The organism is Shimia sp. R10_1 (assembly GCF_017744095.1).
In the GTDB taxonomy this organism is placed as follows: Bacteria; Pseudomonadota; Alphaproteobacteria; order Rhodobacterales; family Rhodobacteraceae; genus Shimia.
Genome location: NZ_JAGHQX010000006.1, coordinates 277991 through 328609, shown reverse-complemented (window position 1 = coordinate 328609; position 50619 = coordinate 277991). Strand labels below are relative to the sequence as shown.

At 58.0% G+C, this 50619-nt stretch carries 51 protein-coding genes, 1 tRNA gene, 1 rRNA gene and 1 pseudogene; 15 read left to right on the top strand and 39 right to left on the bottom strand.

All coding sequences use genetic code 11. The features are described from left to right. Positions 1-85, top strand: a 5S ribosomal RNA gene (gene rrf / locus J7413_RS13825); the annotation flags it as partial. 113 nt (positions 86-198) lie between these two features. After that, positions 199-275, top strand: a tRNA-Met gene (locus J7413_RS13820). A 445-nt stretch (positions 276-720) separates the two neighbouring features. Here J7413_RS13820 and J7413_RS13815 read toward each other — a convergent pair. From J7413_RS13815 to J7413_RS13800, 4 genes are all read right to left on the bottom strand, one after another. Continuing rightward, positions 721-1497, bottom strand: a complete 777-nt coding sequence (locus J7413_RS13815) for a hypothetical protein (protein ID WP_209099122.1) — start codon at positions 1495-1497, stop codon at positions 721-723. Positions 1498-1607: 110 nt separating this feature from the next. Then, entirely contained in the window at positions 1608-2285 is a 678-nt protein-coding gene (locus tag J7413_RS13810; RefSeq protein WP_209099120.1) for a DUF1007 family protein, read from the bottom strand. Positions 2286-2551: 266 nt separating this feature from the next. Further along, positions 2552-3766: a GTP-binding protein gene (locus J7413_RS13805; RefSeq protein WP_209099118.1), complete on the bottom strand. Its 1215-nt coding sequence runs from the start codon at positions 3764-3766 to the stop codon at positions 2552-2554. Positions 3767-4099: 333 nt separating this feature from the next. After that, complete coding sequence (locus J7413_RS13800; protein ID WP_209099116.1) at positions 4100-4984, bottom strand: GNAT family N-acetyltransferase; 885 nt, start codon at positions 4982-4984, stop codon at positions 4100-4102. A gap of 515 nt (positions 4985-5499) precedes the next feature. On the opposite strand from J7413_RS13800, the gene J7413_RS13795 reads away from it, so the two are divergent. Continuing rightward, a complete protein-coding gene (locus J7413_RS13795) occupies positions 5500-8289 on the top strand; it encodes a bifunctional aconitate hydratase 2/2-methylisocitrate dehydratase (protein ID WP_209099114.1) in 2790 nt (929 codons plus the stop codon). A 265-nt stretch (positions 8290-8554) separates the two neighbouring features. Continuing rightward, complete coding sequence (locus J7413_RS13790) at positions 8555-9259, top strand: NAD(P)H-dependent oxidoreductase (RefSeq protein ID WP_209099112.1); 705 nt, start codon at positions 8555-8557, stop codon at positions 9257-9259. 58 nt (positions 9260-9317) lie between these two features. Here J7413_RS13790 and J7413_RS13785 read toward each other — a convergent pair whose 3' ends face one another. From J7413_RS13785 to zapE, 3 genes and pseudogenes are all read right to left on the bottom strand, one after another. Continuing rightward, entirely contained in the window at positions 9318-10037 is a 720-nt protein-coding gene (locus tag J7413_RS13785; protein ID WP_348538753.1) for a substrate binding domain-containing protein, read from the bottom strand. A 21-nt stretch (positions 10038-10058) separates the two neighbouring features. Next, positions 10059-10229: pseudogene (locus tag J7413_RS20730) on the bottom strand (LysR family transcriptional regulator); the annotation flags it as partial. A gap of 72 nt (positions 10230-10301) precedes the next feature. After that, on the bottom strand, positions 10302-11360 hold the full coding sequence (gene zapE, locus J7413_RS13780; RefSeq protein ID WP_209099108.1) for a cell division protein ZapE: 1059 nt from the start codon (positions 11358-11360) through the stop codon (positions 10302-10304). A gap of 138 nt (positions 11361-11498) precedes the next feature. On the opposite strand from zapE, the gene J7413_RS13775 reads away from it, so the two are divergent. Then, positions 11499-12737, top strand: a complete 1239-nt coding sequence (locus J7413_RS13775) for an MFS transporter (protein ID WP_209099106.1) — start codon at positions 11499-11501, stop codon at positions 12735-12737. Positions 12738-12824: 87 nt separating this feature from the next. Here the strand turns inward: J7413_RS13775 and J7413_RS13770 are convergent, their stop codons facing one another. The 3 genes from J7413_RS13770 to J7413_RS13760 all read right to left on the bottom strand — a co-directional run bounded on the left by J7413_RS13770 (position 12825) and on the right by J7413_RS13760 (position 15424). Continuing rightward, a complete protein-coding gene (locus J7413_RS13770) occupies positions 12825-13751 on the bottom strand; it encodes an NAD(P)-binding domain-containing protein (protein WP_209099103.1) in 927 nt (308 codons plus the stop codon). Further along, complete coding sequence (locus J7413_RS13765) at positions 13751-14374, bottom strand: HAD family phosphatase (protein ID WP_209099101.1); 624 nt, start codon at positions 14372-14374, stop codon at positions 13751-13753. The genes J7413_RS13770 and J7413_RS13765 overlap by 1 nt, the downstream gene beginning before the upstream one ends. 84 nt (positions 14375-14458) lie before the next feature. Then, complete coding sequence (locus tag J7413_RS13760) at positions 14459-15424, bottom strand: DMT family transporter (RefSeq protein WP_209099099.1); 966 nt, start codon at positions 15422-15424, stop codon at positions 14459-14461. A gap of 199 nt (positions 15425-15623) precedes the next feature. On the opposite strand from J7413_RS13760, the gene J7413_RS13755 reads away from it, so the two are divergent. Further along, positions 15624-16217: an SRPBCC domain-containing protein gene (locus J7413_RS13755; RefSeq protein ID WP_209099097.1), complete on the top strand. Its 594-nt coding sequence runs from the start codon at positions 15624-15626 to the stop codon at positions 16215-16217. 2 nt (positions 16218-16219) lie between these two features. Here J7413_RS13755 and J7413_RS13750 read toward each other — a convergent pair whose 3' ends face one another. Genes J7413_RS13750 through J7413_RS13735 form a run of 4 tightly spaced genes read right to left on the bottom strand, consistent with a single transcriptional unit; the run spans position 16220 to position 19418 of the window. Continuing rightward, a complete protein-coding gene (locus J7413_RS13750; protein WP_209099096.1) occupies positions 16220-16669 on the bottom strand; it encodes a YaiI/YqxD family protein in 450 nt (149 codons plus the stop codon). A gap of 17 nt (positions 16670-16686) precedes the next feature. Continuing rightward, complete coding sequence (fghA, locus tag J7413_RS13745; protein ID WP_209099095.1) at positions 16687-17520, bottom strand: S-formylglutathione hydrolase; 834 nt, start codon at positions 17518-17520, stop codon at positions 16687-16689. Between the two features lie 36 nt (positions 17521-17556). Next, positions 17557-18486: an AEC family transporter gene (locus J7413_RS13740; protein WP_209099094.1), complete on the bottom strand. Its 930-nt coding sequence runs from the start codon at positions 18484-18486 to the stop codon at positions 17557-17559. A 41-nt stretch (positions 18487-18527) separates the two neighbouring features. Next, positions 18528-19418 (bottom strand): DMT family transporter, encoded by an 891-nt coding sequence (locus tag J7413_RS13735; RefSeq protein ID WP_209099093.1) that lies wholly within the window; start codon positions 19416-19418, stop codon positions 18528-18530. A gap of 72 nt (positions 19419-19490) precedes the next feature. On the opposite strand from J7413_RS13735, the gene J7413_RS13730 reads away from it, so the two are divergent. After that, positions 19491-19838 (top strand): helix-turn-helix domain-containing protein, encoded by a 348-nt coding sequence (locus J7413_RS13730; RefSeq protein WP_209099092.1) that lies wholly within the window; start codon positions 19491-19493, stop codon positions 19836-19838. Positions 19839-19956: 118 nt separating this feature from the next. Beyond that, entirely contained in the window at positions 19957-20577 is a 621-nt protein-coding gene (locus J7413_RS13725; protein ID WP_209099091.1) for a TetR/AcrR family transcriptional regulator, read from the top strand. A gap of 70 nt (positions 20578-20647) precedes the next feature. On the opposite strand, the gene J7413_RS13720 is transcribed toward J7413_RS13725, so the two are convergent. Next, positions 20648-21784 carry an S-(hydroxymethyl)glutathione dehydrogenase/class III alcohol dehydrogenase gene (locus J7413_RS13720; RefSeq protein WP_209099167.1) on the bottom strand — a complete coding sequence of 379 codons (1137 nt, stop codon included), beginning with the start codon at positions 21782-21784 and terminating at the stop codon, positions 20648-20650. Positions 21785-21967: 183 nt separating this feature from the next. On the opposite strand from J7413_RS13720, the gene J7413_RS13715 reads away from it, so the two are divergent. Beyond that, positions 21968-22237 carry an I78 family peptidase inhibitor gene (locus J7413_RS13715; RefSeq protein WP_209099089.1) on the top strand — a complete coding sequence of 90 codons (270 nt, stop codon included), beginning with the start codon at positions 21968-21970 and terminating at the stop codon, positions 22235-22237. Positions 22238-22249: 12 nt separating this feature from the next. Here J7413_RS13715 and J7413_RS13710 read toward each other — a convergent pair whose 3' ends face one another. Continuing rightward, complete coding sequence (locus J7413_RS13710) at positions 22250-22687, bottom strand: cytochrome c (protein WP_209099088.1); 438 nt, start codon at positions 22685-22687, stop codon at positions 22250-22252. A 343-nt stretch (positions 22688-23030) separates the two neighbouring features. Between J7413_RS13710 and J7413_RS13705 the strand changes: the two genes are divergently transcribed. Continuing rightward, positions 23031-23378, top strand: coding sequence for a DUF2794 domain-containing protein (locus tag J7413_RS13705; RefSeq protein ID WP_209099166.1), 348 nt, complete (start codon positions 23031-23033; stop codon positions 23376-23378). A gap of 79 nt (positions 23379-23457) precedes the next feature. Here J7413_RS13705 and speB read toward each other — a convergent pair whose 3' ends face one another. From speB to J7413_RS13685, 4 genes are all read right to left on the bottom strand, one after another. Then, the gene (speB, locus tag J7413_RS13700; RefSeq protein ID WP_209099086.1) at positions 23458-24435 is read right to left on the bottom strand and encodes an agmatinase; all 978 of its coding nucleotides are present in this window, start codon (positions 24433-24435) and stop codon (positions 23458-23460) included. Further along, positions 24432-25307, bottom strand: a complete 876-nt coding sequence (locus J7413_RS13695) for an NlpC/P60 family protein (protein ID WP_209099084.1) — start codon at positions 25305-25307, stop codon at positions 24432-24434. The genes speB and J7413_RS13695 overlap by 4 nt, the downstream gene beginning before the upstream one ends. Then, positions 25307-26698 (bottom strand): leucyl aminopeptidase family protein, encoded by a 1392-nt coding sequence (locus tag J7413_RS13690; protein WP_209099082.1) that lies wholly within the window; start codon positions 26696-26698, stop codon positions 25307-25309. Before J7413_RS13690 ends, J7413_RS13695 begins: the two co-directional genes overlap by 1 nt. 199 nt (positions 26699-26897) lie before the next feature. Next, positions 26898-27278 (bottom strand): hypothetical protein, encoded by a 381-nt coding sequence (locus J7413_RS13685; protein ID WP_209099080.1) that lies wholly within the window; start codon positions 27276-27278, stop codon positions 26898-26900. A 144-nt stretch (positions 27279-27422) separates the two neighbouring features. Between J7413_RS13685 and J7413_RS13680 the strand changes: the two genes are divergently transcribed. Next, positions 27423-28073 (top strand): carbonic anhydrase, encoded by a 651-nt coding sequence (locus tag J7413_RS13680; RefSeq protein WP_209099078.1) that lies wholly within the window; start codon positions 27423-27425, stop codon positions 28071-28073. A gap of 168 nt (positions 28074-28241) precedes the next feature. Here the strand turns inward: J7413_RS13680 and J7413_RS20675 are convergent, their stop codons facing one another. The 4 genes from J7413_RS20675 to J7413_RS13665 form a co-directional block, all read right to left on the bottom strand. After that, positions 28242-28373 carry a hypothetical protein gene (locus J7413_RS20675; protein ID WP_280636579.1) on the bottom strand — a complete coding sequence of 44 codons (132 nt, stop codon included), beginning with the start codon at positions 28371-28373 and terminating at the stop codon, positions 28242-28244. 117 nt (positions 28374-28490) lie between these two features. After that, positions 28491-30116: a DUF4139 domain-containing protein gene (locus J7413_RS13675; RefSeq protein WP_209099075.1), complete on the bottom strand. Its 1626-nt coding sequence runs from the start codon at positions 30114-30116 to the stop codon at positions 28491-28493. Positions 30117-30295: 179 nt separating this feature from the next. Next, entirely contained in the window at positions 30296-31318 is a 1023-nt protein-coding gene (locus J7413_RS13670; protein WP_209099073.1) for an aspartate-semialdehyde dehydrogenase, read from the bottom strand. A gap of 145 nt (positions 31319-31463) precedes the next feature. Beyond that, positions 31464-32636, bottom strand: coding sequence for an MFS transporter (locus J7413_RS13665; RefSeq protein ID WP_209099071.1), 1173 nt, complete (start codon positions 32634-32636; stop codon positions 31464-31466). Positions 32637-32812: 176 nt separating this feature from the next. Between J7413_RS13665 and J7413_RS13660 the strand changes: the two genes are divergently transcribed. Beyond that, a complete protein-coding gene (locus J7413_RS13660) occupies positions 32813-34003 on the top strand; it encodes a DUF3095 domain-containing protein (RefSeq protein ID WP_209099069.1) in 1191 nt (396 codons plus the stop codon). A gap of 2 nt (positions 34004-34005) precedes the next feature. Here the strand turns inward: J7413_RS13660 and J7413_RS13655 are convergent, their stop codons facing one another. From J7413_RS13655 to J7413_RS13635, 5 genes are all read right to left on the bottom strand, one after another. Beyond that, positions 34006-35061, bottom strand: coding sequence for a branched-chain amino acid ABC transporter permease (locus tag J7413_RS13655; RefSeq protein WP_209099067.1), 1056 nt, complete (start codon positions 35059-35061; stop codon positions 34006-34008). 2 nt (positions 35062-35063) lie between these two features. After that, positions 35064-36095, bottom strand: coding sequence for a branched-chain amino acid ABC transporter permease (locus tag J7413_RS13650; RefSeq protein ID WP_209099065.1), 1032 nt, complete (start codon positions 36093-36095; stop codon positions 35064-35066). Between the two features lie 61 nt (positions 36096-36156). Continuing rightward, a complete protein-coding gene (locus J7413_RS13645; protein ID WP_209099063.1) occupies positions 36157-36879 on the bottom strand; it encodes an ABC transporter ATP-binding protein in 723 nt (240 codons plus the stop codon). Further along, the gene (locus J7413_RS13640; protein ID WP_209099061.1) at positions 36872-37648 is read right to left on the bottom strand and encodes an ABC transporter ATP-binding protein; all 777 of its coding nucleotides are present in this window, start codon (positions 37646-37648) and stop codon (positions 36872-36874) included. Before J7413_RS13640 ends, J7413_RS13645 begins: the two co-directional genes overlap by 8 nt. A gap of 72 nt (positions 37649-37720) precedes the next feature. Beyond that, positions 37721-38893 carry a substrate-binding domain-containing protein gene (locus J7413_RS13635; RefSeq protein WP_209099059.1) on the bottom strand — a complete coding sequence of 391 codons (1173 nt, stop codon included), beginning with the start codon at positions 38891-38893 and terminating at the stop codon, positions 37721-37723. Positions 38894-39085: 192 nt separating this feature from the next. Between J7413_RS13635 and hpaR the strand changes: the two genes are divergently transcribed. Further along, a complete protein-coding gene (gene hpaR / locus J7413_RS13630) occupies positions 39086-39583 on the top strand; it encodes a homoprotocatechuate degradation operon regulator HpaR (RefSeq protein WP_333781874.1) in 498 nt (165 codons plus the stop codon). Between the two features lie 7 nt (positions 39584-39590). Here the strand turns inward: hpaR and maiA are convergent, their stop codons facing one another. From maiA to hmgA, 7 genes are all read right to left on the bottom strand, one after another. Beyond that, the gene (maiA, locus tag J7413_RS13625; RefSeq protein ID WP_209099057.1) at positions 39591-40226 is read right to left on the bottom strand and encodes a maleylacetoacetate isomerase; all 636 of its coding nucleotides are present in this window, start codon (positions 40224-40226) and stop codon (positions 39591-39593) included. Then, positions 40223-40453 (bottom strand): DUF2783 domain-containing protein, encoded by a 231-nt coding sequence (locus J7413_RS13620; protein ID WP_209099055.1) that lies wholly within the window; start codon positions 40451-40453, stop codon positions 40223-40225. The genes maiA and J7413_RS13620 overlap by 4 nt, the downstream gene beginning before the upstream one ends. A gap of 3 nt (positions 40454-40456) precedes the next feature. Next, positions 40457-42067: an FAD-dependent oxidoreductase gene (locus tag J7413_RS13615; protein ID WP_209099053.1), complete on the bottom strand. Its 1611-nt coding sequence runs from the start codon at positions 42065-42067 to the stop codon at positions 40457-40459. Between the two features lie 103 nt (positions 42068-42170). Further along, on the bottom strand, positions 42171-43121 hold the full coding sequence (locus J7413_RS13610; protein ID WP_209099051.1) for an MBL fold metallo-hydrolase: 951 nt from the start codon (positions 43119-43121) through the stop codon (positions 42171-42173). Next, on the bottom strand, positions 43121-43660 hold the full coding sequence (locus J7413_RS13605) for a dihydrofolate reductase family protein (protein ID WP_209099049.1): 540 nt from the start codon (positions 43658-43660) through the stop codon (positions 43121-43123). Before J7413_RS13605 ends, J7413_RS13610 begins: the two co-directional genes overlap by 1 nt. Next, positions 43657-44931: a fumarylacetoacetase gene (gene fahA / locus J7413_RS13600; protein ID WP_209099047.1), complete on the bottom strand. Its 1275-nt coding sequence runs from the start codon at positions 44929-44931 to the stop codon at positions 43657-43659. The genes J7413_RS13605 and fahA overlap by 4 nt, the downstream gene beginning before the upstream one ends. Before the next feature lie 121 nt (positions 44932-45052). Further along, positions 45053-46408, bottom strand: a complete 1356-nt coding sequence (gene hmgA / locus J7413_RS13595; protein WP_209099045.1) for a homogentisate 1,2-dioxygenase — start codon at positions 46406-46408, stop codon at positions 45053-45055. Between the two features lie 77 nt (positions 46409-46485). Here hmgA and J7413_RS13590 point away from each other — a divergent pair, with 77 nt between their 5' ends. Then, positions 46486-46932, top strand: a complete 447-nt coding sequence (locus J7413_RS13590) for a MarR family transcriptional regulator (RefSeq protein WP_209099043.1) — start codon at positions 46486-46488, stop codon at positions 46930-46932. 223 nt (positions 46933-47155) lie between these two features. Next, on the top strand, positions 47156-47425 hold the full coding sequence (locus tag J7413_RS13585) for a VPEID-CTERM sorting domain-containing protein (RefSeq protein ID WP_247743516.1): 270 nt from the start codon (positions 47156-47158) through the stop codon (positions 47423-47425). Between the two features lie 37 nt (positions 47426-47462). Here the strand turns inward: J7413_RS13585 and xrtE are convergent, their stop codons facing one another. From xrtE to J7413_RS13570, 3 genes are all read right to left on the bottom strand, one after another. Then, positions 47463-49058, bottom strand: a complete 1596-nt coding sequence (gene xrtE, locus J7413_RS13580; RefSeq protein ID WP_209099039.1) for an exosortase E/protease, VPEID-CTERM system — start codon at positions 49056-49058, stop codon at positions 47463-47465. Between the two features lie 6 nt (positions 49059-49064). After that, on the bottom strand, positions 49065-49874 hold the full coding sequence (locus J7413_RS13575; RefSeq protein ID WP_209099037.1) for a division plane positioning ATPase MipZ: 810 nt from the start codon (positions 49872-49874) through the stop codon (positions 49065-49067). A 105-nt stretch (positions 49875-49979) separates the two neighbouring features. Beyond that, positions 49980-50528 (bottom strand): pseudouridine synthase, encoded by a 549-nt coding sequence (locus tag J7413_RS13570; RefSeq protein WP_209099035.1) that lies wholly within the window; start codon positions 50526-50528, stop codon positions 49980-49982. Between the last annotated feature and the right edge of the window lie 91 nt (positions 50529-50619).

Here is a 50619-nt window from a genome sequence, read left to right as displayed (position 1 = left end):
GGTCCCATTCCGAACCCGGTCGTTAAGCACCGTTGCGCCGATGGTACTGCTGCTTAAGCTGTGGGAGAGTAGGTCATCGCCAAACCTATCAAACGACCTCAAATATCTCTCAAAACGATAACAAAAATACCTTCAGATCAAAAAATCAACCTGAAGGAAAACAGATCGAAGCACAAAAAAGCACGCGATCAAAACCACCGCGGGATGGAGCAGCCAGGTAGCTCGTCAGGCTCATAACCTGAAGGTCGTAGGTTCAAATCCTACTCCCGCAACCAAAATCTGAAAATAGATATCAGTACGATAACGCCCCAAGGGGCGATCCTTGCGTTTGGCGATCAAATTGGCCTGCATATCCAGGATGTGGTTCTTTGCGTCATGATCATATGACACGACCACACGATCCATAAGCTCGTGAAGCTCATCGCTCGCTCTGCCAGCCACACCTTCCTCTGTCAGCGTTACCACCAGATTATCGACATATTCGCGCTAACTGCCCACGCTACCCTTGGCAATGCCCAGTGAAGTTGCAACCGCTCGGTCGCTCAATCCCTTGTTAAACTTCAATCGCAATAAATCTCGTATTCGGCGCATGTTCAGAAGTCCTGTTGGCATTTAGCCCCTACATTCAAATTGGAGAGAAGTTTCCTTCAGTTAGTCGAAAACGTCTGCCCAAGATCGCGTGAAATCCGCGCCCACGATGACGTGAAACGCGCAGCGGCTCTATAATCGTATACCCAGCAGACCCAAGCTGAACAAAACGATCAGCGTTCCACCAATAATTTGCAATGCTGGAAAGGCAGATGCGATGGTGGTGACTGAGCCTGAGGCTCGCAACGTGAGCCTCCTGAGCGAGGTGCTCGACAGTGCCACGATGCCTGTGAGTGCGGCTGTCCCCAGCCCCATTACCACCACAGCCAATGCTCCGGCGAATTTGAAGTCCATTTGCCAAGCAATCACAAGCAAGAAAATTGCCCCTGTGCATGGGCGGATGGCGATCGACAAAACAAGAAGTGTGCCCTCTTTCAGCGAGGTGATGTTTGCGGCCTGCTCCGGCGTGGGGCCATGTGCGTGCCCACACCCGCATGCATCGGAATGGGGGGAGCTGTGATGATGCCCCGCGTGTGCATGAGTTGTTTTTGGCAGTGCTTTGACACCGCGAAAAATAAGCGCAAGACCAACACAAGAGATCGCAATATAGCTCATTGGGGCGAGGATATTTTCTGCCCAGCCCGTCATTTGATGGGCTCCTGTTTCCAGCAGTAGAAAACCGCCATATACCAGAACTATGGCCCATAGAGATTGTGCGATGCTCGACACGAAGGCGAGGCCGACAAGACGGGTGGGTGAGATTGCGCTCGCGAGGCCGACGCCACCCACCAGATATTTTCCGTGGCCTGGTCCGAGTGCATGGACAAACCCATATGCAGCTGTGGCGCTGAGCAGTGCAGCATAGGCCCCCGGGTCCCCCATTTTTAAAGCGCGAATTGTGGTGGCCATTTGGTTTTGAAAGCCTCTTTGGGCTTCAGCCGCCCAAACAGAAAGCGCGGTTGTATCCGCGACCATAAAAGCCGCGATCGCCAAGATGCTCAAAAAACATGCCGCCAAAATTACTCGCATTTTACGACGATCCGATCTGCAAAATCCGCCCCAACATTTGGAATAAGAGGCGTTTCTTCACGATTTAGCAATGCAAGTGCTGCTTGCAGGCTCTTATTTTGAACATCAGACTTGAACGGGATCATTTCCGCTGTGCAGCTGCCTGAGTTTCCAATTAAGTTTGGTGGATTTATGAGCTTAAAGGCAAAGAAATATGTCGATTCATAAAATGCCACCTCGAATGGGTCTGTTGACGGCTCAATGGCCTCTTTCAGTGCGCGACGAAATGTGAGTTGCAGGCGCCCATCGATCAAGTGCGCATCTAACTCGGTCGGCCATTCCAATGGGATTCCCAGGCCACGGCGCGTGAGGTGCGCTGAACCACTAAAATCCAGCGGCCATTTACTTCTGAGGCGTATAAGTTCTTGCCGGTCACTTTCATCAAGTTTTCCCTCTGAATTCAGTGACATTCCATAGGAAGAGAGGATGTAAAGCGTTTCGAAGTCATCATAGAGCCATGTCACGTTTAGGGCGGATAGTTGGTTTTGAGCGTCGAAAACAAAATCGACGCCACCGTCAATGTAAACGTGTGGATGGGAATGCGCTGGAACCGGAAAAAACACTGCTGAATAGGCCATCGTCACAATCAAAATGATTGTGTGGCGCCATTTTCGAAAGTGATCCTTCATCTTTCTGTCCATGGAGGTATTGTCTTCTGACTTTGTGTTGGGCCTGCACACAAGCTTAGGTGATCTTTCCAGTGTCTACCAACCTTTTGCGTGGCCACTTTGGTTTCCGTCACTGCAAGGTGCAGCGTTGCAAAGCACCACAAGGCTAACATTATGGGGCTTTAGCAGGCTGCAGTCCTTGCACGTGATGGAGAAGGTTCCGTTGTTTCTTCGCGTTCTAGCGCGCGGGGCATTGCAACTTTGAAACAGTCACACCTATCGAGGTTTTATGCGACCTCTTCAATCCGGCGCCAGCTGGGGAAAGGGTCAGGTAAATCCAAAGGCAGGGAAGCAGGGCCATCCGCCATGACAATCGGAACCAGGCAAGCGTCCAGTCGTGCTTTTAGCGATGGCCAATCTATGCCTGCGCCAATGAAAACCAATTCTTGACGTCGATCGCCCCAGGGCGCGACGCAGTGCTGTTCAAGATAGGCGCGTGCTGAAGCATGGTCGGGCCAGCGTTCTTGCGGAACTGCAGCCCACCAAGTTCCCAAAGGCTGTACACTCGACAAAGCGCCAGCCAATGAAAACTCAGCAACCCAATCTGGCCGTGTTGCGATCCAGAAATGGCCTTTTGCACGAATAACGCCTTCCAGTTCACCATTCAGGACAGCGAGGATTTTTTCCGGAATAAACGGTTGTCGTGCACGGTAGACAAAGCTTGCAACGCCGTATTCTTCTGTTTCTGGCACATGGTCAGAAAAACCGTAAAGCTCTTTGGCCCACATTGGATGCTCATGTGCTTTGTCAAAGTCAAATGAACCCGTGTTCAAAATTTTGTCTGCAGCCACATCGGAGTGGTTGGTTTCTATAATCTCAGCATCTGCGTTTAGGCTGCGGATAATTTTGCGCGCGGCGTCCCGCTGTTCTGGAGTGGCATCGCCGACTTTGTTCAAAACGACCACATCTGCAAATTCCATTTGGTCTGTCAGCAAATGAACCAAGGTGCGCTCGTCTTCTGTGCCAGTGACTTCACCGCGGTCTTTTAAGAAATCGTGGCTTGAAAAATCCTTTAAGAGATTGACCGCATCTACGACCGTGACCATCGTATCAAGGCGCGCCACATCAGACAGGCTCTCGCCATATTCGTCCCGAAAATCAAAGGTGGCTGCGACTGGCAGAGGTTCTGCAATCCCAGTGGATTCGATCAACAGATAGTCAAAACGTTTTTCCGCAGCGAGGCGGCGAACCTCTGCGAGCAGATCGTCGCGTAAAGTACAGCAGATGCAGCCATTTGACATTTCCACGAGCGTTTCTTCCGTGCGGCTGAGTTCCGTGTCTGCACGAACAAGGTCGGCGTCGATATTCACTTCTGACATATCATTCACGATCACAGCCACGCGCCTGCCTTCGCGGTTATTCAGAACGCGATTGAGTAAGGTCGTTTTGCCTGCGCCAAGAAAGCCAGACAGAACAGTTACCGGAAGACGCGCATCATGCATTGAAATTCCTCATGGGTAGGGGCCGACTGGGGTAATGCACGTTTGCGCTTCTGTATCGGGGTGCGCAGTTCTGTGAGGCAGGTTGCATGCCTGCAGGTAGCCAACCACCTGCAGACGCTCTGTTTAACTGCCATCAGAACTTAAGGGCCTTACCTTTTTGGCTGTTCGCTAAGGGTCGCAGAATCTATTATGTTATAACATAACGATATGCAAGATGATTTCTGACGTATGTTCCCGGTAGGCTCTTCGAAGAAATTCGTAAGTTTTTGTTCGTGCGAAGCTACCCTACACTGTGATTGCAGATGATCTGCGGGATGCCTAACTCAGGTGCCTCTAACGCATGAGCTTTTGATCTAGAAAGCTCAAAGGGCGCAGGCATCTGCCCAGGGTTGGCCACCAAATCCATGTTCCGCCGAGACGTCTCAGCTTAGCGCCAGTCCCGAGTTTGAAACGTGCCAGCCCCGCTGCATGCTCCGTCGATACGCCGCCCAAGTCTAAGTGGGTCACACCTTTAGAACCCAGCCAAATCATGGCTTGCCACATAAGTAGATTGTGCGCTGACAATGCGCGGCCTTCGGGCGTTGTGTAGCTGATGTGGTAAGTGGCGCTTCTTCCATGCTTCAGGAAGAGCATGGCCGCCACCGGTGTTTTTCCGTCAAAGGCGGTGAAGAGCTTAGCATCGCCAGTATTGGCCTTTGCATACGCCAAGGTAAGGGCGTCGGACCAGCCGCTATAGCCGCGTTCTCTCTGTTGTTCTTGGTTGTTTTGCAGCAGCCATTGATCAGGCTTTTGTGTCATGTTTTGCCGCGTGATGCGAAGGCCTTGACGCTCCGCAAAGACCAGCCTGTTCCGCCATTTTTGATTGAGACCCGCGCGCAGATTTTCTGTCAGAGAGAGCTCTGCGATGTACTGCGGCGTCATAATCGGTACCGCGCCGAGTTTTCCGAGCCATTTGGACGGCGTGTCAGGGTTTAGAATTAATATGTCCTTACCTAGGTGCTGACGCTTTCGGGCCGTGCGGATTAAATCTGGCAAGGTTTCTGGGGAAAGTTGGGCCCGTGGCAGCATTGCCAATGAAACCCCGGCCAGTTTCCGGCGCAATATCAGCGTGCCATCTTCGAGCGTAGAGGTGCGAGTTTGTGTCAAAGCGAGGGCTTTGCGGTAGGCATCGCTTTGCTGAAGTGGCGTTAAAGGCATTTCTGGGCAGGCATCAAACATGTCGGCATTAACGCATCTGAAACCTAAATCATGGTTAATAAAGTTATGAGAATTTCAAAGCAAACCCGTGTTTATGGTCAAGTGGCGCCCAGTGCCAAATGGACAAAGTCAGCTGCCTTGCTGGTCGCGACAGGTCTTTCTGTGCCGGTTTTTCTGATCCTTTCTGTGATTGAGTGGCTATGGCTATAGAACTGCCTCACGCCGTTTGAGTTGCGCGCGCGATGTGGGCGCACAATATCTGTGTAAAAAGATCACCTAAACAAAGCTGTACCAACACAGCCTATATCGCAGCCACTCACGTTCGCAGCTGCGTTTGAAAAGCCAGTGTCGGTTATGCATTTTTAGCTCGATTGGCCTAGTTCAGGTCGTGTTTTAGGCATATTGTGACTTCAGTGGTCCTTGTAACTGAGCCTTACTTGGTATACATCGGCATACAAAGAGCGCTGCAGGGCGCGCTGACTCGTTTCAGCACCCTGTGCTCTCGCTTCTTCTAACGCTTACTCGTCAGGATAGCCATGAGCCTTTATACGGATTACCTAGCTGAAATCGAAACGCGCAAAGAGCAAGGTTTGAGCCCCAAACCAATCGATGCGGGAGATCTCGTCGCGGAACTGATCGATCTGATCAAAGATGCGGAAAATGATGCGCGTGACGATGCGTTGAACTTCTTCATTTATAATACGCTGCCGGGGACAACCAGCGCTGCAGGCGTTAAGGCTGAGTTCCTGAAAGAGATCATTCTTGGCGCGGTACAAGTTGCAGAAATCAGTGCTGAGTTTGCCTTCGAACTGCTGTCTCACATGAAGGGTGGCCCATCTGTGCGCGTGCTTCTCGATCTCGCGCTGGGTGATGACGCGTCCGTGGCACAGCAAGCTGCAGAGGTTCTGAAGACTCAGGTCTTCCTCTATGAAGCGGATACTGACCGTCTGGAAGAAGCCTACAAAGCAGGCAACGCGATCGCCAAGGAGCTTCTCGAAAGCTACGCCAAGGCAGAGTTCTTCACCAAGCTGCCTGAGGTTGAAGAAGAAATCAAAGTGGTGACCTATATTGCTGGCATCGGTGATATTTCCACCGACCTGCTTTCGCCAGGTGCCGAGGCACACTCGCGTGCTGACCGCGAGCTGCACGGCAAATGCATGTGTTCCCCCGAGGATCAGGTTGCCATTCAAGAGCTGCAAAAGCAGCATCCTGATGCCCGCGTTATGCTGATTGCTGAAAAAGGCACCATGGGTGTTGGTTCGTCCCGTATGTCTGGTGTGAACAATGTTGCGCTGTGGACCGGTAAGAAAGCATCTCCATACGTGCCGTTCATCAACATCGCCCCTGTTGTTGCAGGCACAAACGGCATTTCTCCGATCTTCCTGACCACTGTTGGTGTGACCGGCGGCATCGGTATTGATCTGGATAACTGGGTCAAAAAGACAGACGCCGATGGCAATGTCGTTGTCGATGAAGATGGCGAAGCCGTTTTGGAAGAAGCCTATTCCGTGGCGACTGGCACAGTGTTGACCATCAACACCAAGACCAAAACTCTGCAAGACGCTGACGGTAATGTGCTGAAAGATGTTTCTGCTGCGTTCACTCCCCAAAAGGTGGAGTTCATGAAGGCTGGCGGTTCCTACGCCGTGGTCTTTGGTAAGAAGTTGCAGACATTCGCAGCAGCGGCACTTGGTCAGGAACTGAAGTCCGCCTATGCCGCGTCCAAGGAAGTGTCCGTCGAAGGGCAGGGTCTGACCGCTGTTGAAAAAATCTTCAACCGCAACGCGTTGGGCACCACGCCAGGTGCCACGCTGCATGCTGGGTCGGACGTACGCGTAAAGGTGAACGTGGTTGGCTCTCAAGACACCACTGGTCCAATGACGGCTCAGGAACTTGAGGCAATGGCGGCCACCGTGATTTCTCCGTCAGTGGATGTGGGCTATCAGTCCGGCTGTCACACCGCATCTGTTTGGGACAAAAAGGCCCAGGCGAACATCCCTAAGCTTATGAAGTTCATGAATGACTTCGGCCTGATCACTGCGCGTGACCCTAAGGGCGAATACCATTCCATGACGGACGTGATCCACAAGGTGTTGAATGACATCACAGTGGACGACTGGGATATCATCGTCGGTGGTGACAGCCACACGCGTATGTCCAAAGGTGTGGCCTTTGGCGCCGACTCCGGAACAGTTGCTCTGGCGCTGGCGACTGGTGAGGCTGCAATGCCAATCCCTGAGTCCGTGAAAGTGACTTTTAAAGGTCAGATGGCCGATCACATGGACTTCCGTGATGTTGTCCACGCTACACAGGCACAGATGCTCAAGCAGCATGGTGACAACGTGTTCCAAGGCCGCGTAATCGAAGTTCACATCGGTACGCTGCTGGCTGACCAAGCCTTCACCTTCACCGACTGGACCGCGGAAATGAAGGCGAAAGCCTCCGTTTGTATCTCCAACGACGACACGCTCGTCGGCTCGCTGGAACTCGCAAAGTCGCGCATTCAGGTGATGATCGACAAAGGCATGGAAAATGCGGCAGGCACTCTGCAAGGGCTGCTGGACAAAGCGGATGAGCGCATTGCTGAGATCCAGTCCGGTGCAAAAACTGCGCTGACACCAGATGCCAATGCGAAGTACTTCGCTGAGGTTGTTGTGGATCTTGACGAAATTGTTGAGCCAATGATCGCGGACCCTGACGTCAACAACGACGATGTGTCCAAGCGCTACACCCACGATACAATCCGCCCAGTGTCTTACTACAACGCGGACAAAAAGGTGGATCTGGGTTTTGTTGGTTCCTGTATGGTACACAAAGGCGACATGAAGATCGTTGCCCAGATGCTGAAAAATCTGGAAAAGGCGAACGGTAAGGTCGAATTCAACGCACCTTTGGTTGTGGCTGCACCGACTTACAACATCATCGACGAGTTGAAAGAAGAGGGCGATTGGGAAATCCTGCAGCGCTATTCTGGCTTCACCTTTGATGACATGTTCCCAAAAACCCAGGCCCGCACTGAGTATGAGAACATCCTCTATCTTGAGCGTCCTGGCTGTAACCTGTGCATGGGCAACCAGGAAAAAGCCGCGAAAGGTGACACGGTTCTGGCAACTTCGACCCGCTTGTTCCAGGGTCGTGTGGTGGGTGACTTGCCTGAGAAGAAAGGCGAAAGCTTGCTGGCGTCCACACCAGTTGTGGTGCTGTCCGCAATTCTGGGGCGCACGCCAACTCTGGAAGAGTATAAGGCCGCTGTCGAAGGGATTGACCTGACCAAGTTCGCTCCTCCCCTTCAAGTGCCTGCAGACGCCAAGTCGGCGCACTTCTAAACAGATTGATCGGGCAACATCTTAAGCAGATGTTGCCCGGTTCTTTTTGGGGCGCGTGACGCAGGAGGTTCTACTGCTTCGCGCAGCCGACACGCGTGATCCTTAACAGGTCGTGTCTCATGATTGGCTGCGGCAAGCGACGCAGTTCCAGCGATGGTGCCGCCCAATTATATGCGCAGCACGAATTCTCTTTTACCGTACCGCCAGCTAATACTCTGACGGCCCTTCTCTTATGTGAACTCAACCAGTTTCTCGGAGAGAAGATATGAAAGACATCACTGAAACCGCACGCACACAGGCTGAAATCATCGAAGCCTTCAAGTTTCGCCATGCCTGCAAGGTGTTCGATCCCGAACGCAAAATTGATGACGCGTCCTTTGATACGATATTGGAAGCTGCGCGCCTGTCGCCCACCTCTTTCGGTCACGAGCCCTTTAAAATTCTGATGATTCAGTCGCAGGAAAAGCGCGAACTGTTCCGCGAATTCTCCTGGGGTGCAAATGGCATGATGAATGGCACTTCGGGCCAGTTGGGCACAGCGAGTCATTTTGGCATCATCTTGGCGCACACCGCTGAAACGATGACTGCGGGCTCTGACTATCTGCAAAACTTCTATCGGACCGTGAAGCAGTTGCCCGATGAGGTGATCGAGATCTTCAACGGTGCATACGGGAAGTTCCAAGATAGCGATCACCACATCAAGACGGATCGTGAAATTGCAGATTGGTCTGGAAAACAGGCCTATATTGTTTTGGCAAACATGATGACAGCCGGTGCGCTGCTCCGGATTGATTCCTGCCCGATTGAAGGATTTGATATGGCTCTGACTTCTGAGGTGCTGGAAGAGCATTTCGGCGTCGATCCCAAACTCTACAAGCCTGCGGTCATGTTCGCCTTTGGCTATCGCGCAGACGAGCCGCAATTCGACAAAACTCGCCGTACCATGGAAGAGACAGTGAGCTGGTTCTAAGCGTTTACACACATCCTCGTTGGAAGTGTCCCGGCCGCGCCCCTAATAGGGCGCGGTTTCACGTTTTTTGGGGCCAGACAGGTGCTTTGCCGATTTCAGCAATCAGAAAATCCATGAAAACCCGCACTTTCGGTGAAAGCGCATTGGCTTTGGGATAAACCAGCCAGATCACCGATCCATCTGAAATTTCGTAGTCCGGCAACACATGTACCAAAGCCCCGGATTCCAGCTCTTTGTGCACACACCACATAGAGTTGATGGAGATGCCCGCCCCGGCAATTGTCGCAAGCTTTTGGCTTAGGCCATCGTCAAGAATGATGCGGCTTTTCGCTTCTTGAGGGGCGAAACTGGCAGTCTGGCCATTTTTTCCCAAGAGCGGTCGCGCGTCCTGATTGGCAAAGGCGATCAGCTCATGGGACTTAAGGTCGTCGGGCGTTTGTGGCACGCCACGCGCCTTAAGATAGCTGGGAGCGGCGCACAGAATGCGCTGATCATCGGCCAACTTGCGCCCCTTGAGGCTGGTATCTTCCAGCGCTGAATTGCGGATCGCCAAGTCAAAGCTGCCTTCGATCAGGTCGAACCGACTGTCAGAGAGGCGAAGGTCCAATGTGATGCCCGGAAACCGCTCAAGAAATTTGGGGAGTATCGGGACAATGTAGATCTGGGAAAATGTACTGGAGGCCGTGAAGCGCAGGGTTCCGGTTGGGGTTGCCTGACCGCGTCCCAGAGCTGCAAGGCCCGCTTCCTCTTGTAGAAGCATTTCGCGTGCGTAGGGCAAAAATTCAGCGCCCTCTAGAGAGAGTGCCACCTTACGTGTTGAACGGTGTAGAAGATCTGCGCCCAACGAGTGCTCTAATTTGGCAAGGCGTGCACTTGCCACAGCGGGGGCCAAGCCAAGCTGCCGCCCAGCTGCGCTTATGTTGAGCTTTTCTGCGGCTAGAACAAAAAGACGCAGGCTGTCAGTGTCCATCGTGTGGCAATTCGCTGTGTAACTGGAAGTGTCACACAGAGATGGCGGCTTTTGCCGAGATGCGCAATCGGTTTATTTTCCCCAGTCTGCGTCCTGCATTTCACGGAGACGGGATGCTGTGCGTTCAAACTCGAATGTGCCTTCGCCTTCCAGATACAGCATTTCAGGCTCGGCGGCTGCAGAGCAAATGAGACGCACGCGTGCTTCGTAAAGCGCATCAATGAGGGTGACAAAACGTTTGGCTTCATTGAAGTTTGTGCGGCTTAGGGCCGGTATGTCTTCAAGGATCAGAACCCGCACGGCGTTCGCAATGGCAAGGTAGTCACCTGGCCCGAGCATTTTCCCACAGAGATCAAAGAAACTGGCGCGGGCGACGCCATTTCGGAAAGCGGGCAGCGTCACTTCTCGACTTTTGACTGTCAGCACAAGGGGCTCGGCCTCCCCTCCTGTGAGATCTTCCCAGATGGACCGGATTTGTGCCCGCGCTTCGGTGCCTGCTTGCACGAAATACACTTGATTGCCGGCCAGACGATTTTGTCGGTAGTCTACTGGACTGACCAACTCCCAAACCCGCAGTTGCTCTTTGATTATGGCAATAAAAGGCAGGAATAACTGGCGGTTGAGACCGTTCTTGTAGAGATCGTCTGGGACGCGGTTGGACGTCGTAACAACCACGACACCTGCGTCAAACAGCTTTTCGAACAGGCGACCAACGATCATTGCATCTGTGATGTCGGTGATCTGCATTTCATCGAAAGCCAGAACTCGAACGCTCTCGGCAACCGCCGCCGCCACAGGTTGGAGCGCGTCTTCGACTCCTTTTGACCGGGCTTGGTGCATGGCCTCATGGATTTCTTGCATGAAGGCGTGAAAATGCACGCGCCGGACAGGGACAGAGAGGCTGTCGACAAATAGATCCATGAGCATGGACTTGCCGCGCCCAACACCTCCCCAGAGATAAAGACCCTGAACGGGTTCTCTGACTGATTTGCGGAACCAGCCTTTTTTCGTTGGCTTTGCAAGCGCGGCTCGTATGCGCTCCAGCTCCGGTAAAACGGCGGTTTGCGCGTCATCAGGCGTGAGGGTGCCGTCAGCAACTTTGGCGGCGTAAATCTCTGGCAAACTTGTCATATTGCTGGGTGTAGCCAATTGCAGCGTAAAGGAAAAGTGGGCTCGTATTCGAAGCATTGATCGTAGAGCAAACAAATACTGAATTGTGCATTTTACTTCAGATGTGCAGTATGTGCGCTGCGCAACAGGAGAAGCCCCATGCCGCAGAAAACCCCGCTTATGACCCCTGTTTTGATTGTGGGCTGTGTTATCATTCTGGTGAGCTTTGCCATTCGGGCGAGCTTTGGGGTGTTTCAGATACCGATTGCTGAGGAATTTGGCTGGCTGCGCAGTGAGTTTTCGCTGGCGATCGCTATTCAGAATTTGGCGTGGGGCATTGGGCAGCCAATTTTTGGTGCGATTGCGGAGAAGATCGGCGACCGTAAGGCGATCATCATCGGAGCATTGACCTATGCGGCGGGGCTTGTGTTATCGTCTTTTGCAGTCACGCCACAAGCGCATCAAATGTATGAAATCCTTGTAGGATTTGGGATCGCAGGCACAGGGTTTGGTGTGATCCTCGCCGTTGTGGGACGGGCAAGTTCGGACGAGAACCGATCTATGTCTTTGGCGATTGCGACGGCGGCGGGGTCTGGTGGGCAGGTGTTTGGCGCGCCGATGGCGGAGTGGATGCTGAGCTTTATGAGCTGGCAGGAAACCTTCTTGATCTTCGCGGTCGCGATTGTTGGGGTTCTGGCGCTGCTGCCGATGATGCGGGCGCCTGTTTTGCCTAAGGAGCATCTGCAGGAGAGCATGGGGGCGATCCTCGGAAAAGCGTTGCGAGATCCGTCTTACACGTTGATTTTCCTTGGGTTTTTTAGCTGCGGATATCAGCTTGCCTTTGTCACAGCGCACTTCCCGGCGATGATCACTGAGATGTGCGGGCCGATTGCGGCGGGGAGTATGCTGGCCAATATGGGGGTGACTTCGACCTCGGCATTGGGGGCGGTGGCGATTTCGCTGATTGGCCTGGCCAATATTGGCGGCACTTTGCTGGCGGGTTGGGCTGGGAAGCATTACTCGAAAAAGTATTTGCTTGCAGGTATTTACACGGGGCGCACCATCGCGGCGGCGGTGTTTATTCTGATGCCGATCACCCCAATGAGCGTGATTGTCTTCTCTGTGGTGATGGGGTCGCTGTGGCTGGCGACGGTGCCTCTGACTTCTGGTCTGGTCGCGCATCTCTATGGGTTGCGCTATATGGGGACGCTGTACGGAATTGTCTTTTTCTCTCATCAGCTTGGCAGTTTTCTGGGCGTCTGGCTGGGCGGGCGGATGTATGACTTGTACGGCGATTACACAGCGGTTTGGTGGGTTGGCGTCGGCGTCGGCGCGTTCAGCGCGATTGTGCACTTGCCGATCCGCGAGAACCGCACCCCTGTTGCGGCCGCCGCTTAGGCAAATTAACCAAATTTTGGCACGTCGGTATTGCGTCGGTATCGCGACTGTATTGCGTAGGTGCCAAATTTGGAGGGGTGAGAAAGGTTACCCAAGCGTACGTTGCGCGGCCTGCCACTGCTCCAGAATGTAGCGGCTGGTCATCAGATCGAGATGCGCCCCTCCGCCGTTCTTGAAGAGGGTGATCTCTGTGTCGGAGTGCCGCTGAAATTTGTCGAGCGCATAAAAATCGGCCAGCACGTCTTCGCGTTTGATTGTGGCTTCGGTGAGTGGGATCTTCAGCTCGCCGATGTGATCAAGCGTTGTCTCGAAACTGTCGACAAATAGGCGCGCGCGTTGGAGCGTGGTGTCATCGGCCTCGCGCATGTCGGGGCGATAGGCGCCGATCAGGTCGATGTGTTGTCCCGGCTGCAACCAGTCACCGCGCAGTGTCGGCTCTGAGGTCATTGTGGCCGAGGTGATGATGTCGGCTTTGCGCACCGCTGTTTCGAGATCTGTGGCAACAGAAAGACCGTCTATTTCAGACGCCATTTTTTCGGCGTTGGCTTTGGTGCGGTTCCAGACGGTGAAATTAGCCTGTGGAAATGCGGCGCTGTAAGCGGCATGAAGATTGCGCCCCACCGTTCCGGCGCCGATGATGAGAATGTGACGGCTGTCTGGGCGGGCCAATCGGCGCGCGGCCAGAAGGCTGTCGCCAGCGGTTTTCCATTTGGTGACGAGGTGAAAATCGATCAGTGCGGACAATGTGCCGTTCGTGTCGTCAAACAGAGTGACGGCCCCATTGATCATGGGCACATCTGATGCCGGGTTTCCCGGAAACACAGTCGCGGACTTCACCGCGATGCCAAGACCATCAATCCAGGCCTGTCGTTGCAGCAGCGTGTCCTCCCCGCGATAGAGCAGGCTGTCAGAGATTTCGGCCCGCGGGAGGGCATGGCCTGCAGCAAGCGCGTCGGTGAGGTCAATCCAGTCGATGTGTTTTTCGCCGTCTTCAAAGGAGATATACGGAATCATTACGCGGCCTCTTGGGCGGTCAACAGCCCCTCTGCGACCAAGCGATCTGCCCAGCCCTGTGGGTGCGCAAAGAGGTGGGTCTGCCAGCCACGCGCGGCGGCAGCGGCGATGTTGTCGGCGCGGTCATCGGTAAAGAGCAGCTTGTCAGGCGCGATGCCGCTGTCGGCCTCGACATGGGCGTAGATTGCGGGATCAGGTTTGATCAGCTTGAGGCGCCCGGAGACGTATTCGCGGTCAAAGCGGTTGAGGAATGGATAGACCGCTTGTGACATCGGGAAGTTGTCGTGGCCAAAATTCGTGAGCGTGAAAACGGTGACGCCCTTGTCGACGAGCGCATTCAGCAAGCGCACGGAGTGGGGAATGGCGGGGGCTGCGAGATCGTTCCAGTTGTCATTCCACATCCGCAGTTCCGCTTCATACTCCGGGTATTGCGGCACGAGGCTGTCGATCATGGCGGGCAGGGAAGCACCGGCGTCAATCGCTTCGTGGTGGCGGTGAATCTCGGTGTCGGCAAAGAAAGCTTTACGACGGGCTTCTCCCACGGTGCGGTCGTAGAAATTTTCTGGCTGCCATTCGATCAGGACGTTGCCGATGTCAAAAATTACGGCCTCAATTTGCGACATGGTGTTCCCCTGTGTGCATGTTTTGCGCTGACCGTAGAGCGCTGTCGCAGAGAGGGGAACTTGATTTTATCTGGTCGCGTTAAATTAGCGCCGTGTGCGCGGCCGATCCGGTGTGGGCACAACATCCAGCTTGGTTTCGCGCCAGAACACAAACAGGCCACTGCCGATGATCAGCACCATGCCTAGCCATGTGGATGGGGCGGGCCATTCGCCAAAGATGAAGATCCCGGCGAGCACGGCGATGGGCATGGCGACATATTCCAGCGGTGCGATCAGGCTGGCTTCTGACAGGCGGTAGGCTTGCGAGATGAAGAAGCCGCCCCCCGCGCTGGCGATGCCCAGAAATACGAGGAAGGGCCAGTCGCCTGCGTCGGGTGTGTGCCACGCACGCAGCAGGAATTGCAGCATATCGCCGCCTTTGTGTTCCCAGGTGCCATGACCGAGTGTCGCGCCGACAGTTGCGGACACCACCACAAAAACCAGTTGAATATAGACCGACATGGTGGCGGCACTTTCGGTGCTGCCAATCTTGCGGGTGAGCACATGCAAGAGGGCATAGGCGACCGCCGCCAGAATTGGCATGAGCAGCGCCGCGTTGAAACCCTCCGCACCGGGGCGCACCATGATGAGCACGCCAACCATGCCGAGACTGACAGCAAGCAGGCGGCGGGGGCCGATTTTTTCCCCCAGCAGGAGTGCGGAAAAGGCGGTGATCAGCAGCGGGGACACAAAGAACACGGCAACCGCATCTGCCAGAGGCAAAACGGACAGGCCGAGGAAAAACAGCGTGTTGGCCGCGACAACACAGAAGCCGCGCAGCATATGCATGCCCAAACGTTTCGTGCGCAAGACGCCAAAACCGCCTTGCAGCGGAACAATGATGGCCAGAAGGATCGCCAAACCAATCAGCGACCGGATCAGAATGATCTGGTGCAGCGCATAGTCGCCGGACAGGAATTTGATCGTCGCGTCGTTGATTGAAAAGAAGATCACGGCGATCAGGGCCGAAAGAGGCCCAAGGGGCAGGCGGTATGATGAGGGTTTGGTCATAGGGGTAGTTGGACTGAACACATGTTCAGTGTCTAGAGCAAAAGCGACCAAAGCAGCCTAGGGCGTCGTGTTCCTGAGTTTATGGCGTTCTGTTGTCGACGTTCTTGAAAAAATTGACTTTATTTAAAGATATTTAGCTGAAGATTTTCGTTGAAGCGGCGTTTTTGAGGCGCTGGATAGTCTTTTAGAGCGAGATCACATGGATACTACTGTGCAGCGGCAGCCAAAGCGTGAGCAGCGTTTGGCGCAATTGCGTGCAACGCTGCGGTCGTTGGCCGCGCAGGAGAGGGCGCTTGGCGCTGTGGGCGATGGCACTGCCTATACCTACAACCGCATCTGCAAGGTCTCTTGCGATCTTGTTTGGAAAGCCTGGAGCACGCCTGCGCTTTTGGCGCAGTGGTATGGGCCGGGTGTGCATACGATGATCCATGCGTTTGACCTGCGCCCCGGTGGGCTGTGGCTGAGTGAGATGCGCTGGAATGGGCGGTCAGATTTCAGCCGTATGACGTTTGAGGAGGTCGAAGCAGGCGCGCGCCTGACGTGGCTGCATCAGACCTCAGACGCGGAATGGAGAGCGCTGCCAAGCGCAGTGATGCCGGATTGGCCACAAAAGCTGCGGAGCACGCTGACCTTGGCAGAGCATGGTCGCGGCACCATGTTGCAGCTTGTTCAGGAACCGGTGGATGCCTCAGCGGCGGAGCGCGCCTGTTTTGCCCAAATGCGGGCGGGCCTGGACAGCGGCTGGAGCAAAGGGTTTGACCATATGGAGCAGCTGCTGACCAGGCGGACCTAGGATCAGCGCTGGGCTGCGCGCAATTCACGCTCCAGCGCATCCAGAAAGCGAGAGCGGTCTGCTTTGGTGAAGCCTTTGCCGCCGCCCTGACGGAAGGGATCGGCCGCGCGCAGATCCGCCATCAGATCGCGCGTGGCGAGCACATTGCCGATGTTGGCCGCGGTGAGCGCTTCGCCGTTGTGTTTGAGCACGCGGGCGCCCGCCTCGACGCATTTTGCAGCCAGAGGGATGTCGCCGGTGATGACGACATCGCCTGTTGTTGCGCGATCAGCGATCCACATGTCAGCCACGTCCGGGCCTTCGGGCACAATCACGTTTTCCACCAGCGGGTTCTGGCTGGGCCGGAGACCGCCGTTGGACACCACGTAGATATTGACCTTGTGCCGGGTGCCGACGCGCTCGACCTCTGTTTTCACAGGGCAGGCGTCGGCATCCACGTAAATCGCTGTCATGTTGGCGCTTTCTGTTCTTAGTCTGCGTAGAGCGCTTCGGCGTGGAAGGCGATATGCTCTTCCATGAAGGTCGAGACGAAGAAGTAGCTGTGGTCGTAGCCTTTCTGCAGACGGAAGCTGCCCTCCTGGCGGCGGGCGGTGGCGGCTTCGGCCAGGGCTTCGGGGCGCAAGAGGTCGATGAACTGATCGGCGGTGCCGGTGTCGACGAGCACGGGGCCGTCAAAGCCTTTTTCGCGCATCAGGAGCGTGGCGTCATGGCCCGCCCATGCGGCTTCGTCCGCGCCAAGATAGGCGGAGAGCTGTTTGCGGCCCCAGTCGGCAGCGGTTGGGTTGCAGATCGGCGCAAAGGCAGACACAGAGCGGTAGCGGCCCGGCAGTGCCATGGCCAGCGTCAGAGCGCCGTGGCCGCCCATGGAGTGGCCCATGATGGACTGGCGTGACATGTCGAGCGGGGCGTATTCCTGTAGGAAGGACGGCAGCTCTTCGGAGATGTAATCCCACATGTTGAAATGCGGGGCCCATGGTTTTTGCGTGGCGTTGACATAAAAGCCTGCGCCCTGACCCAGATCATAGGCGGCATCATCGGCCACGCCTTCGCCGCGCGGAGAGGTGTCCGGAAACACAAGCGCCACGCCTTGTTCTGCGGCCCATTGCTGTGCGCCCGCTTTGACCATGGCGTTTTCATGGGTGCAGGTGAGGCCGGAGAGATACCAGATCACCGGAACGGGGCCATCTTTGGCTTCTTCGGGCAGAAACAGGCCGAAGGTCATTTCGCAATGGGTGGTGTGTGCGTTGTGTGTGTATACGCCCTGTGTGCCGCCAAAGGCGCGGTTTTCAGAGATCATTTCCATGGGTGGGGCTCCTGCCAAACGGTTTGCGCCAAAATGTCAGAACTGGCTGACCCATGCAATGACCAGAGACACGGTTGCGATGGAGGCAATCGTGGAAAACAGAATGGCTGCGGAGGCGCGATGCGGGGCAACGCCGTAGTGCTGCGCCAGCATGTAGACATTGCCCGCCACAGGCAGGGCGGCAGCGGCGATCACGACGCTTGCGGAATAGGGGTCGATTGGCAAAATCCAGAGGACTGCAATGGCCACAAACAGCGGGTGCAGCACCAATTTGGCAAAGCTGAGCCACAACGCGACGCCCGCACGTTCGGCGGATTTTGAGGCCAGCGAAGCCCCGATTGCAAACAGCGCTCCCGGGGTTGCGGCACCGCCCAGTATGGCCAGAAATTCATTGACGGGCGCAGGAATTGGCAAGGCCAGCGCGGACCAGATAAAACCAAGCGAAATCGCGACAATCATCGGATTGCGGATCAGCCCTGCGGCCACTGTGCGCAGAATGGACAGGTTCATGTTGCCGTCTTTGGATCCGGTGATCAGGATCACAATCAGGCTGGAAAACACAATCAGATCCACTGCAAGAACCAGCATCACCGGGCCAATGGCTTCTGGGCCCATCAACAATGTGAGCATGGGCACGCCTAGAAAACCGACGTTGCCAATTGTGGCGCATTGGGCCTCGACCGCCGCTGTCGCGATGTCTTGTTTGCGCAGCATCGCGACCAGTGTGGCGAGCCCGTAGACAGCGCAGCATCCCAGCAAATACGCTCCCATCAGGCGCCAGTTCAGAACCTCTGCGAGGCTGAGATTGGCCGCAAACCGAAACAGCATCGCTGAAAGGGCAAAGTAAAACACAAATTTTGTGAGATAGGCGGTGGCCTCTTCTGAGAAGAAACGCGTGCGCCCGGCCCAGTAGCCAAGGCCAATGAGCGCAAAAAACGGCAGTGTTTTCAGAAAGATTGCCAGCATGGCCAAGGCTTAACAGGTTTGGCGCGGGTGGCAAGGGTGGCCTAAAGCAAGGCGATGACCGCTGTGCCCGACACGGCGATCATTGCGCCGAGGATCGCCACAGGATGGGGGGGCACTTTTTCTTTCACCCAGAGGATCGGCAAGATCAACACGGGGGACAATGCGCCCAGGGTTGCTGCGATGCCCGCATCCAGACGCGCAAAGGCAAACAGCAGCAGAGAAGAGGCCACAATGTAGCCAATGACGCCAGGCAGGATCGTCACCCCCAACAACGCAGGCGTGAGCGGGGCGTGCGGTTTCATGGCTTTGGCCGGCACGCACGCGATGACGGAAATCAGGAGCGCGGCACCCAGGAGGCGCAGGGCGGTGGCCGCGATTGGTGTTAAGCCCGCTTCAAGCGCGGGTTTCATGGCCAGAAAGCCCGCTCCTTGCAAAGCCGTGGCCACCACGCCCAGCCCGAGAATATGCAACAAGGGTGCGGCGCTGGCATCACTTTGGGATTGGGTGTTGGTGCCAAAGACAATGGCGATGCAGACCCCGATCAGGGTGATCGCGGCGCCGAGGAGATCCGTTGGCGCGGGGATTTCTTGTAACCAGACAAACGCAATGCCGCCCACAATCGGTGCTTTTAGGGACAGCAGCAGCTCTGTCCGCCGTGGGCCTCCTCTGCGCAGGCACGCGATCATGGCGAGATTGCCCAGCAGGATGCCAAAAACACTGCTGAACACAAAGGCGGGCCAGAACTGCCACGGGATGGTGTGCCAGTGCCCCAGTGCGGTTGTGAGCGCAGCGGCCAGCAGGCCGCAGGCGATCAGTTGGATGTGGGTGAAGGCAAAGGCCCCCAGCTGTTTGGCGGGGCTTTGGGCAATCACAATGCCGCTGGCCCAGCCAAATGATGCGCCGAGTGCTGCAAGAATGGGAAGAAGAGGCATGACAGGGCTCGTTGGAATCGCTACACTTTCGGTAGCAATAATACGCTACCAAAAGTGTAGCAAGGAGAATTCATGACAAATCCTGTGCCAACGCCCGGCCAACCTGTACGCGGGTCAAAAACGGGCAAACCGATTATGGCGTTGTTTGACCTTCTGGGGCGCAGTTGGGCGCTTGGGGTTTTGTGGCAATTGTCAGAGGGCGGGCTGACGTTTCGCGCGTTGCAGGCCCGTTGCGAACAGGTGTCGCCAACGGTGTTGAACAGACGGCTTAAGGAGCTGATGGCCAGTGGTTTGGTGCAGCGCGGCGATGCGGGATATGAATTGAGTGACACTGGCCACGCGCTGTTTGCCCTGTTGGACCCTTTGGGTCCCTGGGCACAGGCGTGGGCGCGGGGGCTGGAGGACGCTGACAAAGACTAGGGGTGGTTCCGGAATACTGATAGGCATGCCGAAACAAGTTTCGTCATCAGGCTTGCCGCAAGGGAAACCAGCGGTGTAGTGTCTTGGCGCACGCCAGCCCGGAGGTCCGCACAGCCATATGAACACCCAGACAGCCATCATCCGACAGGGGCGTAAATTCGCACAGGTTCTGGAGCACGCGCGCCGGTTGTTCATGCAGCATGGTTTTGAAAGCGTGAGTATGGATCACATTGCGCAGGCGGCGCAGGTGTCTAAGGCGACGCTTTACAACTATTTTCCAGACAAGCGGATGCTGTTCATGGAGGTGGCCCGCCGCGAATGCGAGGAGCAGGCTGAACAGCTTGAGGCCAAGGTGGATGATGCGCAACCGGTGGCCGATGTGCTGCGTGTGGTGGGGCGCGGGCTCATGGGGATCATTCTGTCGGAATTCGGTCGCAATATGTTCCGGGTCTGTGTGTCTGAAGTGGATCGGTTTCCGGAGATTGGTCAGCAGTTTTATGCCTCTGGACCGGAGCTTTGCCGCAATCGGCTGACGGAGTTTTTTCAAGAGGCTGAGGCGCGCGGAGAGCTGTCTGTGCCGGATCCCGGTTTGGCGGCCGACCAATTTGAAGAGCTCTGCAAGGCAGGGTTGTTTCTGCGCCAGGTGACTGGGGTGCAAACACAGTTTACCCAGGAAGAGGTGGATTATGTGGTCGATGGCGCGGTGGAGATGTTCATGGCACGTTATGGGGTGGGGTAGCAGGCGCGTTTTGTAGACAATAAGCAAACGGGTCGCCGTAGCGACCCGTTGTGGTGTTTATAATAGCGCCTTAAAATTCAACCACTGCGCGAATGGATTTGCCTTCGTGCATCAGGTCGAAGCCGTGGTTGATCTCATCCAGCGTCAGTTTGTGGGTGATCATCTCGTCGATCTCGATTTTGCCGTCCATGTACCAATCGACAAACTTGGGCACGTCGGTGCGCCCCTTGGCGCCGCCAAAGGCAGTGCCTTTCCAGACGCGGCCGGTGACCAGCTGGAACGGACGGGTGGAGATTTCGGCACCGGCAGGGGCCACGCCGATGATCACAGAGACACCCCAGCCACGGTGGGAGCATTCCAGCGCGTCGCGCATGACCTGCACATTGCCGGTGGCGTCAAAGGAGTAATCCACGCCGCCAAACTGATCTTTCTCAGTTTTGGTCAGCTCGATGATCGCTTCGGTGACCGACTGGCCTTCAGGCAGTTTGGATGGGTTCACGAAGTGGGTCATGCCAAACTTCTTGGCCATTTCGGCTTTGTCGTCGTTCAGATCGACGCCGATGATCATGTCGGCACCGGCCATGCGCAGGCCCTGAATGACGTTGAGGCCAATGCCGCCGAGGCCAAAGACCGCCGCAGAAGAACCGAGTTCCACGCCAGCGGTGTTGATCACCGCGCCAATGCCGGTGGTGACGCCGCAGCCGATGTAGCAGATTTTGTCAAACGGCGCGTCGTCGCGCACTTTGGCGAGCGCGATTTCCGGCAGAACCGTGTGGTTGGCAAAGGTCGAGCAGCCCATGTAGTGGTAGATCGGCGTGCCATCCAGCATGGAGAAACGCGTGGTGCCATCGGGCATGAGGCCTTGACCTTGCGTGCCACGGATTGCGGTGCAGAGGTTGGTTTTGCCAGACAGGCAGGCGTGACATTCGCGGCACTCAGGCGTGTAGAGCGGGATCACGTGATCGCCGGGTTTCAGCGTGGTGACGCCTTCGCCCACTTCCACAACAACACCTGCGCCCTCGTGGCCGAGAATGGAGGGGAAGAGACCCTCGGGATCCGCGCCGGAGCGGGTAAATTCATCGGTGTGGCACAGGCCGGTGGCCTTGATTTCCACCAGAACCTCACCCGCCTTGGGGCCTTCGAGGTTCACTTCCATAATTTCCAGCGGTTTGCCGGCTTCTAGCGCGACGGCGGCACGGGTACGCATCATCTTGCTTATCCTCCATGATTTGCTCAGAGCGTGGTTGAAACTCGGGCGCTATGCAACCTTAATGGCGACGTCGCAAGCCCGAATTACGCCACATAGCGTTGCGCCGCTGAGCAGGGGCAGGCCGCGCATGTTGCTGTGCACGGATCTGGGCGACGAAAATAGGACGAACGGAGTGATCAAATGCGAATGATGGGCTTGATGGCCTTGTGCCTCACGGCGCTGGTGGCCTGCAAAGGAGATGAAACGGTGAGTTTGGGCAGTACAAAGTGTGATCCGGATGCCTTTGCCTTTCTGATCGGGCAAGACAAAAGCGCACTTGAGGGGGTGACAACCCCGGAAGTGGTGCGTGTTCTGGGCGAAAATTCCGCTGCGACCATGGATTTCGTTCAGGAGCGTCTGAACGTGGTTCATGACGAGAGTGGCAAGATCGTCAAGATCACCTGCGGCTAAACGCGGCAAACATTAATTTTTCTTGGCGCGGTAGTTCTTGTGGCAGGCACGGCAGGTGCCGCCCACCGCACCAAGCGTGTCTGCCAGCGCTGCGCGGTCTTTGAAATCGAGCGCTTTCGCAGTGGTTTGCAGTTTGTCGGCCTGCGCGCTGAAATCATCCCAGTTTGCCCAGATCGCGGGCAAGGCTTCGGATTTCGGATCGCTGGCCTGTGGTTCAAAGAGCGCGGTGATTTTGCTGGAATGCAACACAAGGGTGTCACGTGCCATGCGGGCTTTGGCCTGATGGAGGGGCGTTTCATTTTTGGCCATGCTGACCAGTGTTTTGAACGCGCCGCTGATCTGTTCCATGCCCTGCATCCGCGCCATGACCTGCGGATCTTTTACTCCGTTGTGCGCGTAGGCCATGCCTGCGGTGAGGGTCACGAGAGTCAGAGCAAATATGCGACGCATGGCGAAATCCTTAGATGTGGCTGCGCTCAGTTAAAGTCGAAGCGCTGGGCAAGACAAGGTTAAGCCGCCTGCCTATCAGGGAGGTCACAGTGATTTGAATGTGCTGGGGTATGAAGGCTTTTGGGAAAGTGCCCCCCGACGACGCAGACTGGGTGGGGGCAATTAAGCCGCGTCGTCGGGAGTAGCGTGTTTAGTCGCTATGTCCATACATTCGCATTTGGCTTGGGCGAAAAGAGGAAGGCGGCGTGGCCTTTTGCAGGAGAAGTTGCGGCACAACTGTGGCGACGGGACGGTAGGGCGTGCAGGGCTTGATTTTGCCTCCAAAGAGCGCAAGTCTAAACGCATGAATGCCCAGCCTCCTACCGCCTTGCACCCGTCTCTTAAACCGCCGCAGCAGGTTGCGTTTCACCGCACCGAATTGATGCTCATTCTGGGCCTATATGGCCGTATGGTCGCCGCCGGAGAGTGGCGCGACTATGGGATTTCTTCACTCAAGGAAGTGGCGGTGTTTTCTGTTTTCAGGCGCACCGCAGAAAACCCGCTGTATCGGATCGAAAAGCGTCCGAAACTGCGCAACAAGCAGGGGCTTTACGCGGTGATTGGGATGGACGGTCGGGTGCTCAAGCGTGGCCATGACCTCAAGACCGTGCTGCGTGTGCTGGAGCGCAAATTGATCCGCGCTGTGGATTGACGCAGGCAACGCGCCCCGGTTTCTCATTCTTGAAATATCCCGGGGTGGGCACATCGCAGATGTGTCAGGGGCAGCGCCCCTAACCTACTGTGGGGCGGGATGCGATGCCGTTTGCCATCACGCAGAGCAACTCAAACATGATGGAGACCCCAAGGAAGGCTGTGCCGCCTGTGCTGTCAAAAGGCGGGGACACCTCCACCAGATCGGCCCCAATGATGTTGAGCCCATCCAGCGCACGCACCACTTCCAGCGCCTGAAAGCTATTGGGGCCGCCCACTTCGGGCGTGCCGGTGCCGGGGGCGAACGTTGGATCGACAAAATCAATGTCATAGCTGACATAAGTGGGTGCGGTGCCGACAATTTCGCGGGCTTCTGCCATGACGTCAGCCAGACCACGCGCAAAGAATTCCTCGATGCGGATCACGCGGATGCCGACGCTTTTGGCAAAATCGGTGTCTTCATCGTCATAGGTGCTGCCGCGAATGCCGATTTGCACCACACGTTTGGGATCCAGCAGACCCTCTTCCACCGCGCGGCGAAACGGTGTGCCGTGGGTGTACATCGTGCCGCCAAAGTAGCTGTGATAAAGATCGGTGTGGCTGTCAAAATGCACCATGCCCAGTGGCGCGTCTTTGGCGAGCGCGCGGAGCACGGGCAGGCTGGTCAGGTGGTCGCCCCCTGCGGTGAGGGGGGTGATGCCTGCGGCCATGACCTGCTGATAAAAGGCGGTGATGCGCTCCATACTGTCGAGAATATCCGCCGGATTGGGGCCCACATCGCCAAGATCAGCGCAGTTGATGAGATCAAAGGGGCGCACGCCGGTGGCGCCGTTCTGGGCGCGGATCATGGTGGAGGCGTCGCGCAGCTGGCGGGGGCCGTGGCGCGGGCCGGGCCGGTTGGTGGTGCCGCTGTCCCAAGGCACGCCGATGAGACCGACATCCACGTCGCGCAGCCGGGCGTGGTCCAGATCCATGATTGGCAGGCGCATGAAAGAGGGCACCCCGGCAAAACGCGGCAGGTCCATGCCGGAGACGGGTTTGAAGAAGTCGTCGCTCATGCGGCATCTCCGTAGGTCGGGCGCTTGTGGGAGGTCACCGGTCCGTCGCCCTGTGCGGCAATACGGGTGATGGCCTCGGCAATCGGCTCATAAGCCACGGCCATGTGATGCGCGTTGGCGTGGATCAGTGTGTTTGCATCAGTGACCATGGCGACATGGCCTTTCCAGAACAACAGGTCGCCACGCTGATAGGGGCCTGTGGCGTCTTCAAAAGCGGCCTCTTGCAGGTCGCTGTCGCCGGGGCAGGACAGCCCCACCGCGTGCAGCGCGGCTTGCACGAGGCCCGAGCAATCCAGCCCAAAGCTTGAGTTGCCGCCCCAGAGGTATGGCGTGCCAATCAGGCGTTCGGCAACGGCGGTGGCGTCCGGTTCGATGGCATCAATGGCCATCAGGTGGCTGGCGGGCACATAGAGATCACGGGTGACTTGCCCCCCATCCCAAGCGATGCGTGACCAGCCATCCTCCTCAGAAAGCACCACGAGGCGGGTGCCAAAAGGCAGTGGCGTGACAAGCCCCATGGCTTTCAGCCCCGGCGTGGATTTTGCATAACTGCGGGCGGCGGAGATGCGGTGCGTCGGGGTTTGCTTTGGGTGGCTCAGCACATCGCCGATGTCGACCCAACCGACATAGCCGTCTTTGTCTGCATAGCCAAAGGCCATGCCCATCTCTTTGTGAATCACATGGAAGACCTCACCACGCAGCAGCTGCCGCTCGCGTGTGCCATCGGGCGCTGAGAGCAGATCAGTCACCACCATAGCCACACGGTAGGCAACGGGTGTGACATAGGTCTGGGCCTCGACACTGCCGCGCAGATGCTCGGCGGCGACTTTGCCGGTGCTGGGGGTGAGGCGTCTGTCCGTGGGGGCTGTCATCAGAGGTCTAACAATTGGGGCAGGGCTGCGAGAATGGCGCGCGCGCCCATGCCAACACCGCCTTTGGGGCGGGCCGGGGCCGCAGAGGGGTTCCAGCCGTAAATGTCAAAATGGGCATAACGTTGACCTGTTGCAAAGCGGCGCAAAAACAGCGCGGCGGTGATAGAGCCAGCAAAGCCGCCAGAAGGCGCGTTGTCGAGGTCTGCGATGCCCGGTTCGATCATTTTTTCGTAAGGTTCCCAGAAAGGCATGCGCCAGACCGGGTCTGAGACGGCGCTTGCGCTGTGGTCAAGCGCGGCGGCAAAGGCGGCGTCATCGGTGTAGTAGGGCGACAGATCCGGGCCAACCGCCACGCGGGCCGCGCCGGTGAGCGTGGCCATGGAGATCATCAGATCCGGGGTGTCCTCAGATCCAAGGGCGAGGGCGTCGGCCAGCACGAGGCGGCCTTCGGCGTCGGTGTTGTTGATCTCGACCGTCAGCCCTTTGCGCGAGGTCAGAATGTCGCCGGGGCGGAAGCTGTCGCCGGAAACCGCGTTTTCCACGGCGGGGATCAGCACGCGCAGCTGCAGCGGCAGGTTCAGGGCCATGATCATATGCGCCAGACCAAGCACGGTGGCTGCACCGCCCATATCCTTTTTCATCAGTCCCATGGAGCCGCCCGGCTTCAGGTTCAGCCCGCCGGTGTCAAAACAGACGCCTTTGCCCACCAGTGTGAGTTTGGGGCCGCTTTGGCCCCAGGACATGTCAATCAGGCGGGGCGCACGGTGGGGGGCGGCGGCACGGCCGACGGTGTGGATCATCGGGAAGTTATCGGCCAACAACGCGTCGCCTGTGGTCACAGTGCAGCGCGCGCCATGGGCTTGCGCGAGGCTTTTGGCGGCATCCTCTAACTCTTGAGGGCCCATGTCTGAGGCTGGCGTGTTGATCAGATCGCGGGTGAGGGCTTCGCCTGCGGCGATGGATTCGATTTTCTCAGCGTCCACGCCATCCGGGCAGATCAGCGCGGTTTTTGCGCCAGAGCGGTCTTTGTAACGGTCAAAGGCATAGGTGGCGAGCAGCCAGCCGAGGCATTCGGTTTCCAGATCTGATGCGGGCAAAGGGGCCGCAAGCGCATAGGTGCCTTCAGGCAAGGTTGCGGCCGCGGCAGCCAGCGCAAACCGGCCGCGCGCGCGCGTGGCTGCGGTGCCAAAACCCGCGATCGCCAAGAGTGGTTTGCCACTGGCATCGGGCACCAGCAGGCTTTTGCCAAGCGCGGGCGTAAAGCCCGTGGCGGCAACAAAGGCGCGGGTTGGGTCAGACTGGCGATCACACCATGCGTCAAATCCGTCGCTGTCGATGACATGCAGAGGAATGACATTGGAGCTGTCAGAAGAAGCAAATTTGAGAGACATCGCGCACCTTTCACACCGAATTGGAGATGTTTTGATGCCAACCTAGTGCAGTTTGCACATGAATTGAATCGCTTGTTCGCCGCGTTCCCTAAGGTCGGCGGCGCACAACGGTGCTATAGCGGCCGTAGCGTCTTTGACAGATGCGACTTGGTCAGATGTGCAGTGCACAGGCGGTGGGCGCGTTGCCCACACGCGGTGATCAGATGTAGCTGCGCTTCAGATCCCAGATTTCCCGCAGAGCGCATTCGCCGATGCGGATCAGACGGGCATAGGTCGCCGCCAGTGCGACTGAATCATGCCGTTCGCAGCAGGCAATCACATCCACAGCCACACGGGAGAGCGCTGTCATGCACAGACGGCCCGCGATGAGTTCCACCAAGGTCATCGTTTCGGCAAGTTCTGTGAGATCATCCGCATTGTAATGCCGCTCTGCCATGGCCAGATGATCTGTCAGCGATTTGATCAGAGACATAAACGTTTCTTCCACGTCGTTTTGATCCAGACGGATCAGCACACGTGTCAGTTCATCGTGATCAACGACAGCTTGCTCGGACATTTTGAGCGTCGCAATTTGGTTCATAGTTCACCCCAAGTTATTCCGTTACCCCCAACGGTTGGGACATAAAGACCACGCAAACCTTCTCAAAAAGTTTCTTGCGTCGTTCTTTTCCCTCGAATTACAGCTAAATTTCACCTATCCCTCCTAAAACGCGTGAGGAAACATATGGATCACATAAAGCCGCTCCCGTCCTATTTGGTGCAACGCTACCAGGGTTGGAAAGCCACAACATATGAAGAAAATCAGAGCTGGTATCGCCATCTGGGCACAGAGGGGCAGCATCCCCGTGCCATGATCATCAGCTGCTGCGACAGCCGTGTCCATGTGACATCGATCTTTGGCGCAGATCAGGGTGAATTCTTCATTCACCGCAATATCGCCAACCTCGTGCCGCCGTTTCAGCCGGATGGCAACCAGCACGGCACCAGTGCTGCGATTGAATATGCGGTGACCGCATTGAAAGTCGCGCATGTTGTGGTTCTCGGCCACAGTCAGTGCGGTGGTGTGCAGGGCTGCATTGATATGTGCAAAGGCCATGCGCCCGCGCTTGAGGCCAAAGACAGTTTTGTTGGTCGCTGGATGGACGTATTGCGCCCCGGCTATGAAGATGTGGCGGACATCAAGGACGCCACCGAGCAGGCACGTGCGCTGGAAAAACGCTCGGTTCTGGTGTCACTCGACAATCTGATGACCTTCCCCTTTGTCAAAGAACGCGTAGAGGCAGGTACGCTGACGCTGCACGGGCTTTGGCATAACATTGCGGAAGGTGGGCTTGAGGCCTACGAAAGCGCAAGCAAAGGGTTTGTGCAGGTCTGAGAGACCACTTTGATCTAAGCTGAAAGCCCGCAAGTCTTGCGGGCTTTTTGTTTGAGGGGCCTGCCCCTCCGCCGCCAAAACAGTCCACCGACAGATTTTTAGACGCGGCTCACTCCGGGAGATCTTTGGCAAGAGGAAGCGCGGCGAAAAAAAGCGGAAGGTGGGCGCCTAGACGAGCAGCGATTTCTGGGCAATGCCGTGCATTTTGAGCGCGATGAGACGGCGCTGGCGGGCCTTGGCGGTCAGCGGGCCTTCCTTAGGTCGGGCGCCAGACAGGCGCTGTGCGATGCGTGTGAACATATGGTGTTCCTCTGCTTGCCTGCCCCTGTGTATGCAATTTAATCTAAGTTTGAGGCAAAAATGGCGCCGAGTGTGGCGCCATTTTGGAAAATTGCGTGATGATTCAGTGGCGCCGGGTCAGCGCAGAATCATGTCTGTGGGCCATTTGAGTTCATGGGAAAGCGTCACAGTGAAGGTTTCCCCCGCAGCCAGTGGGCGCTCCCACATCAGGATGCCGCGGTCTCCGTCCACATCTTCAGCGGTCGGGGCTGGGGTCGCCTGCCATGTGATTTGCAGATCGGCCTGCTCGGAATAGGGGACGCGGCCAAAGAGGCGCAGATCCCATGTCTGACCGGTGAGATTTTCGGCGGTCAAAATGCGCTCTTCGGTCTGGTCATTCCGGGTGGTGATCACGCCGCTGTCGCCGGTGTTGCGCTGAACAAGAGTCTCGGTCAGGCGGAGGCCGTTGATCGGGCCAAAGGAGAGCTCTGTTGTGTCGCCTTGGGCCAGAAGGGGCATCTGGCTCGCGCCAATGAAGGTGCCATTGAGATAGAAGCTGCTGTTTTCGCTTGGCAGAATGATTTCTTCAGACGCGTTGGTGACATCGGCCATGAGGAAGGCGGTTTCGTCATACAGCGGGTTGGCGTGTGCGTAGACCGTGGGCGTGAGGGCCAGTGTGTCCAGCGCGATGCGCAGCGCATCGGCATCTGAGGTGAGATCAACAGGCGTGTTGTAGGTGTAGGTGGCGTTGATGCCATCACCGAAATCCACGGCGGCGGTGTCTGCCATGATCGCCATCTCCGCCATGGGGGCAGGAGCGCTTTTGAGGGCGCGGCTGTCGGTGGCGTAGGCCAGTTGCTCTTGTTGGGGCAGGATACGACGCAAATCTGGCCAGAGCTGTTGCGGCTGGGTCTGTGCGTCGGGTCGGCTGGTGGAAAGCGTCACGGCGACATCGCGCCAGTCTTCGCCGGTGTATTGGCCAATGAAGGCCCCACGCTTGAGGGTAAGCGTCGGCGTGTCCCCTGTGGCCAGGTGCAGATCGTAGACTGGTTCCCAACCGGCATCGTCGGTCAGATGGGTCAGGGTGAGCGCGCCTGTGGTGGCCTCCTGCGCGGTGATGGAGATCGAAAGCATGGCGTTTTCATTGAGCGAAGGCGTGAGGGCATCCACCAGTTTTTGGGCGTCTTGCAGGTCTTGCTGGCGGTCTTTCAATGTTTGCTCAAAACGTCGGGTGTCGCGCTCAATCGTGGCGATTTCTTTTTGGATCGCAAGGGTTTGCTCGTTGATCAAGGTGAGCGTGGCCAAAAGGGTTTCCGCTGAGGCGGCGGTTTCGGTTGGGGCTTTCAGCGTGGCGAGATAGGCAAGGCGGGCTTTGGCGGCTTTGGCGGTCAGCAGCGCGTCTGCTTTGCTGTCTTCGACTGCGCGCAGGGCGTCGCGGGCCACGTCACGGGCGGCTTTGGCGGCGGTCAGCGCGGGGCTGTCTGGCAGATCGAGTGGGAAGGTGCGGTTGTTGCGCACGGTGATGGCGCCAAGGGTTGCGCCCTCAAGGGCGACCCGCACAGAGGTTGGGTCTAGGCTTTCGGGCAGATTGGTGATGAGCAGCTCATGCGCGCCTTCGGGGGCGGTGAAGGGCACGGTTCGGGTGACGGTTGCACCTTCGGAATACAGGGTCGCCGCGGTGACAGGGGCATTGATTGGGATAATGTCCGCAGAGAGTGGTGAGGCGAAGGGCAGCAGGGTTGCGGCCAAAAGAGCGTGTTTCATCAAGCACCTATGTGTTGCGTTCAAGAGGAGAGCAACACGGGGCGGGCGCAGTTGCAAGGCAGGCCTGCCTGTGGGCAGGCGCTTGGGCGGGGGATTGCCACAGGCACGGGCGCACTCTGTATTCCGACACAAAAAAGGCGCCCCAAGGGACGCCTTTCTAATACCTGTCAGCGCAGGGCTTAGCCCTTTTTGAGCACTTCGCGGCCCAGAGTTTCGGCGATCTGTACCGCGTTCAGCGCCGCGCCTTTGCGCAGGTTGTCAGACACGCACCACAGGTTCAGGCCGTTTTCGACGGTGCTGTCCTGGCGGATGCGCGAGATGAAGGTGGCGAAGTCGCCCACGCATTCTTTCGGGGTGACGTAGCCGCCGTCTTCGCGCTTGTCGATGACCATGATGCCGGGGCTTTGGCGTAGGATGTCGCGGGCTTCGTCTTCGTCCAGGAAATCCTCAAACTCGATGTTGATCGATTCAGAGTGGCCCACAAACACAGGCACGCGCACGCAGGTGGCGGTGACTTTGATGTTTGTGTCGACGATTTTCTTGGTCTCGGCAACCATCTTCCACTCTTCTTTGGTGGAGCCGTCTTCCATGAAGACGTCGATGTGCGGGATCACGTTGAAGGCGATTTCTTTGGTGTAGACCTTTGGCGGCACGTCAGAGGTTGGGTTGTAGACCGCTTTGGTCTGATCCCAGAGCTCGTCCATCGCGTCTTTGCCGGAGCCGGACACGGACTGGTAGGTCGACACCACGACACGTTTGATTTTTGCGCGGTCGTGCAGGGGCTTCAGCGCCACAACCATCTGCGCGGTGGAGCAGTTGGGGTTGGCGATGATGTTTTTCTTGGAATAGCCGTGAATCGCATCGGCATTACACTCAGGCACGATCAGCGGTACGTCCGGGTCGTAGCGGTAGAGCGAGCTGTTGTCGATCACGACACAGCCTGCAGCCGCAGCGATGGGCGCGAATTTCTTGGTGGCGTCAGAGCCGATCGCAAAAAGCGCCATGTCCCAGCCCGAGAAGTCGAACTGTTCAATGTCTTGAATTTTCAGTGTTTTGTCGGCGAAGGTGACCTCGGTACCCTGGCTACGGCGGCTGGCCAGAACGGCAAGCTCATCCACGGGGAACTGACGCTCCTCCAGAATGTTCAGCATTTCGCGACCCACGTTGCCCGTGGCGCCTGCGACGACGATGCGATAGCCCATCTTTGGTCTCCATTTCTAACGACGCGCCCTCTTAGCCCTGTTTTGCCCAAGAAAAAAGAGGGCGGACGACGGAAATTGCTTATGAGGGGTATTCTGCTTTGCGATGATGGCTCACAAGTGGGTGAATTTGTAGCATTGAAACCGCTCAGTCGAGGCGGTCTTCGGAGAAACAATAGATGAGCGCGCCGATGATGAGCACCGCGGCGAGGCCAGCAAAAATCATCTGATAGGCCAGCAATGGATTGTCGGGCGCAACGGCGCTGTGCAGCTTGCCTGAGCCAAATTGCATCACACCCACGCCGCCGATGCCAAAGAGGTTCATCAGAGTGACACCCCGCCCGGTCAGGTGTTCGGGAAAGAAGCTGCGCGAATGGGCGATCATCACAGGGAATGCCGCACCGGCGAAGCCGACGATGGACATGAGGACCACGGCGGTGAGGGCGCTTTGCTTGGCAAAGAGTGTCAGGGCGATCAGGGCTGCGGCAGAGACGGACGCACCCCCAATGATGATCCATTTGCGCGTGCCGAGCAGGCGATCCGCAGGGCCATAGACGAAGGTGCCAAGGATCATAGACAGCCCCATGGCCAGTGTTGCCTGTCCGACTTCACCAGTGGTGAGGGCAAAGACATCCGACAGATAAGGCCCGATCCAGAGACCGCGAATGCCGGCGGAGGGCATGTAGTTGAAAAACATCAGCGGGATCAGCAGCCAAACGGCGGGCAGTTTGAGCAGATCAAGTACAGAGCCGCGCGTGTCACTTTGCGCGGCGGGGGGATCTTGCACCATGCGCCATGCGGCGATTGCGAGCAGGCTGCTGACGGCGGCGAGCACCCAGAGCGTGGCGCGCCAGCCGATGGTTTCTGCGGCCCATGCGGTGGGGTAGGCGGCGATCAGGTTGCCCACGGAGCCGACACCCAGCGTCAGTGCCGCCAGAGTGGCAAAGCGCGCGGGCGGGTAGCTGCGGGCAAAGATGAAATAGCTGGCCATCAGCACCGGCGAACATCCAATGCCGATCAGCGCCATGGCGATTGAGATATGGATCGGGGCCGTGGCCACGGCAAAGAGCGCGGCCCCGCCACCGCCGCCCAGAAGCAGCAGAATAGCGGTGGTGCGGCGCGGCCCAAAGCGATCCAGCGCGGCGCCGACGGGGATTTGCATGCCCGCAAAGATCAGGAACCAGAGGCCTGAGGCAAAGGCCAGATCCGCTGCGGTGGCCCCGAGGTCGACCTCCAGTACCTGCGTCAGCACCGCCAGAAAGGCCCGGAAAAACTGGCTCAGCACATAGGCCAAGCACAGCAAGATCAGATCTGCGCGCATGAAAATTCCTCCCTCGGCGCAGACAGGACAGTATGTCTGTCTAAATGGCAAGAGGTCCGGTGCGATTTCACGCGATGCGCACGCGGGCGCACAAGGCTGTGACACTGCTGAAAAAAGATGAACTCTGCACGGTGGCAATGCGTAGATTGGAGCGTGCAAACCAACAGGGCTGGCGCATGAGCACGCAAAACATTCCCATTCCGCCTAGTGAGCCGCACCCAGGCCACGGGCCAGAGCGTTTTTACGAAGCGTTGCCGCGCTTTCAGGAGTTTGACCGGATGGCGGAGCCTTCGGGTTATGCGCCTTTGCCAGAGGACTGGGTGGTGGGCGCGGCTGATATTGTTGGCTCTACAGAAGAGATTGCGAAAGGACGCTACAAAGCCGTGAACCTTGTGGGGGCGGCGGTGATTTCGGCTCAGTTGAACGCGGCAAAGCGCGCCAAGCTGCCTTATGTGTTTGGCGGGGATGGCGCGCAGTTTGCCGTGTGGCCGGGCCAGCGTGCGGCGGCGGAGGCTGCTTTGGATGCGGTGCGGCACTGGGCGTGGCAGGAATATGGGCTGCGTTTGCGGGTGGCGATGGCCACGGTGGGCGAAATTCGCGCGGTGGGGCAGGATGTGCGCGTGGCGCGCTATGCCCCAGCAGAGGGCGTGGATTATGCGAGCTTTGCGGGCGGAGGTCTCACTTGGCTGGAAAGTGAAATGAAGGCGGGGCGTTTTGCTGTTGTGCAGAGAGATGCCTCTGATGTGCCGGATCTGAGCGGGCTCAGCTGTCAGTGGGCCAATATGGAGGCGGCGCGCGGCGCCATTTTGTCATTGGTGATGGAGCCGCAAGAGTGCACTTCTGAGGCCGACTTTGCGGAGGTGGCGCAGGCGGTGATTGCGGCGACACAGACAGAGACACGCGGGGCACATCCGGTGCCAGCAGACGGGCCCAAAGCGGTGTTCCCGCCGCCGGGCCTGGCGCTTGAGGCGCATATCCGCCCTGTTGGGCCATTGTGGTGGCGCAAGGCCAAGGCCACACTGGTCAGTGCGTTTTTATGGGGCCTGCTGCGCAGTGGGCGGCGGTTGGGGCAGTTTGACCCGGTGCTTTACACAGCGGATGTGGCGCGGAATGCTGATTATCAGAAGTTTGATGATGGGCTGAAGATGACGCTGGATTGCGACGCTGAGATGCGGGCGCAGATTGAGGCGATTTTGCAGAAGGCGCAGGCGCGCGGGCTGATCCACTATGGGATGCATGTGCAGGATGCGGCGATGATGACTTGTATTGTGCCCGCCCCGGTGGAGCGGACCCATATGCATTTTGTGGATGGGGCGGCTGGCGGCTATGCGCTGGCGATGCATGATCTGCGGATGCGGGCCGCCTGAAATTAGTTGTTGCGCAGGCGGCCCACGATACCTGTCGGGAAGAAGTAGACCGACAGAATGAACAGCACACCCAGCCAGAGCAGCCAGCGGTCTGCATTGAGCAGATCAGGCAGCAGGGGCAGGGTGGCGACGCTGTCTCCGGCAAGGGACAGCAGGTTTTGCAGATAGTTTTGAGCCAGCACAAACAGCGTGGCACCGATCACCGCGCCATACATGGTGCCCATGCCGCCAATCACCACCATCAGCAGAATGTCGATCATAATCTCCATAGACAGAGTGGTGTCTGGCCCGACGTAGCGCAGCCAGATCGCATAGAGCGCGCCCGCGCAGGCGGCGATGGCGGCAGAGAGGCAGGTGGCTGCGACGCGGTAATGTACCACGCGGTAGCCGATCGCCTCGGCGCGAAAATCATTCTCGCGGATGGATTGCAGCACGCGGCCAAAGGGCGAATTCACAATGCGCAGCATGAGCAGGAAGAGGATCAGGCAGGCGCCAAAGATCAGGTAGTATTTGAGCAATTTGCCATTGGCTTTGACGCCGAAGATCTCGCCGTCTGCGAATTTGAAGGCGGGGCCAAGGGCGCGGGGGATCTTGAAGGAGAGCCCATCTTCGCCGCCGGTGAGGCCGGAGAGCTGGCTGACCAGAACCGCCACGGCAGAGGCCACGGCCAATGTGATCATGGCAAAGAAGATGGCGCGGACACGCAGGGAAAACAGCCCGATGACCAGTGCCAGCGTGGCGGCGACGGCCGCGCCCCCGAGCGTGCCGATCAGCAGGCTGTCAAAGCCGCGCCCCAGATGGGTGGAGGCCAGCGCGACGCCATAGGCCCCCAGCCCAAAGAACATGGTGTGGGCAAAGCTGACAATGCCGCCATAGCCCAGCAGCAGATCATAGGATGCCACCAGCACAATGAAGATACAGATGCGCGCCGCCGTATCCACAGAGCGCACGCCCGGAAACAGGAAAGGGGCCAGCGCGAGGCAGATCAGGATCACCACCAGCAGGGCAGAGAGGATGGGGGCGCGGGGCATGTCGCCAGACAGCAGGGTTTTCAGCATCACTATTTCGCCTTTACCACGGGGATCATGCCCATCGGGCGCCACATGAGGATCGCCACCATCAGGGCGATGTTGGAGATCAGCGCGGCTTTGGGTTCGAGAAAGGCCACGTAATTCTGCAAAAGCCCGACCATGAGTGCGCCGATGAAGCAGCCCTCGACCGAGCCAAGCCCGCCGATGATGACGACGATGAACACCAGGATCATGGTCTGGTTGCCCATATGGGCGGTTACCACTTCCTGATAGAGGCCCCAGAGCACGCCGCCCAAACCTGCGAGGGCAGATCCCGCGACAAAGACGCCGATGAACACGAGGCGCAGGTTGTAGCCAAGGGCCATGACCATCTCGCCGTTTTCCACACCGGCGCGCACGATCAGGCCGATTTTGGTGCGCCGCAGGGTCCAGCGCATGGCGAGGAACACCACGATGCCGATGCCCACAGCCACCAGACGGTATTTTTCAAGTGCGGCCCCGGCAAAGGTGATTGCGCCTTTCAGGCTTTCGGGGCGGGTGATGTAAATCTCTTCCGGGCCCCAGAGCACGATGATCAGCTGTTCCACCACGATCAGACCGCCCATGGTGACAAGGATCTGTTTGAGGTGGTGGCCGTAGACCGGTTTCACGATCACACGCTCAAAGGCCCAGCCCATCAGCCCGGTGGCGGCCATTGCGCCAACAATGGCCACCATCAGCGCGGTGAGATTGAGGGTCAGACTGGAGGCGCCGCTCATATGTTCGAGCAGCAGCAGGAAGGACACGCCGACAAAGGCCCCGACCGAGACAAAGGCGCCATGGCCGAAGTTGATCACATCCATCAGGCCAAAGACCAATGTGAGGCCGGAGGCCATGATAAAGATCATCATGCCCATGGCGAGGCCGGAAAGCGTGAGTGTCAGCCAGCTTGAGGTGGCAGGAATGGCCAAATGACCGATCGCCATGATCGCGGCAAGAAGTAGAACCGGCGCATATGGTCCAAGCCGTTGCCCCACAGACAAGCGGGCCATGGTGGGGGCGTGCTCTGGTGCGGCACTCATGCTGCGGCCTCCTGTTTTGATCTGGCGAGTTTTGCCAAGGGCTGTTTTTTCGCAATGCGCATCAGTGGGCCTCCATGCTGAGGCCCATCAGACGCTCCTGCAGAGCGGTGTCCTCGGTCAGTTCGGACATGCGCCCGGACCAGATCATGCGCCCGTCATCCATCACATTGGCGCTGTCTCCCAACGCTTTGGCGACGGCGAAGTTCTGTTCAACCAGCAGGATGGAGGCGCCTTGGGCCTTCAGCTCTTTGATGGCGCGGGCCATGGTGGTGATGATGGCGGGCGCGAGCCCTTTGGTGGGTTCGTCAATCAGATAGAGCGTACGCTCTTCAATCATGGCGCGGGCGATGGACAGCATCTGTTTCTGCCCGCCGGAAAGTGTGCCTGCGTCTTTCTTCCAGAAGGTTTCAAGCGCTGGGAACACCGTGAAGAGCCATTGCAGCCGGGTCTGGTCTATCGGGCCTGACACGGCGGCGAGGATCATGTTTTCTTCCACGGTGAGGTCGGCAAAGATGCCCATGTCCTCGGGCACAAAGCCGATCCCTGCGCGGGCGATCTGAGGCGTGGGCAAGCCTGTGATATCGGTGCCGTCCAGCAGCACGCGGCCCTGATGGGCGCGCCAGTGGCCAATGATGGTGCGCAATGTGGTGGTTTTGCCCACGCCATTGCGGCCCAGAAGCATGGTGACTTCGCCGCGCGGCACGGTGAGGTCGACCCCTTGCAGGATGTGATACTGCGCGATGTTGGTGAACACGCCTTCCAATTTGAGAATGGGGTCAGACATGGGCCAGCGCCTCTTCCAGATCGCGGCCCATATAGGCCTCTTGCACCACATCAGAGGCCATGACCGTTGCCGGATCGCCATCGGCTGCCAAGGCACCGTTGTGCAGAACGATAATGCGATCCGCGAGCGTGCGGATCACATCCATCTTGTGTTCCACCAGCAGAATGGCGCGGTCCTTGCGGGTTTTCAGCGCGGCGATGAGATCAAGCACGACGGGAGCTTCATCGACGCTCATGCCCGCTGTGGGCTCGTCAAACATGTAGACCAAAGGATCCAGCGCGATCAGCAGGGCGACCTCCAGCTTGCGCTGATCGCCATGTGACAGCTCTGACACCACTTGATCAGCCTGATCCGTCATGCGCACGCGGGCCAGAATCTCCTGCGCGGGGGCGGTGAGGTCGGCATGGCGATCCGCCATGGACAACAGGTTGAAGCCCCGCCCCGCCTTGGACTGGATCACCAGCCGGATGTTTTCCAGCACCGAGAGATTTGGAAAGAGGTTGGTGAGCTGAAAGGCACGGCCAATTCCCAGATGAGTGCGCTGGGCGACGGACATGCGGGTGATGTCACGGCCATTGAGGCGCACGCGGCCTTCTGAGGCGGGGATCTGGCCGGAGATCAGGTTGAAATAGGTGGTTTTGCCCGCGCCGTTAGGACCGACAATTGCGGTCAGTTCACCGGGGACAAAACGGCAGGAGATGTGATCCACCGCAACGTGGCCGCCAAAGCGCACGGTCAGATCGGCGGTTTCCAAGAGGGGATGGGACATGTTTCAAGTCGCGTATGTAAAAGGTGCCCCCAGCCCGAAGGCCGGGAGCCACGGGGATTTTAAACCGTCAGATCAGTTGCGCACCGGGATGGGCAGCTCGTCGATGGCGATTTCGCGCACCAGTTCGGGGATGGCCCATTCCACACTGTCATCCACTCGGATTTTGAAGTGATACATTGGCTGGAGCGCCTGATGATCCTCGGCGCGGAACATCATTTTGCCCTTGGGAGTCATCCACTCCATGCCTTCCATGGCCGCAATCAGATCTTCGGTGTCAGTGCCGCCTGCCTTTTTGATCGCTTCAACAGCGGCGATCCCGGCGGTCATGCCGCCCGCGGTGAAGAAATCTGGAGGCGTGCCAAAGCGCTCCTCATGGGTTTTCACGAGCCAGTCGTTGACCTCATTTTGCGGGATGTCGTGGTAGTAGTAGGTCGCGCCCTCAAGCCCCGGAAACTCCTTGTAGGCTTTCATGGCGGCCAGAATGTTGCCACCGGTGGCAATTTCCACGCCAAAGCGGGAGGGATCCATGGCTTGAATCTTACCCATGGGATTGCCGCCGCCCGCCCAGATGATGAACAGGCGTTTGTTGCCCTCCAGATCTTTCATCGCGGTGAAGATCCGCTCTGCGGCGGCGGTGAAATCGGTGGTGTCGGTGGGCACGTATTCTTCGTGGACAATCGCCTGCCCCTGACCCTCAAGCGCTTCGCGGAAGGCGGCGATGCCGTCGCGGCCGAAGGCGTAGTCCTGCGCCAGCGTGGCGATTTGCACGTCTTCGCCCGCCAGTGCAATGGCATTGGCAATGGCGTCTTGCGAGCTGTTGCGCCCGGTGCGGAAGATATAGCGGTTCCAGTTGGCGCCGGTGATGCTGTCGGCGACGGCCGGCTCGACAATCAGGAGCTTTTCATACTCTTCGGCGACAGGCAGCATGGCGAGGGCCACACCTGAGCTGACCGGACCAATGGCGAGATCGACCTCGTCATCACCATAAGCCTCTTCCAGCAGGGCTTTGCCATTGTCGGGCTTGAGTTGGGTGTCTTTCTCGATCACGACGATTTTCTCACCGTCGATTTCCATCGTGCCACCTGTGGCATATTCCAGTCCGAGCATCAGGCCGTCATGGCTTTGCTTGGCGTAGGCCTCAAACGGGCCGGTTTTGCCATAGACGTGGGCGATCTTGATGTCAGCCTGCGCGGTGGTTGCCATTAGCACAGCCGAAACTGCGCTCGAAATGAGCCACTTGTTCATGCGTTTTCCTCCCTAACGTCACCTGCAAGGCCCCGCTGACGCGATTGGCTGAGGTGATTGGCGTCATGGTAGGTTGTGGGTTTGAAAAGGGTCAATTCGGGGAAATTACGTAGGTGTGCTGCGCGTGCGGTACGCCCGATTTGGTGCTGTGGTTTCACAGCTGTTGCAGCGCCGCTGCAGATGGGCCGCACCATGACAATTCAGGCTAAAAAAATTGCCTTTCAAGCCGTTCCGGTGCATGAATGTTACATGACAGGCAATACTCAAATTCTCAGTACTTCTCAGTCTCTTCCCATGGTGCTTTTGCGTGCGAGAGAGAAAGTTATGAAACCGGCACGCAAAATGCTGGTGGATGTAGGGGTGACCGAACAGCAATGGCGCGTGGTGCGTGTTTTGGTGGAAGACGGGCCGATGGATCCGACCTCTATTGCGGAGCGGGCGGTTCTGTTGCTTCCCAGTTTGACGCGTATTTTGCACAAGCTGGAAGAGAAGGGTTACATCACCCGAGAGCGGGACGAAAAAGATGGTCGGAGGCAGGTCATCAAAGCGACAGATCTGGGGTTCAAGTTGATCGACGACAACATCCCAAGCGCACGTCAATATGCCCAGCAATTAAAGGATCATATGGGTGGGGCACGCTATGATCAGCTGCTGGATCTGCTCAACCAATTGAACGAGATAGATCTGTAATTCTCAATCAGGCTGGTGAGAGGGCATCTGGATGTGCTGCTGCAAAGGCGGGCAGCGCATCACAGGCAGCTTGTACGGCAGCCGTGCGGGGAAAATCAGACACGTCGACCCCCCAACGCGTGGCATTGTAAAGCTGTGGGATCAGACAGATGTCGGCGAGCGACACGCGGTCGCCACAGGCATAGGGTGTTTGGTCAAAGGCGGCGAGCTGTGCCTCAAAGGCGGTTAGGCCAGCGCGGATGAAATGCTGCATCCAAGCTGTGCTGGCCTGCGCAGGATTGTCCATGTCTTGGGTGGCGAAACGCACCACGGACAGATTGCACACCGGATGCACATCAACCGCCAGCGTTTGTGCGAGGGCGCGTACCTTGGCAGCTTGGGCGGGATCCTGAGGCACCAGCTGCATGTCTCTGGTGGCGTTGAGGTATTCCAGGATCGCCAGCGATTGCGTGAAGGTCTGATCGTCGATGGTGAGCGCGGGCACCAGCCCTTGTGCGTGACGTGCGAGGTGGTCTGGTGCCTTATGCGCCCCTTTGAGCAGATCGACGGTGACGCGCTCAAAAGGGATGTCTGCGAGATGTAGCGCAATACGCACACGGTAGCTGGCGGAGGACCGCCAGTAATCATAAAGCACGGTGCTCATGCGGTGGCGTGCGCGGCTTTGGCGGTGGCGATGGCGGTGTTGAGTGCCGCGCTGCCCCCTATGTGATTGGCCAGAACAAAGATCAGCCGCGCATTGAGCGCATCACTTTCAGCGCGGGTGAGCCCGGTGTGGGCCTGTGTCAGCGCAGCAAAGAAAGCATCGGCGTCTTCAAAATTGGGGGTGAGGGTCAGTTTCTCTGAGAGGGTTTTCGACAGGGGGTCTGACATGGATCACTCCTTTCCTGTGGCGCGGCGCAGGGCGGCGCGGAAGTGGCGGTCATCATAGCTGTCGCGGCGCGCCGCGATGTATTGATCGGGGCGGATCAGGTAGACCCCTGCGGGGCAGTCGCCGAGGTATTGCCGCTTGAGCGTCAGGCTCGGGTCATCGCGCACCGAAAGCGCCAGGCGCTCTGCGCGGACGCCGCACTCTTCGAAGGCGTCGGGGGCCTCTGCATCAATTGTGAGCAAGATGAAGCGGTTGCCAAGCTTGTCGAGCAGGTGGCCCTCGCTCAGAGGGGCATCCGGGCAGGGGCTGCCGGGACAGGTGAGCGCGGGGCCGGCGAGGGCATCAGCGCTGATCAGGGGGCTGTTGCGGTAGGTGCAGGGGGTGGACAAGCGGCCAGAATTCACCAGCGGGCGCGCAAATTCCTGATCTGCCGCAAGATCAAGCACTGCGTCGCGCAGCAGGCGGCTCATGTCTGACTTTGGTGTGATGAATTCCGTGGCGCGGGTGGAATTGAGAATATTCTCATCCGCCGCTTCGGCGCGTTCTGTATGGTAGCTCTCCATCAGGCTGTTGGGAGCCTTGCCGGTCAGGATCAAATGCAGCTTCCATGAGAGATTGTCAGCATCCTGCAGGCCGGAGTTGGCCCCGCGTGCGCCGAAAGGCGAAACCTGATGGGCCGCATCCCCGGCAAAAATGGTGCGGCCGTGTACGAAACGCTCCATCCGACAGCATTGGAAGCTGTAGATCGACACCCACTCAAGTTTGAATTCCACATGCTCCCCCAGCATGGCCTTGAGGCGGGGGATCACATTTTCGGGGCGTTTTTCACGCTCTTTGTCGATGTCAGGGCCCAGCTGCAGATCAATCCGCCAGACGTTCTCGGGCTGTTTGTGCAGTAGGGCGGATTGGCCCGGGTTGAAAGGGGGATCAAACCAGAACCAGCGCTCGGTCGGGAAGTTGGCCTGCATCACCACATCAGCAATGAGGAAATTGTCCTCAAACACTTCACCGTCAAATGCGATGCCCAGCATGCGGCGGGTGGGGGATCTGGCTCCGTCACAGGCGATCAGCCAGTCGGCCTCCAGCGTGTAGCTGCCCTCGGGGGTGTCGACCTCGATGGTGACGTGATCATAGTGCTGGCCAATGGCCTCCACCTTGTTGCAGCCGCGTATTTCGATGGGCGCGCCCTCGGCCTGCATGGCGCGGATCTTTTCCACGAGCAGCCGTTCAAAGGTGTATTGCTGCAGGTTGATGAAGGCAGGGCGTTTGTGACCGGGGGTGTCGGTGAGGTTGAAATCATAGATCGCGCGGTCGCGAGAAAAGACTTTGCCCCTGGACCAGCCGATGCCGTGATCAACCATTTGCTGACCACAGCCCAGACGATCGAGAATTTCCAGCGGGCGTTTGGCAAAGCAAATCGCGCGGGAGCCGGTCACCACGCGGTCATTGTCATCAAGCACCACCACGGGGACACCCAGCTGGGCGAGATCGATGGCGGTGGTGAGCCCCACAGGGCCTGCGCCGATGATCAGAACCGGGTGGCGCACTGGCACAGCGGCGTCCTGATCGGGGCTGCGGTGGTAGGCGTAGAGGGGACTTTCAAAGATTTTGGTCATAGTGCTCCTCCTTAATTTGCGCGCCTTCCGTGCAGAAGGCTGCCAAATCCTGTCAGCCCTCGCCATGATTTCGGTCAATTGGACGGCAATCACCTTTTGCGCTCTAGGTTTGCAGGGCCTCCCACATCTCCAGATCGCGCTGGGCGGTCCAGATGCGTGGGGTGTCAATGCCGCGGGCTTCGTCATAGGCGCGGGCGACGTTGAACGGGAGGCAGTGCTCATAGATCGCATAGTCGGCAAATTTTGGGTCACAGGCGGCGCGCACGGCCTCCCATGCTTCTTTTAACGAGCCGCCGCGTGCGGCCACTTGCGCTGCCGGGCGGTAGGTGCTTTGCACAAAGTCGCGGGTGCTTGCGATGGCGGCGTTGACCATGTCTTTGCCAATGAGCGCATCGCCGCGGCCCGGGGCGATGGCATCCAGATCAAAGGCTTTGATGGCGTCCAAAGTGGTGCCCCAGTCGCCAAAATGCCCGTCGCCGCAGTAACAGGCTGAGTGGTATTCCACGATATCGCCGGTGAACATGACGTTTTGGTCAGGCACATGCACGACGATGTCGCCCGCCGTATGGGCGCGGCCCAGATGCATGAGGTCAACACGCCGGTTGCCGAGGTAGACTGTCATCTTCTCGCGGAAGGTGGTGGTGGGGTAGGTTAGGCCGGGGATGCTCTCATGGCCTTCAAACAGGCGCGGGAAACGTTGAAATTCGCTGTCCCAGTCCTCCTGTCCGCGTTCCACCACCATGGCGCGGGCGGCATCGCTCATGATGATCTGATCGGCACCATAGGCAGAGGCCCCCAGCACGCGCACGGCGTGGTAATGGGTCAGCACCAGATGGGAGATCGGCTTGTCAGTGACCGCGCGCACGCAGTCGATCACCTTTTGCGCCAGACGGGGCGTGGCCTGCGCCTCGACAATCATCACGCTGTCATCGCCGATGATCACGCCAGAGTTGGGATCTCCTTCGGCGGTGAAGGCATAAAGCCCGTCGCCGACTTCGGTGAAGGAGATGGTTTTCTCTTCTGTGTCGCTCTGGGAGGCGAAGGCTTTGCTCATCAGGAGGGCTCCTTGAAGGTGTAGTCGAGTTGCACAATGCCTCCCGGTTTCTGGGTGATCTGGCTCAGGTCCAGATCGCGCTGCGCGCCGGGTGCAAAACACGGCAGGCCCGCGCCCAGAAGGGTGGGCATGACAAACAGGGTGATTGCGTCAAACAGGCCCGCATCAAGCGCGGCGCGTTGGGTTTCACCGCCGCCCATGACCCAGATGGTTTTGTGGCCGTTTGCCGCGATCGCAGCGCGCAGGGTGTCTATGTCACCTGCGGCGGTGACATGGTCTCCGGTAAAGCCGTGCTGCCGTGTGAGCACATAGCCTGCGCGCGCCTCATAAGGCCAGCCCCAGCCCATCACCTGCTGATAGGTGCTGCGCCCCATCAGAACGGCGTCAATGGGGGCAATGAAATCGCTATAGCCGCCATCCCCGCCATCTTCCGAGAGCGCGTTGTTAAAGGGGGTGAGCCAGTCAACGCCGCCATCCGGCGTTGCGATGAAGCCATCAAGGCTCATGGCGATATAGCCGAGATAGCGGGGGTGGCTCATGAGAGGTCTCCTGCAAAAGGATCATCCAATGCGGGCAGAACCGTGCCGGTGCAGGTGCCAAAGCCGATGGTGTAGCCCTCGCCCTGCGCGGCACCATGCAGCGTGAGCGTGTCGCCATCCTCGATAAAGGTACGGGTTTCACCTGTCTCAAGCGTAAAAGGCTCTTTGCCGCCCCAGCTGAGTTCCAGAAGGCTGCCGCGCTCAGGCTTTGAGGGGCCAGATATGGTGCCCGAACCCAGCAGATCGCCCACATTCATTGGGCAGCCGGAGGTGGTGTGATGCGCAAGCTGCTGGGCGGCGGAATAATACATCTGGTCATAGTTGGTGCGCGCAATGGTGCTGGGTGTCTGGCCGTCCGGTGCCATGCTGATGCTCAGGTCGATGTCATAGAGCATCGGTCCTGCGTCTTTGAGGTGGTCAAGCAGCTCAAAGTCACGCACGGGCGTGTCGGTGCGAAATGGTTCAAGCGCGGCTTTGGTGACGATCCACGGGGAAATCGAGGTGGCGGTGGCTTTGGCCTGAAACGGGCCAAGTGGTTGGTACTCCCAGGCCTGAATGTCGCGCGCGGACCAGTCGTTGAGCAGCACATAGCCAAAGATCATGTCGTCGGCTTCCTGCACGGTCACTGGCCGTTTGGAGGGGTGGCCGACAATGGCGCCCATCTCAAGCTCAATATCAAAGCGCCGGGAGGGCAGGAAGGCGGGGGTGTCATGCTCTGGCGATTTGAGCTGGCCCCAGGGGCGGCGGATGTCGGTGCCGGAGACCACAACCGAAGAGGCGCGCCCGTTGTAGCCAATTGGGATGTGCAGCCAATTGGGCGGCAGCGCGTTCTCAGGGCCCCGGAACATTGTGCCCACGTTTTGCGCGTGGTGCCTGCCTGCGTAGAAATCGGTGTATTCGGACACTTTGAAAGGCATGTGCAGCGTCGCGGCGGAGAGCGGCACGGAATAGAAGGTCAAAGCGTCTTGCGTGGCCTCATCCGCGTTCTCCGCGAGCAGCGTCTGAAGTGTGTCGCGATAGCGGGCCCAGACCTCGGCCCCAAGCTCCATAAAGTCGTTCCAGTAAGGCGCATCCAGCACATCCGCATCCGGGTCCGCGCGCAGGGTGCCTGCGGCCTCCAGCCCGGTGAGGTCGATGATCCGATCGCCAATGGCCGTGCCACAGCGCAGATCGCCGTCATCAACGGAAAATACCCCGTAAGGCAGATTGTTCAGCGGAAATGGGCCGTCCGGAGTGTTGGCGCTCTCCACCCATGATCTCAGCAAAGGCATTGCGGTTCCTTTTGTTTCAGCACGCCGGCTGGGGTTTCTCATTCACAAAATATCCCGGGGGTGGGCTTGCCTTTGGCAAGCGAGGGGGCTGGCCCCCTTACCCTGGTTTATTATTGGGGCCTCATTTCTTGCCGGGAGTGCCGTCAAACTTCTTCTCAATGTCGGACCAGCAATCGATGTAATCGTCCTGCAGCGGGGCCTCTTGTGCGGCAAAGGTGGTGAGGTGCTGCGGGAAGCGGGTCTCAAACATGAAGGACATGGTGTTGTCGAGTTTTTCGGCCTTCAGGTCGGCGTTGGATGCGCCTTCAAAGGCATTTTTGTCCGGGCCATGGGGGATCATCATATTGTGCAGGCTCATGCCGCCGGGAATGAAGCCTTTGGGTTTGGCGTCATATTGGCCGTAGATATTGCCCATCAGCTCAGACATGATGTTCTTGTGATACCAGGGCGGGCGGAAGGTGTCCTCGGCCACCATCCAACGCTCGCGGAAGAGCACAAAGTCGATGTTGGCCGTGCCCGGTACGCCGGAAGGGGCGGTGAGTACGGTGAAGATCGACGGATCGGGGTGATCAAACAGGATCGCGCCAACCGGGCAATAGGTGCGCAGGTCGTACTTCATCGGTGCGTAGTTGCCGTGCCAAGCGACCACATCCAGTGGGCTGTGGCCGATCTCTGTGCGGTGGAACTGGCCGCACCATTTGATGGTCACGGTGGAAGGCGCGTCGCGGTCTTCAAAGGCCGCGACCGGCGCTTTGAAGTCGCGGGGGTTGGCCATGCAGTTGGCGCCGATGGGGCCACGGCCGGGCAGCTCGAACTTCTGGCCGTAGTTTTCACAGACAAAGCCGCGCGCGGGGCCTTCGAGCACTTCCACGCGATAAAGCAGGCCACGGGGGAGGATTGCGATCTCTTTGGGTTCCAGATCAATGATGCCAAGTTCCGTGGAAAAGCGCAGTACGCCTTCTTGTGGGACCACCAGCAGTTCTGAATCCGCGGAGAAGAAATAGTCATCCTCCATTGAGGTGTTCACCAGATAGATGTGGCTGGCCATGCCGACTTGGGTGTTCACATCCCCGGCGGTGGTCATGGTGCGCATGCCTGTGATCCATGTCAGCGGCGCGTCGGTGTGAGGCACCGGATCCCAGCGGTATTGGCCGAGCGAGAGGACATCGGGGTCCACATTGGGTGCAGATTGCCAATAGGGCACATCAATCTTGGTGTAGCGGCGGCTGTGTTTCACAGATGGGCGGATGCGGTAGCACCATGTGCGCTCAACCGTTTCGGCGGTGAAGGCCGTGCCTGAGAGTTGCTCGCCGTAAAGGCCGTAGTTGCATTTCTGCGGGCTGTTCATGCCTTGCGGCAAGGCGCCGGGCAGGGCCTCGGTTTCAAAGTCGTTGCCAAAGCCCGGCATGTAGCCTTCGTGCGGGCCGGTCAGCGAGGGGGCTTTTTGCATGCGGGTCGGGACCGTGTGTTTGGTCATCTCAACGCTCCTGTGACAATATTTGTTGCAAAAGTAAAAGTTGGTTTTGTAACTAACAAGCCAAAGGAGCGCGCAATATGTCAGAAAAAGATCCCTTCGATTTGCAGAGTTTTCTGCCCTATCTGCTCAATCAGGCGGCAGAGGAAAGCAGCCTTGGCTTTCAGAGGGTGTATAAAGATCGCTATGGCATGTTGCGCAGCGAGTGGCGGGTGCTGTTTCACCTTGGCATGTTTGGACAGATGACCGCGACAGAGATCGGCGCGCGTGCCAAGCTGCATAAAACCAAGGTGAGCCGCGCAGTGCAGCGGCTTTCGGAGCGGCGCTTTGTGCGGCGGGCGCGCAGCGAAGAGGACCGCCGTGTGGAGTGGCTCGAACTGTCACCGGCTGGCCAGAAAGCCTATGAAGATCTGCGAAGCGTGGCTGCACGATACGAGGCAGAGCTTCAGCGCAAGCTGTCTTCTGAAGAGGTTGCTGCCCTAAAGCGTATCCTCCCTAAGCTGGTGAGCGCTGGTAGCGGGGCTTAAAAGACTGCGGTGATTCGCACCTGGGCGCGCCTGTGGTGATGAGCATTTGCGGACAGTCACCCACATCCGCGCTGATTGTTTTTTCGATGGGCACAATCAGCCGCCCGCCTGCATCGATTTAAAGTTAATTTGAGCCAAATTTCTTGAGCTGGCGCGGTGGAATGTGTCAATTTCGTGGTGAGAATTTTAAGTGGTTGGGATTGCGATGGAACTCTTTGGAAAAATGAAGACTGTAGGTCTCGCAGCGGCTGCTTTCGCTGTAAGCGCGTCCTCTGCTTTTGCACAAAGTCATTCCGGTTGGCGATGGGACTGGAGCTGGTGGCAGCAGTTCTGGAACAACTATCAGGCCAGCCTGGGAAATTCTGGGGGCGGTGGGGCCTCCAACGCGGTGCCTGAAATTGATGCGGGTGCTGGCTTGCTGGCAGTGGCGGCCGTTTTGGCGACTTTGGCCTTAGCGTGGGAGCTGCGGCGGCGCAGCCGGACAGACGGCTAAACCTATTTGGGTTTTAAAATCTTTTGTAGGTGGGCGTTCAAATGAGCGCCCATTTTTCTGTGAGCAGCGCCATGATGGCAATCAGCGCATTGGCGATCATATGCGCTGCGATTGGATCTGCCAGTCGTTTGCGTTGCAGATAAAGACAGCCGAATGCAATGCCGGCCAAGGTGCCTGCGAGAATGCGATCATGCAGCAGACCAAAGAGGATGCTTGAGACGGTGACGGCGATCACCGTCCAGATCAAGCCATCGCGATTGAGGCGACGCAGTATGTAGCCCCGGAAAAACAGCTCTTCGATCAGAGGTACCAGGAGAATTGTGCCGATGAGGCGCAGGGCGATCCAGAGGGCGTCCGGCGCGGGTGTGTTGGAGGTGGCAGACTCAACTGGAGCTGTGACAATCCACAGAACGCCGATGGCACAGCCTGTCGCAATCGCGGTTTTGGAGGGCAGCGCACACCAGCCGCGCAGCGCAGGCAGAAAATACAGTAAGGCGGCAGCCATGAGGGCGGTGCGCAGCGGGTAGCCCTCTGCTGGGGTGGGCCAGAAGGCTGAGACAATCACGCCAGAAAGCATCATCACAATGAAGGGGATGATTTGTGCCGAAAGCGGATCGGCGCGCAGGGCGGCGCGTGGTTTGTGCGGGCGTGTTGTGCGATGTAGCCAGCGGGCCTGATGTGCGACCACCACCACACCAAGGGCGAGGGCGGTGAACATGAGCCAGCCCGCATAGGAATGAAATCCATTGAGAGCATGTTCAGGAGAGATGCGCGCGCCAATGATGATCAACACTGAGATGCGCAAAATGTTGAACAGCCAGCTGGTGAATACGGCCAGAGGATAGAGGATCAGCCAGAAGCGTTTTTGGCGCAGATCCGGGCGCATCAGCAGGGCATAGAACCCCATGAAAATCGTGATCAGGGCGATGCCTTCGACACCGGAGCACTGGCTGGCGATCTGGACGAAGAAGTCTTCGATGCCGATCACATAGATTGGCGGATCGACGCTGACCTGAAAGCCAAACAGGACAAGTGTGAGAAACACCAGAAAGAAGGTGAGGCTGCTGAGGGTCGACCATTCCCAAACGGGGCGGATCAGATTGGCGAGATCAGGCACCAAGAAACCCAGCAGCAGGGCAAAGGGCAGCAGGTAGCTGTCGCTGCGCATCCAGCTGCGCCAGCTTCTCAAGGGCGTCACCCAGAAAAGCCCGCCCAGTATGGTGAACAGGCTGCCCAGCCCCATAAATAGCAATGTTGGCAGGAAAGATTTGTTGATTTCATCGACGCCAAAGAGCGCGAGCGGTGCAAAAATCAGGGCAAGACCCGCAAAATGCACCCAGATCCATCGTGCGTTGCCCGGCGTGTCGCCTGTTGTCTTGGTAAGCGAGCGATAGGCGTCAGGGCGCAGCCAGAAATAAATTGCCATCACTGTAAGGATGGACAGACCGCGCGCGGTCATGGAGCGCACGGCGCGGCAAGCGGCTTCCACTTCGGTCAGGCGGCACTCGATGGAGGCCATGACCTGATAGGCGATGATGACCAGCAGCAGCTCTGCCACAGCCAGAGCAATCATGGCTGTGAGGCGGGCTGGGCGCGATGGCCCGGGGGACGATGCGAGATCCGGGCCAGTCATGCGTATTTAGAAGTCTATGGAGACGCCGGGCAGGTTGAGCGCCTTGATCAGGTCGCGCAGCTCTTGGCGGGCGGCGACATTGGAGATGTTGAGTTGTTTCACCCCGATATCGCGCAGATCGAGCAGGGTCAGGCCGCGCGGGAACAGCTCCCGGAACACCACACGCTCGTTAAAGCCCGGCGCGACGCGGAAGCCGATGCGTTTGGCCAGACGATCCAGCGCCTTGCCCATCTTTTCTTTGTTCACCATCTGCTGGGCACCCATGCGGTTGCGCATGACGATCCAGTCGATGGGTTTCAGCCCGGCCTGTGCGCGCAGTTGCCGCGCGTTCCAGACCATTTCGGAATAGACGGAAGGGCCGAGAATTTTCTCTGCGTCTTCGTTCACTTTCGCCAGCAGATCAAAGTCGACAAAACTGTCGTTGAGCGGTGTGACAAGCGTGTCCGCGAGGGAGTGCGCCACCTGACTGAGGCGGGTGTGAGAGCCGGGGCAGTCGATCAGGATAAAGTCGTTGTTTGCCTCCAGCATCGAAACCGCTGCGGAAAGACGCTGATCATAGATGTTTTCGCCTTCCTGAAGCGTCTCTGGATCGATCTCGGGCAGCTCGTGGTAGGTTGGGCCCGGAAGCGAGAGCCCTGCTTTTTCGCAGTAGCGCTGGCGGTTGGCGGCATAGCTGCCAAAGCTTTTCTGGCGCAGGTCGAGATCAAGCGCGCCCACACGGTGGCCCATGCGCGCCAGCGCGGTTGCGATGTGCATCGACAAGGTGGATTTGCCCGCGCCGCCCTTTTCGTTTCCGACAACGATGATATGTGCCATTCCGCTTGTCCCTGCTCGAAGTTTCAGTGCCGCGGCTCTTACGGTGCGGCCTTGTTAGTGTCTACTATATGTTGTGATTTTCCACAGGAAAAGTGCGTAGCATTGTTATGCATCGCGCCATTTTCCTGTTTCCAGCCCATTGAGTGACCACGTGCCGATCTGTGCGCGGATCAGGCGCAGGGTGGGGTGGCCGACGGCGGCGGTCATGCGACGGACCTGACGGTTGCGCCCTTCGCGGATTGTCAGCGCGATCCAGCAATCGGGCACGGATTTGCGAAAGCGCACCGGAGGGGTGCGGGGCCAGAGATTGGCGGGCGCATCAATGCGTTGCGCCTGTGCCGGGCGGGTGAGGCCGTCTTTCAGCTCCACCCCTTTGCGCAGCGCTTGGAGCGTGGCTTCATCTGGCTCGCCCTCCACCTGGACCCAATAGGTTTTTGCCATTTTGTGGCGTGGGTTGCTGATCTTGGCCTGCAGCTTGCCGTCATCGGTCAGCACCATAAGCCCCTCGCTGTCGCGGTCCAGCCGTCCGGCGGCATAGACTTTGGGCACGTCAATGAAATCAGAGAGCGTGCGCCGGGGGCTGCCCTCGGTTCCCTTGTCGGTGAATTGAGACAGCACATCATAGGGTTTGTTGAATAAGATCACGCGGGTCATGACCTCTCCTACACGGGCGGTGCTTGGGGTTGCAAGTTCGCTTGGCCTGCGGTTTTGTGCGCCGCAAGACTAAAGGCCGCAGTGCGAGGGG

Excerpts from the sequence above, each read along its gene's own strand:
- J7413_RS13815 (WP_209099122.1), bottom strand. The coding sequence starts at position 1,497 with ATGGCCACCACAATTCGCGCTTTAAAAATGGGGGACCCGGGGGCCTAT.
- J7413_RS13810 (WP_209099120.1), bottom strand. The coding sequence starts at position 2,285 with ATGAAGGATCACTTTCGAAAATGGCGCCACACAATCATTTTGATTGTG.
- J7413_RS13805 (WP_209099118.1), bottom strand. The coding sequence starts at position 3,766 with ATGCATGATGCGCGTCTTCCGGTAACTGTTCTGTCTGGCTTTCTTGGC.
- J7413_RS13800 (WP_209099116.1), bottom strand. The coding sequence starts at position 4,984 with ATGTTTGATGCCTGCCCAGAAATGCCTTTAACGCCACTTCAGCAAAGC.
- J7413_RS13795 (WP_209099114.1), top strand. The coding sequence starts at position 5,500 with ATGAGCCTTTATACGGATTACCTAGCTGAAATCGAAACGCGCAAAGAG.
- J7413_RS13790 (WP_209099112.1), top strand. The coding sequence starts at position 8,555 with ATGAAAGACATCACTGAAACCGCACGCACACAGGCTGAAATCATCGAA.
- zapE (WP_209099108.1), bottom strand. The coding sequence starts at position 11,360 with ATGACAAGTTTGCCAGAGATTTACGCCGCCAAAGTTGCTGACGGCACC.
- J7413_RS13775 (WP_209099106.1), top strand. The coding sequence starts at position 11,499 with ATGCCGCAGAAAACCCCGCTTATGACCCCTGTTTTGATTGTGGGCTGT.
- J7413_RS13770 (WP_209099103.1), bottom strand. The coding sequence starts at position 13,751 with ATGATTCCGTATATCTCCTTTGAAGACGGCGAAAAACACATCGACTGG.
- J7413_RS13765 (WP_209099101.1), bottom strand. The coding sequence starts at position 14,374 with ATGTCGCAAATTGAGGCCGTAATTTTTGACATCGGCAACGTCCTGATC.
- J7413_RS13760 (WP_209099099.1), bottom strand. The coding sequence starts at position 15,424 with ATGACCAAACCCTCATCATACCGCCTGCCCCTTGGGCCTCTTTCGGCC.
- J7413_RS13755 (WP_209099097.1), top strand. The coding sequence starts at position 15,624 with ATGGATACTACTGTGCAGCGGCAGCCAAAGCGTGAGCAGCGTTTGGCG.
- J7413_RS13750 (WP_209099096.1), bottom strand. The coding sequence starts at position 16,669 with ATGACAGCGATTTACGTGGATGCCGACGCCTGCCCTGTGAAAACAGAG.
- fghA (WP_209099095.1), bottom strand. The coding sequence starts at position 17,520 with ATGGAAATGATCTCTGAAAACCGCGCCTTTGGCGGCACACAGGGCGTA.
- J7413_RS13740 (WP_209099094.1), bottom strand. The coding sequence starts at position 18,486 with ATGCTGGCAATCTTTCTGAAAACACTGCCGTTTTTTGCGCTCATTGGC.
- J7413_RS13735 (WP_209099093.1), bottom strand. The coding sequence starts at position 19,418 with ATGCCTCTTCTTCCCATTCTTGCAGCACTCGGCGCATCATTTGGCTGG.
- J7413_RS13730 (WP_209099092.1), top strand. The coding sequence starts at position 19,491 with ATGACAAATCCTGTGCCAACGCCCGGCCAACCTGTACGCGGGTCAAAA.
- J7413_RS13725 (WP_209099091.1), top strand. The coding sequence starts at position 19,957 with ATGAACACCCAGACAGCCATCATCCGACAGGGGCGTAAATTCGCACAG.
- J7413_RS13720 (WP_209099167.1), bottom strand. The coding sequence starts at position 21,784 with ATGCGTACCCGTGCCGCCGTCGCGCTAGAAGCCGGCAAACCGCTGGAA.
- J7413_RS13715 (WP_209099089.1), top strand. The coding sequence starts at position 21,968 with ATGCGAATGATGGGCTTGATGGCCTTGTGCCTCACGGCGCTGGTGGCC.
- J7413_RS13710 (WP_209099088.1), bottom strand. The coding sequence starts at position 22,687 with ATGCGTCGCATATTTGCTCTGACTCTCGTGACCCTCACCGCAGGCATG.
- J7413_RS13705 (WP_209099166.1), top strand. The coding sequence starts at position 23,031 with ATGAATGCCCAGCCTCCTACCGCCTTGCACCCGTCTCTTAAACCGCCG.
- speB (WP_209099086.1), bottom strand. The coding sequence starts at position 24,435 with ATGAGCGACGACTTCTTCAAACCCGTCTCCGGCATGGACCTGCCGCGT.
- J7413_RS13695 (WP_209099084.1), bottom strand. The coding sequence starts at position 25,307 with ATGACAGCCCCCACGGACAGACGCCTCACCCCCAGCACCGGCAAAGTC.
- J7413_RS13690 (WP_209099082.1), bottom strand. The coding sequence starts at position 26,698 with ATGTCTCTCAAATTTGCTTCTTCTGACAGCTCCAATGTCATTCCTCTG.
- J7413_RS13685 (WP_209099080.1), bottom strand. The coding sequence starts at position 27,278 with ATGAACCAAATTGCGACGCTCAAAATGTCCGAGCAAGCTGTCGTTGAT.
- J7413_RS13680 (WP_209099078.1), top strand. The coding sequence starts at position 27,423 with ATGGATCACATAAAGCCGCTCCCGTCCTATTTGGTGCAACGCTACCAG.
- J7413_RS20675 (WP_280636579.1), bottom strand. The coding sequence starts at position 28,373 with ATGTTCACACGCATCGCACAGCGCCTGTCTGGCGCCCGACCTAAGGAA.
- J7413_RS13675 (WP_209099075.1), bottom strand. The coding sequence starts at position 30,116 with ATGAAACACGCTCTTTTGGCCGCAACCCTGCTGCCCTTCGCCTCACCA.
- J7413_RS13670 (WP_209099073.1), bottom strand. The coding sequence starts at position 31,318 with ATGGGCTATCGCATCGTCGTCGCAGGCGCCACGGGCAACGTGGGTCGC.
- J7413_RS13665 (WP_209099071.1), bottom strand. The coding sequence starts at position 32,636 with ATGCGCGCAGATCTGATCTTGCTGTGCTTGGCCTATGTGCTGAGCCAG.
- J7413_RS13660 (WP_209099069.1), top strand. The coding sequence starts at position 32,813 with ATGAGCACGCAAAACATTCCCATTCCGCCTAGTGAGCCGCACCCAGGC.
- J7413_RS13655 (WP_209099067.1), bottom strand. The coding sequence starts at position 35,061 with ATGCTGAAAACCCTGCTGTCTGGCGACATGCCCCGCGCCCCCATCCTC.
- J7413_RS13650 (WP_209099065.1), bottom strand. The coding sequence starts at position 36,095 with ATGAGTGCCGCACCAGAGCACGCCCCCACCATGGCCCGCTTGTCTGTG.
- J7413_RS13645 (WP_209099063.1), bottom strand. The coding sequence starts at position 36,879 with ATGTCTGACCCCATTCTCAAATTGGAAGGCGTGTTCACCAACATCGCG.
- J7413_RS13640 (WP_209099061.1), bottom strand. The coding sequence starts at position 37,648 with ATGTCCCATCCCCTCTTGGAAACCGCCGATCTGACCGTGCGCTTTGGC.
- J7413_RS13635 (WP_209099059.1), bottom strand. The coding sequence starts at position 38,893 with ATGAACAAGTGGCTCATTTCGAGCGCAGTTTCGGCTGTGCTAATGGCA.
- hpaR (WP_333781874.1), top strand. The coding sequence starts at position 39,086 with ATGACAATTCAGGCTAAAAAAATTGCCTTTCAAGCCGTTCCGGTGCAT.
- maiA (WP_209099057.1), bottom strand. The coding sequence starts at position 40,226 with ATGAGCACCGTGCTTTATGATTACTGGCGGTCCTCCGCCAGCTACCGT.
- J7413_RS13620 (WP_209099055.1), bottom strand. The coding sequence starts at position 40,453 with ATGTCAGACCCCCTGTCGAAAACCCTCTCAGAGAAACTGACCCTCACC.
- J7413_RS13615 (WP_209099053.1), bottom strand. The coding sequence starts at position 42,067 with ATGACCAAAATCTTTGAAAGTCCCCTCTACGCCTACCACCGCAGCCCC.
- J7413_RS13610 (WP_209099051.1), bottom strand. The coding sequence starts at position 43,121 with ATGAGCAAAGCCTTCGCCTCCCAGAGCGACACAGAAGAGAAAACCATC.
- J7413_RS13605 (WP_209099049.1), bottom strand. The coding sequence starts at position 43,660 with ATGAGCCACCCCCGCTATCTCGGCTATATCGCCATGAGCCTTGATGGC.
- fahA (WP_209099047.1), bottom strand. The coding sequence starts at position 44,931 with ATGCCTTTGCTGAGATCATGGGTGGAGAGCGCCAACACTCCGGACGGC.
- hmgA (WP_209099045.1), bottom strand. The coding sequence starts at position 46,408 with ATGACCAAACACACGGTCCCGACCCGCATGCAAAAAGCCCCCTCGCTG.
- J7413_RS13590 (WP_209099043.1), top strand. The coding sequence starts at position 46,486 with ATGTCAGAAAAAGATCCCTTCGATTTGCAGAGTTTTCTGCCCTATCTG.
- J7413_RS13585 (WP_247743516.1), top strand. The coding sequence starts at position 47,156 with ATGAAGACTGTAGGTCTCGCAGCGGCTGCTTTCGCTGTAAGCGCGTCC.
- xrtE (WP_209099039.1), bottom strand. The coding sequence starts at position 49,058 with ATGACTGGCCCGGATCTCGCATCGTCCCCCGGGCCATCGCGCCCAGCC.
- J7413_RS13575 (WP_209099037.1), bottom strand. The coding sequence starts at position 49,874 with ATGGCACATATCATCGTTGTCGGAAACGAAAAGGGCGGCGCGGGCAAA.
- J7413_RS13570 (WP_209099035.1), bottom strand. The coding sequence starts at position 50,528 with ATGACCCGCGTGATCTTATTCAACAAACCCTATGATGTGCTGTCTCAA.